General features: G+C 72.4%; 55 protein-coding genes and 4 tRNA genes (2 of these 59 cut by a window edge). 31 read left to right on the forward strand and 28 right to left on the reverse strand.

Translation table 11 applies throughout. From position 1 onward, the window contains the following. Positions 1-1,729, reverse strand: the beginning of a protein-coding gene (gene hrpA / locus ABT118_RS00940; protein ID WP_502884443.1) for an ATP-dependent RNA helicase HrpA. Its footprint begins 2,237 nt before the window's first position; only the first 1,729 of its 3,966 coding nucleotides appear in the window; it begins with the start codon at positions 1,727-1,729; its stop codon lies off the left edge, out of view. Between the two features lie 151 nt (positions 1,730-1,880). On the opposite strand from hrpA, the gene ABT118_RS00945 reads away from it, so the two are divergent. From ABT118_RS00945 to ABT118_RS00955, 3 genes are all read left to right on the forward strand, one after another. Beyond that, the gene (locus ABT118_RS00945; RefSeq protein WP_350644015.1) at positions 1,881-2,687 is read left to right on the forward strand and encodes a class I SAM-dependent methyltransferase; all 807 of its coding nucleotides are present in this window, start codon (positions 1,881-1,883) and stop codon (positions 2,685-2,687) included. Between the two features lie 103 nt (positions 2,688-2,790). Further along, entirely contained in the window at positions 2,791-3,144 is a 354-nt protein-coding gene (locus ABT118_RS00950) for a WXG100 family type VII secretion target (protein WP_350644016.1), read from the forward strand. A gap of 46 nt (positions 3,145-3,190) precedes the next feature. Continuing rightward, positions 3,191-4,213, forward strand: a complete 1,023-nt coding sequence (locus ABT118_RS00955) for an NlpC/P60 family protein (protein WP_350644017.1) — start codon at positions 3,191-3,193, stop codon at positions 4,211-4,213. Positions 4,214-4,256: 43 nt separating this feature from the next. On the opposite strand, the gene ABT118_RS00960 is transcribed toward ABT118_RS00955, so the two are convergent. Further along, complete coding sequence (locus ABT118_RS00960) at positions 4,257-4,475, reverse strand: hypothetical protein (RefSeq protein WP_350644018.1); 219 nt, start codon at positions 4,473-4,475, stop codon at positions 4,257-4,259. Between the two features lie 339 nt (positions 4,476-4,814). Between ABT118_RS00960 and ABT118_RS00965 the strand changes: the two genes are divergently transcribed. Continuing rightward, entirely contained in the window at positions 4,815-5,018 is a 204-nt protein-coding gene (locus tag ABT118_RS00965; RefSeq protein WP_045694210.1) for a cold-shock protein, read from the forward strand. 196 nt (positions 5,019-5,214) lie between these two features. Here the strand turns inward: ABT118_RS00965 and ABT118_RS00970 are convergent. The 4 genes from ABT118_RS00970 to ABT118_RS00985 all read right to left on the reverse strand — a co-directional run bounded on the left by ABT118_RS00970 (position 5,215) and on the right by ABT118_RS00985 (position 5,967). Next, positions 5,215-5,288, reverse strand: a tRNA-Phe gene (locus tag ABT118_RS00970). Positions 5,289-5,315: 27 nt separating this feature from the next. After that, positions 5,316-5,389: transfer RNA gene (locus ABT118_RS00975), tRNA-Asp, on the reverse strand. A 59-nt stretch (positions 5,390-5,448) separates the two neighbouring features. Then, positions 5,449-5,521, reverse strand: a tRNA-Glu gene (locus tag ABT118_RS00980). Between the two features lie 104 nt (positions 5,522-5,625). Next, the gene (locus ABT118_RS00985; RefSeq protein ID WP_350645074.1) at positions 5,626-5,967 is read right to left on the reverse strand and encodes a metallopeptidase family protein; all 342 of its coding nucleotides are present in this window, start codon (positions 5,965-5,967) and stop codon (positions 5,626-5,628) included. 91 nt (positions 5,968-6,058) lie between these two features. On the opposite strand from ABT118_RS00985, the gene ABT118_RS00990 reads away from it, so the two are divergent. The 4 genes from ABT118_RS00990 (at position 6,059) to ABT118_RS01005 (ending at position 10,988) form a co-directional block, all read left to right on the forward strand. Beyond that, a complete protein-coding gene (locus tag ABT118_RS00990; RefSeq protein WP_350644019.1) occupies positions 6,059-6,475 on the forward strand; it encodes a fluoride efflux transporter FluC in 417 nt (138 codons plus the stop codon). Then, positions 6,472-6,825, forward strand: coding sequence for a fluoride efflux transporter FluC (locus ABT118_RS00995; protein ID WP_350644020.1), 354 nt, complete (start codon positions 6,472-6,474; stop codon positions 6,823-6,825). Before ABT118_RS00990 ends, ABT118_RS00995 begins: the two co-directional genes overlap by 4 nt. 869 nt (positions 6,826-7,694) lie before the next feature. Then, on the forward strand, positions 7,695-10,073 hold the full coding sequence (locus ABT118_RS01000; RefSeq protein WP_350644021.1) for a DEAD/DEAH box helicase: 2,379 nt from the start codon (positions 7,695-7,697) through the stop codon (positions 10,071-10,073). Between the two features lie 108 nt (positions 10,074-10,181). Beyond that, the gene (locus ABT118_RS01005) at positions 10,182-10,988 is read left to right on the forward strand and encodes a TIGR02452 family protein (RefSeq protein WP_350644022.1); all 807 of its coding nucleotides are present in this window, start codon (positions 10,182-10,184) and stop codon (positions 10,986-10,988) included. 51 nt (positions 10,989-11,039) lie between these two features. Here the strand turns inward: ABT118_RS01005 and ABT118_RS01010 are convergent, their stop codons facing one another. Genes ABT118_RS01010 through ABT118_RS01025 form a run of 4 tightly spaced genes read right to left on the reverse strand, consistent with a single transcriptional unit; the run spans position 11,040 to position 14,689 of the window. After that, positions 11,040-11,948, reverse strand: coding sequence for a phosphorothioated DNA-binding restriction endonuclease (locus tag ABT118_RS01010; protein WP_350644023.1), 909 nt, complete (start codon positions 11,946-11,948; stop codon positions 11,040-11,042). Next, positions 11,945-12,652 carry a tyrosine-protein phosphatase gene (locus tag ABT118_RS01015; protein ID WP_350644024.1) on the reverse strand — a complete coding sequence of 236 codons (708 nt, stop codon included), beginning with the start codon at positions 12,650-12,652 and terminating at the stop codon, positions 11,945-11,947. Before ABT118_RS01015 ends, ABT118_RS01010 begins: the two co-directional genes overlap by 4 nt. A 46-nt stretch (positions 12,653-12,698) precedes the next feature. Further along, entirely contained in the window at positions 12,699-13,448 is a 750-nt protein-coding gene (locus ABT118_RS01020) for an SDR family oxidoreductase (protein ID WP_350644025.1), read from the reverse strand. A gap of 56 nt (positions 13,449-13,504) precedes the next feature. Continuing rightward, the gene (locus ABT118_RS01025; RefSeq protein WP_350644026.1) at positions 13,505-14,689 is read right to left on the reverse strand and encodes a DNA glycosylase AlkZ-like family protein; all 1,185 of its coding nucleotides are present in this window, start codon (positions 14,687-14,689) and stop codon (positions 13,505-13,507) included. A 101-nt stretch (positions 14,690-14,790) separates the two neighbouring features. Between ABT118_RS01025 and ABT118_RS01030 the strand changes: the two genes are divergently transcribed. Then, positions 14,791-15,519: a nucleotidyltransferase domain-containing protein gene (locus ABT118_RS01030; protein WP_350644027.1), complete on the forward strand. Its 729-nt coding sequence runs from the start codon at positions 14,791-14,793 to the stop codon at positions 15,517-15,519. 101 nt (positions 15,520-15,620) lie between these two features. Continuing rightward, positions 15,621-15,693 (forward strand) — tRNA-Lys (locus tag ABT118_RS01035). A gap of 84 nt (positions 15,694-15,777) precedes the next feature. On the opposite strand, the gene ABT118_RS01040 is transcribed toward ABT118_RS01035, so the two are convergent. Beyond that, positions 15,778-16,416: a ScbR family autoregulator-binding transcription factor gene (locus ABT118_RS01040; RefSeq protein WP_350644028.1), complete on the reverse strand. Its 639-nt coding sequence runs from the start codon at positions 16,414-16,416 to the stop codon at positions 15,778-15,780. A gap of 197 nt (positions 16,417-16,613) precedes the next feature. Between ABT118_RS01040 and ABT118_RS01045 the strand changes: the two genes are divergently transcribed. The 4 genes from ABT118_RS01045 (at position 16,614) to ABT118_RS01060 (ending at position 20,641) form a co-directional block, all read left to right on the forward strand. Next, positions 16,614-17,660, forward strand: coding sequence for a ScbA/BarX family gamma-butyrolactone biosynthesis protein (locus tag ABT118_RS01045; protein ID WP_502884444.1), 1,047 nt, complete (start codon positions 16,614-16,616; stop codon positions 17,658-17,660). Next, entirely contained in the window at positions 17,657-18,448 is a 792-nt protein-coding gene (locus ABT118_RS01050) for an HAD family hydrolase (protein WP_350644030.1), read from the forward strand. The genes ABT118_RS01045 and ABT118_RS01050 overlap by 4 nt, the downstream gene beginning before the upstream one ends. Before the next feature lie 163 nt (positions 18,449-18,611). After that, a complete protein-coding gene (locus tag ABT118_RS01055) occupies positions 18,612-19,268 on the forward strand; it encodes a TetR family transcriptional regulator (protein ID WP_350644031.1) in 657 nt (218 codons plus the stop codon). 215 nt (positions 19,269-19,483) lie between these two features. Beyond that, positions 19,484-20,641, forward strand: coding sequence for an acyl-CoA dehydrogenase family protein (locus ABT118_RS01060; RefSeq protein WP_350644032.1), 1,158 nt, complete (start codon positions 19,484-19,486; stop codon positions 20,639-20,641). A 73-nt stretch (positions 20,642-20,714) separates the two neighbouring features. Here ABT118_RS01060 and ABT118_RS01065 read toward each other — a convergent pair whose 3' ends face one another. Further along, a complete protein-coding gene (locus ABT118_RS01065) occupies positions 20,715-22,319 on the reverse strand; it encodes an FAD-dependent monooxygenase (RefSeq protein WP_350644033.1) in 1,605 nt (534 codons plus the stop codon). A 181-nt stretch (positions 22,320-22,500) separates the two neighbouring features. On the opposite strand from ABT118_RS01065, the gene ABT118_RS01070 reads away from it, so the two are divergent. The 6 genes from ABT118_RS01070 to ABT118_RS01095 all read left to right on the forward strand — a co-directional run bounded on the left by ABT118_RS01070 (position 22,501) and on the right by ABT118_RS01095 (position 28,922). Next, complete coding sequence (locus ABT118_RS01070) at positions 22,501-24,072, forward strand: MFS transporter (RefSeq protein ID WP_350644034.1); 1,572 nt, start codon at positions 22,501-22,503, stop codon at positions 24,070-24,072. 127 nt (positions 24,073-24,199) lie between these two features. Beyond that, positions 24,200-25,267, forward strand: a complete 1,068-nt coding sequence (locus ABT118_RS01075) for an aldo/keto reductase (protein ID WP_350644035.1) — start codon at positions 24,200-24,202, stop codon at positions 25,265-25,267. A 221-nt stretch (positions 25,268-25,488) separates the two neighbouring features. Next, positions 25,489-26,580 (forward strand): ScbA/BarX family gamma-butyrolactone biosynthesis protein, encoded by a 1,092-nt coding sequence (locus ABT118_RS01080; protein WP_350644036.1) that lies wholly within the window; start codon positions 25,489-25,491, stop codon positions 26,578-26,580. A 24-nt stretch (positions 26,581-26,604) separates the two neighbouring features. After that, complete coding sequence (locus tag ABT118_RS01085) at positions 26,605-27,300, forward strand: HAD family hydrolase (protein ID WP_350644037.1); 696 nt, start codon at positions 26,605-26,607, stop codon at positions 27,298-27,300. A 67-nt stretch (positions 27,301-27,367) separates the two neighbouring features. After that, positions 27,368-28,411: a 3-oxoacyl-ACP synthase III family protein gene (locus ABT118_RS01090; protein ID WP_350644038.1), complete on the forward strand. Its 1,044-nt coding sequence runs from the start codon at positions 27,368-27,370 to the stop codon at positions 28,409-28,411. Positions 28,412-28,520: 109 nt separating this feature from the next. Then, positions 28,521-28,922: an Atu4866 domain-containing protein gene (locus ABT118_RS01095; RefSeq protein WP_350644039.1), complete on the forward strand. Its 402-nt coding sequence runs from the start codon at positions 28,521-28,523 to the stop codon at positions 28,920-28,922. 265 nt (positions 28,923-29,187) lie between these two features. On the opposite strand, the gene ABT118_RS01100 is transcribed toward ABT118_RS01095, so the two are convergent. Beyond that, the gene (locus tag ABT118_RS01100) at positions 29,188-30,486 is read right to left on the reverse strand and encodes a CynX/NimT family MFS transporter (RefSeq protein WP_350644040.1); all 1,299 of its coding nucleotides are present in this window, start codon (positions 30,484-30,486) and stop codon (positions 29,188-29,190) included. Between the two features lie 180 nt (positions 30,487-30,666). On the opposite strand from ABT118_RS01100, the gene ABT118_RS01105 reads away from it, so the two are divergent. Beyond that, the gene (locus ABT118_RS01105) at positions 30,667-30,978 is read left to right on the forward strand and encodes a putative quinol monooxygenase (protein WP_350644041.1); all 312 of its coding nucleotides are present in this window, start codon (positions 30,667-30,669) and stop codon (positions 30,976-30,978) included. 115 nt (positions 30,979-31,093) lie between these two features. On the opposite strand, the gene ABT118_RS01110 is transcribed toward ABT118_RS01105, so the two are convergent. The 4 genes from ABT118_RS01110 to ABT118_RS01125 all read right to left on the reverse strand — a co-directional run bounded on the left by ABT118_RS01110 (position 31,094) and on the right by ABT118_RS01125 (position 35,575). Further along, positions 31,094-32,008 carry a ScbA/BarX family gamma-butyrolactone biosynthesis protein gene (locus ABT118_RS01110; RefSeq protein ID WP_350644042.1) on the reverse strand — a complete coding sequence of 305 codons (915 nt, stop codon included), beginning with the start codon at positions 32,006-32,008 and terminating at the stop codon, positions 31,094-31,096. A gap of 158 nt (positions 32,009-32,166) precedes the next feature. Beyond that, positions 32,167-33,171, reverse strand: coding sequence for a cyclase family protein (locus ABT118_RS01115; protein ID WP_350644043.1), 1,005 nt, complete (start codon positions 33,169-33,171; stop codon positions 32,167-32,169). Between the two features lie 115 nt (positions 33,172-33,286). Beyond that, entirely contained in the window at positions 33,287-34,330 is a 1,044-nt protein-coding gene (locus ABT118_RS01120; RefSeq protein ID WP_350644044.1) for an aldo/keto reductase, read from the reverse strand. A 63-nt stretch (positions 34,331-34,393) separates the two neighbouring features. Then, entirely contained in the window at positions 34,394-35,575 is a 1,182-nt protein-coding gene (locus tag ABT118_RS01125) for an NAD(P)-dependent malic enzyme (RefSeq protein ID WP_350644045.1), read from the reverse strand. Positions 35,576-35,752: 177 nt separating this feature from the next. On the opposite strand from ABT118_RS01125, the gene ABT118_RS01130 reads away from it, so the two are divergent. Continuing rightward, on the forward strand, positions 35,753-36,187 hold the full coding sequence (locus ABT118_RS01130; protein ID WP_350644046.1) for a MarR family winged helix-turn-helix transcriptional regulator: 435 nt from the start codon (positions 35,753-35,755) through the stop codon (positions 36,185-36,187). On the opposite strand, the gene ABT118_RS01135 is transcribed toward ABT118_RS01130, so the two are convergent. From ABT118_RS01135 to ABT118_RS01150, 4 genes are all read right to left on the reverse strand, one after another. Then, positions 36,145-37,218, reverse strand: a complete 1,074-nt coding sequence (locus ABT118_RS01135) for an aldo/keto reductase (RefSeq protein ID WP_350644047.1) — start codon at positions 37,216-37,218, stop codon at positions 36,145-36,147. The genes ABT118_RS01130 and ABT118_RS01135 overlap by 43 nt on opposite strands. Positions 37,219-37,309: 91 nt before the next feature. Next, positions 37,310-38,128: an MDR/zinc-dependent alcohol dehydrogenase-like family protein gene (locus ABT118_RS01140; RefSeq protein ID WP_350644048.1), complete on the reverse strand. Its 819-nt coding sequence runs from the start codon at positions 38,126-38,128 to the stop codon at positions 37,310-37,312. Between the two features lie 57 nt (positions 38,129-38,185). Beyond that, positions 38,186-39,382, reverse strand: coding sequence for an acyl-CoA synthetase family protein (locus tag ABT118_RS01145; RefSeq protein ID WP_350644049.1), 1,197 nt, complete (start codon positions 39,380-39,382; stop codon positions 38,186-38,188). A 427-nt stretch (positions 39,383-39,809) separates the two neighbouring features. Continuing rightward, entirely contained in the window at positions 39,810-40,058 is a 249-nt protein-coding gene (locus ABT118_RS01150) for an SCO4226 family nickel-binding protein (RefSeq protein ID WP_350644050.1), read from the reverse strand. Between the two features lie 195 nt (positions 40,059-40,253). Between ABT118_RS01150 and ABT118_RS01155 the strand changes: the two genes are divergently transcribed. After that, complete coding sequence (locus tag ABT118_RS01155; RefSeq protein WP_350644051.1) at positions 40,254-40,679, forward strand: YciI family protein; 426 nt, start codon at positions 40,254-40,256, stop codon at positions 40,677-40,679. A gap of 23 nt (positions 40,680-40,702) precedes the next feature. Here the strand turns inward: ABT118_RS01155 and ABT118_RS01160 are convergent, their stop codons facing one another. Together ABT118_RS01160 and ABT118_RS01165 are read right to left on the reverse strand one after the other, a co-directional pair. After that, a complete protein-coding gene (locus ABT118_RS01160; RefSeq protein WP_350644052.1) occupies positions 40,703-41,338 on the reverse strand; it encodes a response regulator in 636 nt (211 codons plus the stop codon). Next, positions 41,335-42,456, reverse strand: coding sequence for a sensor histidine kinase (locus ABT118_RS01165; RefSeq protein WP_350645075.1), 1,122 nt, complete (start codon positions 42,454-42,456; stop codon positions 41,335-41,337). Before ABT118_RS01165 ends, ABT118_RS01160 begins: the two co-directional genes overlap by 4 nt. Positions 42,457-42,635: 179 nt before the next feature. On the opposite strand from ABT118_RS01165, the gene ABT118_RS01170 reads away from it, so the two are divergent. Together ABT118_RS01170 and ABT118_RS01175 are read left to right on the forward strand one after the other, a co-directional pair. Beyond that, positions 42,636-43,061, forward strand: coding sequence for a PPOX class F420-dependent oxidoreductase (locus ABT118_RS01170; protein WP_350644053.1), 426 nt, complete (start codon positions 42,636-42,638; stop codon positions 43,059-43,061). Between the two features lie 33 nt (positions 43,062-43,094). Continuing rightward, the gene (locus ABT118_RS01175) at positions 43,095-43,670 is read left to right on the forward strand and encodes a flavodoxin family protein (protein ID WP_350644054.1); all 576 of its coding nucleotides are present in this window, start codon (positions 43,095-43,097) and stop codon (positions 43,668-43,670) included. Between the two features lie 9 nt (positions 43,671-43,679). Here ABT118_RS01175 and ABT118_RS01180 read toward each other — a convergent pair whose 3' ends face one another. Next, positions 43,680-44,402 carry an aquaporin gene (locus ABT118_RS01180; RefSeq protein WP_350644055.1) on the reverse strand — a complete coding sequence of 241 codons (723 nt, stop codon included), beginning with the start codon at positions 44,400-44,402 and terminating at the stop codon, positions 43,680-43,682. Positions 44,403-44,573: 171 nt separating this feature from the next. Between ABT118_RS01180 and ABT118_RS01185 the strand changes: the two genes are divergently transcribed. Continuing rightward, complete coding sequence (locus tag ABT118_RS01185) at positions 44,574-45,344, forward strand: MerR family transcriptional regulator (RefSeq protein WP_350644056.1); 771 nt, start codon at positions 44,574-44,576, stop codon at positions 45,342-45,344. Here ABT118_RS01185 and ABT118_RS01190 read toward each other — a convergent pair whose 3' ends face one another. Further along, positions 45,345-46,322 (reverse strand): helix-turn-helix domain-containing protein, encoded by a 978-nt coding sequence (locus ABT118_RS01190; RefSeq protein WP_502884474.1) that lies wholly within the window; start codon positions 46,320-46,322, stop codon positions 45,345-45,347. Between the two features lie 205 nt (positions 46,323-46,527). Here ABT118_RS01190 and ABT118_RS01195 point away from each other — a divergent pair, with 205 nt between their 5' ends. The 4 genes from ABT118_RS01195 (at position 46,528) to ABT118_RS01210 (ending at position 49,613) form a co-directional block, all read left to right on the forward strand. After that, positions 46,528-46,986 (forward strand): rhodanese-like domain-containing protein, encoded by a 459-nt coding sequence (locus ABT118_RS01195; RefSeq protein WP_350644058.1) that lies wholly within the window; start codon positions 46,528-46,530, stop codon positions 46,984-46,986. Between the two features lie 175 nt (positions 46,987-47,161). Further along, on the forward strand, positions 47,162-47,413 hold the full coding sequence (locus ABT118_RS01200; RefSeq protein ID WP_350644059.1) for a hypothetical protein: 252 nt from the start codon (positions 47,162-47,164) through the stop codon (positions 47,411-47,413). A gap of 152 nt (positions 47,414-47,565) precedes the next feature. Then, positions 47,566-48,231 (forward strand): SigE family RNA polymerase sigma factor, encoded by a 666-nt coding sequence (locus tag ABT118_RS01205; RefSeq protein WP_350644060.1) that lies wholly within the window; start codon positions 47,566-47,568, stop codon positions 48,229-48,231. Further along, positions 48,228-49,613 (forward strand): hypothetical protein, encoded by a 1,386-nt coding sequence (locus ABT118_RS01210; RefSeq protein ID WP_350644061.1) that lies wholly within the window; start codon positions 48,228-48,230, stop codon positions 49,611-49,613. The genes ABT118_RS01205 and ABT118_RS01210 overlap by 4 nt, the downstream gene beginning before the upstream one ends. 54 nt (positions 49,614-49,667) lie before the next feature. Here ABT118_RS01210 and ABT118_RS01215 read toward each other — a convergent pair whose 3' ends face one another. After that, positions 49,668-51,167: an aminopeptidase P family protein gene (locus tag ABT118_RS01215; RefSeq protein WP_350644062.1), complete on the reverse strand. Its 1,500-nt coding sequence runs from the start codon at positions 51,165-51,167 to the stop codon at positions 49,668-49,670. A 128-nt stretch (positions 51,168-51,295) separates the two neighbouring features. Then, entirely contained in the window at positions 51,296-52,645 is a 1,350-nt protein-coding gene (locus tag ABT118_RS01220; RefSeq protein WP_350644063.1) for a PP2C family protein-serine/threonine phosphatase, read from the reverse strand. A gap of 495 nt (positions 52,646-53,140) precedes the next feature. On the opposite strand from ABT118_RS01220, the gene ABT118_RS01225 reads away from it, so the two are divergent. Further along, positions 53,141-53,866, forward strand: coding sequence for a bifunctional DNA primase/polymerase (locus ABT118_RS01225; protein ID WP_502884445.1), 726 nt, complete (start codon positions 53,141-53,143; stop codon positions 53,864-53,866). 205 nt (positions 53,867-54,071) lie between these two features. Here ABT118_RS01225 and ABT118_RS01230 read toward each other — a convergent pair whose 3' ends face one another. After that, on the reverse strand, positions 54,072-54,696 hold the 3' portion of the coding sequence (locus ABT118_RS01230; protein WP_350644065.1) for a DUF5926 family protein. It continues 362 nt past the right edge of the window; the window shows 625 of its 987 coding nt (coding positions 363-987); its start codon lies off the right edge, out of view — the gene reads right to left on this strand; it ends in the stop codon at positions 54,072-54,074.

Raw genomic sequence — 54,696 nt, forward strand, 5'->3', positions numbered from 1 at the left:
ACCGCCACATCGACAGGAAGGCCAGGAAGTCCGAGGTCTCCGAGTTGAAGCGGCGGTGCCGCTCGTCGGCCGCCTGGCGCTTCTCGGCCGGGCGCTCGCGCGGGTCCTGGATGGAGAGCGCGGCGGCGATCACCATCACGTCCCGGACGCAGCCGAGGCGGTCGGCCTCGATCACCATCCGGGCCATCCGCGGGTCGAGCGGCAGCTGGGCCAGCTTGCGGCCGAGCGGGGTGAGCCGCTTGCGGTGGTCCTTCTCGGCCGGGTCGAGCGCGCCCAGCTCGTGCAGCAGGTTGACGCCGTCCTTGATGTTGCGGGAGTCCGGCGGGTCGAGGAACGGGAAGGCGGCGATGTCGCCGAGGCCGGCGGCGGTCATCTGCAGGATGACCGAGGCCAGGTTGGTGCGCAGGATCTCCGCGTCGGTGAACTCGGGGCGGGCGAGGAAGTCCTCCTCCGAGTACAGCCGGACGCAGATGCCGTCCGAGGTGCGGCCGCAGCGGCCCTTGCGCTGGTTGGCGCTGGCCTGGCTGACCGCCTCGATCGGCAGCCGCTGCACCTTGGTGCGGTGGCTGTAGCGGGAGATCCTGGCCGTGCCCGGGTCGATCACGTACTTGATGCCGGGGACGGTGAGGCTGGTCTCGGCCACGTTGGTGGCCAGCACGATCCGGCGGGAGTTGGAGCGCTGGAACACCCGGTGCTGCTCGGCCGAGCTGAGCCGGGCGTAGAGCGGCAGCACCTCGGTGAACTTGAGGTTGAGCTTGTTGAGCGCGTCGGCGGTGTCGCGGATCTCCCGCTCGCCGGAGAGGAAGACCAGGATGTCGCCGGGGCCCTCGGCCTGCAGCTCCTGGGCGGCCTCGCAGATGGCCTGCACCTGGTCGCGGTCGCGGTCGACGTCGGTGTCCTCCTCGCCCTCCTCCAGGATCGGGCGGTAGCGGACCTCGACGGGATAGGTGCGGCCGGAGACCTCGATGATCGGGGCGTCGCCGAAGTGGTTGGCGAACCGCTCCGGGTCGATGGTCGCCGAGGTGATGATCACCTTGAGGTCGGGACGGCGCGGCAGCAGCTGTTTGACGTACCCGAGGATGAAGTCGATGTTGAGGCTGCGCTCGTGCGCCTCGTCGATGATCAGGGTGTCGTACTGGCGGAGCTCCCGGTCGGTCTGGATCTCGGCCAGCAGGATGCCGTCCGTCATCAGCTTCACCAGGGTGTCCGGGCCGACCTGGTCGGTGAAGCGGACCTTCCAGCCGACCGCCTCGCCGAGCGGCGTGTGCAGCTCCTCGGCCACCCGCTCGGCCACCGTGCGGGCGGCGATCCGGCGGGGCTGGGTGTGGGCGATCAGGCCCTTCACCCCGCGGCCCAGCTCCAGACAGATCTTCGGGATCTGGGTGGTCTTGCCGGAGCCGGTCTCACCCGCGACGATCACCACCTGGTGGTCCCGGATCGCCGCCAGGATGTCGTCCTTCTTCTGGCTGACCGGCAGCTCGGCCGGGTACGTGATCTCCGGCACCGCGTTCCGGCGCTGTTCGACCCGGAGTTCGGCCCGGTCGATCTCCTTCACCAGTTCGGCCGCGATCTTGTCGCGGGCCTCCGGCTTCCGGACCCGGCGCGCGCCGTCCAGCCGGCGGCCGATCCGCTGCTGGTCACGCAGTGTCAGCTCGGGCAGCCGAGCGGCCAGCTCCCCGACGGTGGGTACCTCGGTGGGCTGGGCTTGGGGAGAACTCACTGCGGACATCCCTCTAGGTTCGCAAGGAGGAGCATGCGGGCGCACCTCGGTTTTTCAGGCCCTGCACCCCCGGACGACGGGGGGCTTGAGCACCTCCAGTGTCACAGACCGTCGGACGGGGCCCGTCGTAGGCTGCGGCAGGACTAGGTGAGGGGTGGGCATGCAGGACTTCGACGTGCACGAGCGGCGGATGTGGGGCGCCGCCGGGGTGGCGACGGCCTATCTGCGCGGGTTCGGCGGGCTGTGCGCGGGTGCGGTGCCCGCGCTGCTGGACCAGGCGGGTGCCGCCCCCGGCGTACGGCTGCTGGACGTCGGGACCGGCCCCGGGACGGTGGCAGCCGCCGCACTGGGCCGGGGCGCCGTGGTGACCGCGGTGGACGCCGAGCCGCAGATGGTGAAGGCGGCCGCCGAACGGCTGCCCGAGGTCCCGGTCTCGCTCGCACTGCTGCCGGAACTCCCCTTCACCGAGGGTGAGTTCGATGCGGTGACGGCCAACTTCGTGGTCAACCACGTGGCCGACCCGGTGGCCGCGCTGACCGAGCTGCGCCGGGTGGTCGGGCCGGGCGGCCTGGGCGCCGTCACGCTCTGGCCCGTGGTCGGCAACCAGGCGATGGACCTGTTCGGCGAGGTGCTGGAGCAGGTCGGGGTGGAGCGGCCGGTCTTCCCGGCCGTCCCGGTCGCGTTCGAGCGGACCACCGACGGCCTGGCCGGGTTGCTGGAGCAGGCGGGCTGGCAGCAGGTGGCGGCCCGCCTGGTGAGCTGGACCTACCGGGTCGACCCGGAGGACTGGTGGGCCGGACCGGCCGCCGGCGTGGCCAACATCGGCCTGGTCGTCACCACCCAGCCGCCCGAGGTGCTGGCCGAGCTCAAGCACGTGTACGACCGGCTGGCGGCGGCCCGGCTGGACGCGGACGGACTGCTGGCGCTGGAGGCGGTGGCCGTGCTGGCCGGCGGTGTCCGCAGCTGACGCCCGCAGTCCAGGGGGCGGGCGGGCTCCCCGGGACTGCGGTGTTCGGCTAGCCTTTTGACGGATTGTCATCCTGCAGGTACGAGGTTCCGGGGGAGCCGCTTTGAACTTCATCAGCGAAGCATGGGACGACGCCAAGGACCTGGTCGGCGCGGGCGCCAGGGTGGTCAAGGACATCGTCATGGCGCCCGCCGAGATCGCCCGCTGGGCCCTGGGCGAGATGTTCGGCGGCGGCGAGGACGAGCTGCGCCAGATCGCCAAGGAGCTTGCCGAGCTCGGCAAGGAGTTCGACAAGCTGAGCACCGACGTCAACTCCGCGCTGACCAAGCTGACCTGGCACGGGCCGGCCGCCGACGCGTTCACCAACCACGCCCAGGGCCGGGTCCGCGAGATGGCCGGCGTCGCGGACGAACTGGAGGGGCTGAGCCAGGCGGTCAACCGCCTGGCCAGCTTCTGAGTCTTCCCACGGAAGATCATCACGAGGACAAGGGATACGGGGAACCATGGCCGGTGAACAGTTCGGTGTGCAGCTGCAGGAACTCGGCAGGATCCAGCAGGACTGGCAGCAGGTCGCGCAGCGAATGGCCGAGATGCAGAAGAAGCTCGGCCAGATCCAGAACACCCTGGCCAAGGCGGTGGCGGTCGACCTGGCCGCCAGCCCGCTGGCCGGCATCGTCGGCTTCGGGGTCGCCTACGACGTGCTCAGGGACGCCAAGGACGTGGAGTCACGCGCCCGGCACCTGATGGAGACCAAGGCGAAGCTGACCCAGGCGATCTCCGAGGACACCGAGAAGATCAAAGCGGTGATCAAGGAGTACACCGAGGCGGACCGCAAGGCCCACGACGACATGAAGAAGCAGGACCAGAACCGCCCGAAGGACGACGGCTCGACCCGGATCAACGGGAAGGGCAACGGCGGCGGCGGTTCCGGCAACGGCGGCGGTGGCGGCTCGAACAACGGCGGCGGCGGGAACAACGGCGGTGGTGGCGACCACAGCAAGTACGGCGACCACAGCACCGGCGACAAGGGCGTCAAGTACATCAACGGGGACAGCTGGGAGGACTGGAACGGCAACAGCAAGACCCACCCGCACAACGGGCAGGGCAAGGGCGCGCTGGTCCGGCCCAAGCTGGACGGGCTCGACGAGCAGCGCAAGGAGATCCTGGAGCGCGCGATGAAGCGCGTCGACATGAAGCTCGGCTACAGCCAGGGCGCGATCACGGCCGGCTACCGGGTGGACTGCTCGGGCTTCGTCACGGCAGCCTGGGGCATCCCGCCGAACTCGAGCGGGGGCCTGAACACCACGGGCCTGATGAGCCCGAGCGTCTCGGAGAAGATCAGCAAGGGCGACCTCCAACCGGGTGACGCGCTGATCAACAGCGGCCACACCATCCTCTTCGGAGGCTGGGCCAACGCGGAGCACACCAAGTACATCGCCATCGAGAACGCCGGCCAGTCGGGCACGGTGTCCCGGGTGGCGACGATGGGCAACGAGTACGGCTTCTACCGCCGCAAGGACCTCTGAGCCGTCGGTCGGTCACCGCCGGACGGGCGGTGACCGACCGAGGTCAGAGCAGAAAGAGCTTGGCGAAGGGCGCTGTGATCCGCTCCTGTCGTGAGCCGAAGTCGACGAGCACCGCGAGCTCGCCCTCGACGGCGATGGCCCGGCCCAGGCCGTACTCGTCGTGGGAGACCCGATCGCCGACGGCGAACCGCTTGAGCTGCGGCGTGGGCGCGGGGCGGAAGGGGCTGGTGGGGAGATGGCGCCGTGGCGCTGAATTCGTCATCCGTGTCAGTATGCGCCCAAATCGTGGCGGCGGGACCCGCCGCCAGGTAACGGATTTTCGGATTTTCTGGATCATGGACTTTTCGTTGCCGCAGCAGGCCGACGCCGGGTCGGGGCGGTGGCGCCGACACAACTCGGCGGGTCGGAACCCCCCGCAGTGGCTCGGACCCTGCTACAGTCGTGGTAGTTGCAGTTGTGGTTCCCATGAACTTGTGTGCGCCTGCTGGTTGTGACCGCAGGCGCGTTTTTTGTTTCCCGGCTCTTTCCCCGGGCGGGCCCATCACGGCGACGCGGGGCTTGCGAAATGTGAGCTCTGGACAGTCCCCTGAAGGAGTTTTAAATGGCTAATGGCACCGTGAAGTGGTTCAACTCGGAAAAGGGCTTCGGCTTCATCGAGCAGGAGGGTGGCGGTCCTGACGTGTTCGCCCACTACTCGAACATCAACGCCAACGGCTTCCGTGAGCTGCTCGAGGGCCAGAAGGTCGAGTTCGACGTCACCCAGGGCCAGAAGGGCCCGCAGGCGGAGAACATTCGCCCGCTCTAAGTAGTACCTATGCCCACCCGGCCGCCTGGCGGACGAGGGCAGCATGTCGCAGCCCCCGAGTGCTTCAGTCACTCGGGGGCTGCGCTGTTTTCCGTCCTGGGCCGGCCGCTGCCGGGATTCGCATGAGGTGCAGTACGTGTCCGGATACGACAGAACCCCCGGTGAGCGGACTCACCGGGGGTTCTGTCAGCAGTTGTGGCCAGGGCCGGGGTCGAACCGGCGACCTCCCGCTTTTCAGGCGGGCGCTCGTACCAACTGAGCTACCTGGCCGTACTGCACCGTCTCTTGCGAGACGAGCGATCCTGACGGGACTTGAACCCGCGACCTCCACCTTGACAGGGTGGCGAGCTAACCAACTGCTCCACAGGACCTCGTGCGGAGCGCATCCGCCTCGGTGTCTTTCGACGCCGACTTTACTACGGTACTGCCGTGCCCCCAACGGGATTCGAACCCGTGCTACCGCCTTGAAAGGGCGACGTCCTGGGCCACTAGACGATGAGGGCTTGCGGCCCGCCCGGCTGACTAGCAGCGGTCGGGGACGTGAGAAGCATATGGGATCCGGGCGGGAACGCCAAAACGGTTTCGGCGGCCCGGACGGCGGGCGGGGTCAGGACCAGCCGAGTTCGTGCAACTCGTGGTCGTCGAAGCCGAAGTGATGGGCCACCTCGTGGATGACCGTGGTGCGGACCTCCTGCACCATCTCGTCGTAGGTCTCGCAGAACCGGGTGGTCGGACCCATGTAGACGATGATCCGGTCGGGCAGGACCCCGGCGTACCACTCGCCGCGCTCGGTGAGCGGGGTGCCCTCGTACAGGCCGAGCAGCTCGGGGTCGGCCGGGTCGGGTTCGTCCTCCACGAAGATGGCGACGTTGTCCATCATGGCCGCGAGCTGCGGCGGGATCTGGTCCAGCGCATCGGCGACCAGCGCCTCGAACTCGTCCCGCGTCATGTCCACCGACTCATTGTCGGGTGTGGGGTGACGCTGTGCCAGATCACCGGGGCCGGTGATTCCCGGTGTTCCCCAGTGCTTCACTGGTCGGATGCTGATCGATCGGGTGGGCCTGCGGGGTGAGGGGCCGGTGCTGGCCGTGGTCGCGGCGGGCGGGGTGCTCGGCGCGTCGGCCCGATACGGGGCCGCCCTGCTCTGGCCGGTCGGGGCGGACGCCGTCCCGTGGACCACGCTGGTGGTGAACGTGGCCGGCTGTGCCGCGATGGGGGTGCTGATGGTCCTGGTCACCGAGGTGCTGACGCCGCATCGGCTGGTCCGGCCGTTCCTCGGCACCGGGGTGCTGGGCGGTTTCACCACGTTCTCGACCTACGCCGTCGACGTGCAGCGGCTGCTGACGGGTGGTGAGGCCGTCCGGGGGATGGTCTACCTGGTCGGGACGCCGGTGACGGCGCTGGGAGCGGCCTGGGCCGGGGGCGCGGTCACCCGCCGACTGGCGGTGCGGCGGTGAACTGGCTGCTGGTGGCGGGGGGCGCGGCGGTCGGGGCGCCGCTCCGGTACCTGACTGATCTGGTGCTGCGGGCCCGGTTCGGTCCGGGATTCCCCTGGGGCACGCTGGCGGTCAACCTGCTGGGGTCACTGGTGCTCGGCCTGGTGCTCGGGGTCTGCTCGGTGCGCGGGCAGTTGCTGCTGGGCGCCGGGTTCTGCGGGGCGCTGACCACGTACTCGACCTTCTCGTACGAGGTGCTGCGGCTGGCGGAGGGCGGGGCGCGCGGCCGGGCGGCGGGCTACCTGCTGGCCACCCTGGTGGCCGGGATCGCCGCGGCCTGGGCCGGGGTCGGGCTGGGGCGGGTGTTCTGACCGCGCGGTGCTGACCGCACGTCAGGGCGCTCCGGCCGGGGCTTGCGGTGATCGGGGGACCGGCCGTGTCCTGCCGGGCCGGCGGGCGTTGGTCACCACAGGCGGCCGGGCGCGGCTGGTCGAGCAGGGGAGGGCCCAGGTGACGGTGGTGCGGGTGCGGACGGGGCGGTTGGTGGCCGGAGGACTGGTGCTGGCCCTGGCGGGCGCGGGGATGACGGGCTGCATGTCCGTCGGCGGTGCGTCCTCGGACACCCTGCCGAGCAACCTCCCGGCCGGGCAGACCGGGTCGCCCGGCAAGGGCGCGGGCGGCGCACACGCGCCGGGGCGAGGCAGCAACGGGCAGCGGGTCGAGCACGTGGGGGGCGTGAACTCGTCGGCTCCCGCTGGGGCGCCGGAAGCAGCCCCCGGCGGATCGGTACCGGGTGCGACCCCGCCGGCCGGCATGCCGCTCCCGCCGGGCCAGAGCGGCACTCCGGTCGGCGGCCCCAGCGGGACGCCGTCGGGCTCCCGGGCGGGCACGGGCGCCCCGGAGGCCTCGTCGAGCAGCCACCCGCAGCCCTCGCCCAGTGCTGAGACGAGCGCCTCATCGGCCCCGTCCGCCCCGAGCTCTCCGGTACCCTCGGTAAGTGACCCCGGTTCTGCGGCCCCGAGCCCCAGTTCCGCCGGGCAATAGCGGTCTGGCCAGCGGGTTTGCCTTAGATCCAGAGGCTGCCGTATGGTGGTAGATCGTTACTTTGATTCATTTGATTGGCGCCCTGAAATACCCTGGCGCCCTTGGCGCGTTCCGGCGATTCGGTGGCTGACCGCATAGAGGCGGTTTGTAAACAGAACCCCGGACTTAGGCGCGTGCCACTTCCGGAAGGTTTTGCATGTCCCTCGTTGACAACGACCGCTTCGCCATGCCCGCGAACGGTTCCGACGCTCTTGACACCCTGGTCGAGACCGTTGACGCCCCTGACGTCGAGACCCTGGTCCTCGACGACGACTCCGCCGAGCTGGTCGAGGAGACCGCCGCGGAGGACACCGAGCCCACCATCACCTTCGGTGACCTCGGTCTGCACGACGACGTGGTGCGCGCCCTGAACAAGCGCGGCGTCACCACCCCGTTCCCGATCCAGGCCGCGACCATCCCGGACGCGCTGGCCGGCAAGGACGTCCTCGGCCGTGGCCGCACCGGCTCCGGCAAGACCCTGAGCTTCGGCCTCCCGATGCTCACCCGCATCGCCGCCGCCGAGGGCCGCACCAAGCCCAAGCACCCGCGCGGCCTGATCCTGGTCCCGACCCGCGAGCTGGCGATGCAGGTCGCCGACGCGCTGGAGCCGTTCGGCTCGGTGCTCGGCCTCAAGCTCAAGGTCGTCTGCGGCGGCACTTCGATGTCCAACCAGATCTACGCGCTGGAGCGCGGTGTCGACGTCCTGGTCGCCACCCCCGGCCGCCTGCGCGACCTGATCAACCGCAACACCGCGAAGCTCGACGAGGTCATGGTCACCGTCCTCGACGAGGCCGACCAGATGGCCGACATGGGCTTCCTGCCCGAGGTCACCGAGATCCTCGACAAGGTCCCGAGCGGCGGCCAGAGCCTGCTGTTCTCGGCCACCCTCGAGAACGAGATCGACAGCCTGGTCAAGCGCTACCTGAAGAACCCGGTCACCCACGAGGTCGACGCGGCCCAGGGCGCCGTCACCACCATGAGCCACCACATCCTCGTGGTGAAGCCCAAGGACAAGGCCCCGATCACCAACGCGATCGCCGCCCGCAAGGGCCGCACGATCATCTTCGTCCGGACCCAGATGGGTGCCGACCGGGTGGCCGAGCAGCTGATCGAGGCCGGTGTGAAGGCCGACGCGCTGCACGGCGGGATGACCCAGGGCGCCCGTACCCGGGTGCTCGGCGACTTCAAGGACGGCTACCTCAACGTGGTCGTCGCCACCGACGTCGCCGCCCGTGGCATCCACGTGGACGACATCGACCTGGTGCTCAACGTCGACCCGGCCGGTGACCACAAGGACTACCTGCACCGCTCCGGCCGGACCGCTCGCGCGGGCCGCTCCGGTGCCGTCGTCACCCTGGTGCTGCCGCACCAGCGCCGCGGCGTCTTCCGTCTGATGGAGGACGCGGGCGTGGACGCCTCGCGTCACATCCTCGACCACGCCTTCGACCCCGAGGTGGCCCGGATCACCGGCGCCCGCTCGCTGGTCGAGGTGCAGGCCGAGTCGGCCGCCGGGATCGCCGGTGCCGCCGAGCGCGAGGTCGCCGACATGGCGCGCCAGCTGGAGCGGGCGCAGCGCCGCGCCAACGAGCTGCGCGAGGAGGCCGACCGCCTGGCCGCCCGGGCCGCTCGTGAGCGGGCCGAGCTGGGCATCGAGGACGAGCCGGTGGCCGAGACCGCCGCCGCTCCGACCGACGAGGCTGCGGAGGCCGGCGAGTCCGCCGAGACCGTCGCCGCGCCGGCCGCCGAGGCCGACCGCACCCCCGCTTACCGCGAGGCGCGCAACGAGCGCCCCGCGTACGGCGACCGGGACAACCGTTCGGGTGGCTTCAACCGTGACCGTGACGACCGCGGTGGTCGTTCGGGTGGCTTCAACCGCGATGACCGTGCCCCGCGTTCGGGCGGCTTCAACCGTGACGACCGCTCCGGTGGCCGCTCCTTCGGTGGCGACCGGGACAACCGTTCGGGTGGCTTCAACCGTGACCGTGACGACCGCGGTGGTCGTTCGGGTGGTTTCAACCGCGATGACCGTGCCCCGCGTTCGGGCGGCTTCAACCGTGACGACCGCGCGCCGCGCACCGGTGGTTTCAACCGTGACGACCGGGCCCCGCGTACCGGTGGTTTCAACCGTGACGACCGTCCGTCGGGTGGCTTCAACCGCGATGACCGTGCCCCGCGTTCGGGCGGCTTCAACCGTGACGACCGCGCGCCGCGTACCGGTGGTTTCAACCGTGACGACCGTCCGTCGGGTGGCTTCAACCGCGACGACCGCTCCGGTGGCCGTTCCTTCGGTGGCGACCGTCCGTCCTTCGGTGACCGGGACAACCGTGGCGGCGGCAGCCGTCCGTTCGCCCGCCGCGACGACCACCGCTCCGGTGGCCGCCCGCAGCAGGGTGGCGGCTTCAACCGTGACGACCGCTCCGGTGGCCGTTCCTTCGGTGGCGACCGTGACCGTGCCCCGCGCACCGGTGGTTTCAACCGCGACGACCGCGGCGGCAGCTTCAACGGCGGCGACCGCAAGCCGCGTTGGAAGAGCTGACGCTCGGTAGCTCGTAGCTCCTGACCGGGCCCGCTCCACTTCGGTGGGGCGGGCCCGGTCGTTTTTATTGGCATGCCGGCGCGGGCGGGGGTCGCTAACGTCGGCGGGATGAGCAGCAGACTGCACCAAGTGGCCGTGGTGAACGAGGAGATCGCCGAGCGGGGGAGCTACCCCGTGGGTGGTGGTGAGGTCGGGATCGGGGCGATGCTGGCCGCGGCCAGGACCGGGACGGTGTCGTACGGGCCGTCCCACCGGCCGGCGGCCACGGGGGCGTTCGGCGGTGTGCCGGAGGTGACGGCGGAGGGCAGCGTCGAGGCGGCCCGGCGGCTGACAGAGGAGGGCGCGGAGCACGTCGCGGTGCTCAACTTCGCCTCCGCCCGCAACCCCGGGGGCGGGTACCTGCGCGGGGCGAAGGCGCAGGAGGAGGACCTCTGTCGCAGTGCCCTGCTGTACCACTGCCTGCTGGCCGCGCCCGACTACTACGAGGCGCACCGGGCCTCGGCCGATCTGAACTACAGCCACCGGGTGATCTGGTCCCCGGGCGTGCCGGTGATCCGGGACCGGCAGGGCGCGCTGCTCCGGCAGCCGTACCCCGTCTCGTTCCTCACCTCGCCCGCGCCCAACGCGGGCCAGCTGGCGCTCCGTTCGGAGGGCCGGCCGGTGGACGTCCGCGAGGTGCTGGCCGAGCGGGCCGGGCGGGTGCTCGGGGTGGCGGCGGCGCACGGGGTGCGGGAGCTGGTGCTCGGTGCCTGGGGCTGCGGGGTCTTCCGCAACGACCCCGCCGAGGTGGCCGACGCCTTCGCCCAGGCCCTGGACGCCTACGGCGCGACCTTCACCCGGGTGGTCTTCGCGGTCTGGGACCGTACCCCGGTCTCGGCCAACCGGGCCGCCTTCGAGGCCCGCTTCGGCTCCTGACCCGGCGGCGGGCCGCCACCTGCGGCCCGGTCGGGCCGACTGCTCAGGTGCTCAGGGGCGGAACACCCCGTCGGTGTGCCAGCGGATGAAGTCCGCCGAGACCGGCGGGTGGGGTGCGACCGGGTCCGCCAGCCGGGTACCTGCCAGGGCCAGGACCGCCTGGCCGGCAGCGGAGGTGGCCCGGTAGGTGCTGGAGACCACGACGGTGCGGTCCGGGGTGAGGCCGATGGCACCGCTGTCCAGCAGCCGGTGGTGCAGGACGCAGAGGGCCAGGCCGTTCTCGATCCGGTCCGGACCACCGGCGGCGTGGCCGTGCAGGTGAGCGGCTTCGAGCCCGACGGACTGACCGCCCATCAGACCGTCGTAGCCGCAGATCGCGCACGTGTTGCGGTAGGCGGTCAGGACCAGGACGCGGAATCCGGTGTCCCGGACCAGTCGGCTGTAGGCCCGATGGCGCGGCGCGGTGGTTCGGACGGCCTGTTCGAACGGCGAGAGCGGGTCGACCGGTGCGGAGTCGACCACGCTGTGCCGCTGTTCCGGGGTGAGGCTCATCCAGGTCCGGCGGGTGGCCTCGTCGAGGCTGTCGGGATCCGTGCGCAGCAGGTGCTCCACCTCGGGGCGCAGCCGACCGACCGCTCCTCGCTCCAGCAACTGCGGTCCGCCGACTCCCCGCGCGACCGGGATCGGGGCACCGGCGCGGTCCGAGAGCTGCCAGAGCGTCCGTTCCAGTCGGAGGAACGGGTCGGCGGCGCGGTGCAGCGTCCTCGGGCCGCCGAGCTTGTTGATCAGTGCTCCGACGGGCCCGTGGGCGTCCGCGTAGCCGACCTCGCTGCTGCCCCGTTCGGCCAGCCGGTCGAACAGCCAGAGCAGCAGCACCGGCTTGTGCTGCGCCGGGACGCCGAGGTCGTTCGAGTACCGGCGGAGGCCGTCGAGGGCGGCGAACAGGGTGTCGGGCTTCACGGACGGAGGTTTTCCCTGAGGGTGGTGAGTTCGGTCGGGGTGACGCCGTGGGTGGTGAGGAAGGTGTCGAGGGAGCCGTGGGCGGTGTGCAGGTGGGTGAGGGCGAGGTCGAGGTAGGTGGCCTCGACGGGGTGGGAGCGGCGGCGTTCGCCCTGTTCGTCGATGTAGTAGACCGGGCCGGCGTCGAGGCCGAGGTGGCGGTTGGAGCTGAGGAAGTCGGCGACCACCTCGGCCTGGCCCAGGCCGGCCAGGGACTGCAGCACGGCGATGGTGAGTCCGGTCCGGTCCTTGCCGACGGCGCAGTGGATCAGGGTGGGCAGGCCGTCGGGGGCGGCCAGCCGGCGGACGGTGGCGGCGATCGAGGGGCCGCCGGTCTCGGCCATGACGCGGTAGGTGTCGGCCATGGTCTTCGGCCAGCTGAAGTCGTCCCCGTGGTCGGGGAGCAGGGGGTGGTGCAGGGCCTCCAGCTCCAGGCCGTGGTGCAGGTCCGGCCAGACGGTGCGTTCGGCGGTGGTGCGCAGGTCGATGACGGTACGGATGCCGAGCCGGGCCAGGTGCCGGGCGCCTTCCGGGGTCAGGGAGTTGAGCGCCCCGGAGCGGTAGATCAGGCCGGGGCGGAGGCCCGCGACGCCCGCGTCGCGGAAGTTCGCCACGTCGGGCACGGCGAGACGGGGGGACACGGCGTCGAACTCACGGTCGGTCATGTCCGTCACGGTAGTACCGGCGGGCCTCCGGGTGGTGCGGTTTGGTTCAGCGGCCGCCGGCCAGGTCGAGGAAGGAGCCGGTGACGTACGAGGCGCCCGGGGAGAGCAGGTAGAGGATGCCTTCGGCGACCTCCTCCGGCCGGCCGCCCCGGCCCATCGGGAGCAGCGGGCCGACCCGGTCGACCCGGGCGGGTTCGCCGCCGAGGGCGTGGATGTCGGTGTGGATCAGCCCGGGGCGGACGGCGTTGACCCGGATGCCCTCGGCGGCGACCTCCAGGGCCAGGCCGGTGGTCATGCTGTCCAGGGCACCCTTGGATGCGGCGTAGTCGACGTACTCGTTGGGCGAGCCCAGGCGGGACGCGGCGGAGGAGACGTTGACGATCGCGCCGCCCCGGCCGCCGTAGCGGGTGGACATCCGGCGGACGGCGGCGCCCGCGCAGAGGAAGGGGCCGGTGATGTTGGCGGCCCAGATCCGGGCCAGCCGGTCCTCGTCCAGCCCGTCCAGGCGGCCCTGCCGCTCCAGCGTCCCGGCGTTGTTCACCAGGGCGGTGAGCGGGCCGAGCTCCGCGTCCACGGTGCGGAACAGCCGCTCGACCTCGGAGCTCCGGCTGACGTCTGCCCGGACGGCCAAGGCGGTGCCGCCGGCCGCTTCGATCCGGGCCACCACTCCGGCCGCCGAGGCCGCGTCGGCGCGGTAGTTGACGCACACCCGGTAGCCGCGTTCGGCGGCCAGTACGGCGGTGGCGGCGCCGATGCCCCGGCCCCCGCCGGTGATCACCATCACTTCGTCGTTCATGCCCCGACCGTAACGGACCGGCCGGACCGGGTGGTCAGCGGGTGATCAGTGGACGGTCAGCCGGAGGCGGCGCGGAGGGCGGCGATCCTCGGGGCGCGGCTCTTCGGCGAGTCGAGGCTGAAGCCGCGCGCGTCACCGAGCTGCTCCCGGACGAAGGCTTCGGTCCGCGCGACCGCCTCGCGCAGCGGCTCGTCGGCCGGGACGAAGAGCTGGTGGACGATCTCGCCCGGCTCGGGGTCGTACTCCCAGATCCCGACGATCCGCCCCCGGTCCAGCATTAGGTGGCTCCCCGGGTCGGCCTCGCTGCCGAAGCTGCGGCCGCCCCGGGCGGTGGGTGCGGAGCGGGCGGCATCGGCCGGGTCGAGCAGGCGGGGCAGGTCGCGGTGCAGCAGGTGCAGGCCGTCGATGCCGGCCACCAGTGCGTAGGAGGGCGTGCCGGGCGGGCTGAACTCCTGGAACTCGGGCAGGAGTTCGGCCGGGAGCAGCAGGTCGGTGCCGGGCAGCCCGACCAGGTCGAGCGGTGCGGTGGCGGCCTTCGCGGTGGCGGCGGTGAAGCCGGTGAACCAGCGGAAGTGCCTGATCGAGGCGGGTGCGGCCCAGGCGAAGTACCGCTCGGCCAGCTCGGTGGCCGAGCCCCGGACCGGCTGGTCCCAGCGGACGTAGCCGTAACGCTGTTGGTCCAGGCGCCCGTTGGCGGGCACCCGGCGGATCAGGCCGCGGGCCTGGAGCAGGCCGAGGGCGATCGGCAGGGTGGTGGTGCGTCCGCGCTTCCGGCCCGCCTCGCCGAGCCCGCGGACCGCGTCGCCGACCGCCGCACGGATCGCGGCCGGCTCCAACGGGTCGGTCTCGGACAGGACTTGGGAGATGGTGAGGCAGAGCTTCTCGATCTCGTCCCGGGTCACACCGAGGTGCTTCTCGGCCATCGCCAGATCGCCCTCGGGGGTGGCGGCCCCGGCGGCCAGGCCGAGGCCGAAGTCGGCCGCCGGGAGCACGTAGGTGCAGCCCCGGGCGGACGGCAGCTCGTGCACCTCCAGTGCGGCCACCGCCGCGTCCACGGCGGCCCGGCCCAGTCCGGCCCGGGCGAACAGGCCCAGGTACGGGGCGGCGCCGTCGACCGAGCGGGCCCAGCCGGTGGCGGCCAGCACCTCGGCGGCCGTGGCGCCGCGGTGGCCGCCGTCCAGCCACTGCCGGTGCGCCCACCAGGCGCGGAGCTTCGCCGTCGGGATGCCGCTGTTCGCCATGGGGCCAGTATCGGCGGGGCGCGTCCCGGCGGGGCGCAGTTCCGTCCCGGCGGGTCGGGCGCCGTCCGCGCCGGGGAGCCCGATATCTGTTCGACAGCGCGGTGTCCGGTCCGGAGACTGGAGCGACCTGCCAGTCGGCCGCCGAGGAGGCGACACCCGTGCACGTCCTGCTCTCCGGCATCGTCGGTTCCACCGCGTACGGTCTCGCCCATGCGGGCTCGGACATCGACCGGCTCGGCCTGTTCGCGGCGCCGACCGAGGAGTTCCACGGCCTGCACCGCCCGGCCGAGTCGCACGTCACCACCGCGCCCGACCGCACCCTGCACGAGGCGGCCAAGTGGTGCCGGCTGGCCCTGGGCGGCAATCCGACCGCCTCGGAGCTGGTCTGGCTGCCGGAGGAGCTGTACGAGGTGCGCAGCCCGCTCGGCGAGGAGCTGATCGCGATCCGGCGCTCCTTCCTCAGCGAGCGGGCGGTGAAGAACTCCTACCTGGGCTACGCCACCCAGCAGTTCAGGAAGCTGACCACCCGTGACACCGCTGACCCGGTCACCCGGGCCCGGGCGGCCAAACACGCCCGCCACCTGGTCCGTCTGGTCCGGCAGGGTGTGGCGCTGCACGAGACCGGCCGGCTGACGATCCGCCTCACCGACCCGGCCGAGGTCCGGGCCTTCGGCGAGCGGATCGCGGACCGGCCCGAGCTGGCGGCGGAGCTGCTCGCCGACGCCGAGGACCGCTTCACCCGTCCCGGCGTCCTGCCGGCCGTTCCGGACGAGGCGCCGGCCGAGTCCTGGCTCCGCCGGGTGCGGGCCGCCAACCTCGCCACCGCCTGACCGGCGGCGCGGCGCGCGCGGCAATCGGGTGGCCAGACGGCAGGGGGCACCGGGTAGGATCTCGGTGGCAGCGCCCAGGCATGACAACGGCGCAGGCTGACGGGCCGCTAGCTCAATTGGCAGAGCTGCGGACTTTTAATCCGTAGGTTCAGGGTTCGAACCCCTGGCGGCCCACACGATCAGAGCATGCCTGAACCGGGCGTTCTCCCTCCGGGGAGGACGCCCTTCGTCGTGTCCGGGGCGGTACCGGAGCGGCCGTCAGTGCGGGTCGCCGGCGATCGCGTACCAGAGCAGGGACCGCTGCTCCTGCCAGCGCTGGGCCAGGTCCGCCCGGTCGTGCAGCAGGTCGGAGATGTGCTGGGTGCCGTAGAAGGAGGCCACCATGGCGTGCGCGACCGGCTCGGGCTCGATGCCCGGTCGCAGCTCCCCGGCCTGCTCGGCCTCGGTCAGCAGCTCGGTCAGCAGCCGGATCCAGCCGACGTACGGCGCGGGCAGCTCGAACGGGATGGACGAGCGCTCGGCCTGCAGTCGGGTGACCGCGCGGGTCACCGGGTCGGTGATGAAGGCCTCGGCCACCCGGTCGGTGACCCGGAAGGCGGCCAGGAGCGGGCTCGGGCTCTCGGCCCGCGCCTGCTTGAGCATCTCCGGCCAGCGGTCGTACAGCGCCTCGACCAGGGCGATGACCAGGGAGTCCTTGCTCGGGAAGTGGTGGTAGACCGCCCCCTTGGTCATGCCGGTGCGCTCGGCGACCTCCTTGACGGAGGCGGTGCGGTACCCCTTCTCGGCGAAGAGCTCGGCCGCCTTCAGCAGGACGATGTCACGTGTGCGGGCAGACCGGTCCTGCCGCGGTTCGGGACCGCGGGCCAGGTCGGGCCACTTGAAAGCCGGAGTCGACACAACTGCCTCTCGATCGGGCGGCCGCCCCAGTCGCCCCTAGGGAAAACTGGGGGTGCTGCCGCTGCCGGAACTGCCTGCGAAGTCTGATTTGACGCGGTTTTGACTCATTGCAATATACCTTCTCAACGGTATATTTTCGAGTGGTCGGACGGCCTGTGGAACTGCGGGCCACCACACGTACACCGGGGGAAGTATTCATGTACGCAACGCGATTCGACGGTACCGCCCAGGCCCACTCCGGCCCCAGCCATGATGCACCACAGTTATCGGCTCTGTCCTACGACCGGGGGGTCCCCCGGGGCATGGTCCACAAGACGGCCATGGCCGAGGTCTTCCTGACGGACGCCCACCGGCGGGGCGAGCACCGCTTCACGGTAGCGGCCCAGTGGCCGCGCGCCCACGTGTTCTACCGCCCTGGTGCGGACGGCAAGTGCGACCCGGTGCTCTGGCTGGAGACGGTGCGACAGGCCGGCGTCTACGTCGCGCACCGCTTCTACGGGGTGCCGATCAGCCATCAGTTCGTGCTGGCCGGGGCCGAGTTCACCATCGAGGACCCGCAGGCGCCGCAGTACGGCGCGACGCCGCACACGGTGAGCCTCGACGTCACGCTCCAGCCGCCCGCGCAGGACCGGCGGCACTTCGTGGTCGAGTTGGAGGCGGTGGTGCGGATCGACGGCCGCCGCTGCGGCCGGGTCGCGATGCGGGGCCAGGCCGTCGACACCCGGCGCTACTCGGTCCTGCGGCGCCGCAACGCACCGTCCTCGGACAGCCTCACCCCGTTCGACCGGCCGGCGCAGGTGCCGCTGCCGCCCGCGGCGGTCGGCCGGCAGCACGAGTGGGACGTCGTGCTGGCCGCCTGGCCCGACCGGGCCGATTCCTGGCAGCTGTCCCTCGACCCGCAGCACTCGGTGTTCTTCGACCACGCCACCGACCACCTGCCCGGCATGGCCCTGGTCGAGGCCTTCCGGCAGGCCGTGTCGCTGACCGGCGGTCAGCGGTCGGCACCCGACCACGCTCCCCGGGTCTGGGCCCTGACCTCGGGCGAGGTCAGCTTCGAGGCGTTCGGCGAGCTGGACGCCCCGGTCACGGTCGAGAGCCGTCCGGCGGCCGAACACGCCGTGGGGGGCGACCACTTCTCGGTCCGGGCCGATGCCGTGCAGGGCGACCGCCGGCTGGCCTCGGCCACGCTGACGGGCCGGCCGCTGCTGGTGGCCGGCAGCCGGCTCCACGGCCGCGCCGCATGACGGCGACCGCCACCGCCCCGGCGCCGTCCGTACCCCGGCCCCGATCGGCGTCCGGGGCAGGTGTCGGCGGCGGCGGCGGCGCGCGGGGTGAACGGCCGCGATCCGGCCGGCGTACCGGCTGCGCCGCGTTCTTCGACGTGGACGGGACTCTGCTGAGCCGCTCCTCCCCGGTGACGTTCTGGGAGTTGTGGGTGCGGCTGGCCCAGGGGCTGGGCCGGGAAGGCGAGTTCGCCGCGCTGATGGAGCAGGCGCGGGAGGGGCGGGAGCGCGCCGAGCTCAACCGGGCCTACTTCCGGCTGTTCCGGGGCGTCCCCCGGTGGCATCTGGAGGCGGTGGGACGGATCTGGTTCGAGCAGGTGCGCGCCGCGCCCGACGCGCTGCTGGCGGCGCCGGCCGCCGCGCTGGCCGGGCACCGCAGACGTGGCGACGCGGTGGTGCTGGTCTCGGGCAGCGGTCTGCCCTGGCTGGCTCCGCTGGCACGGTCGCTGGGCGCCGACCTGGTGCTGGCGCCGCGTCAACTGACGGACGGCAGCGGGATCCTGACCGGTGGGATCGACGCGCCGATGATCGGCGCAGGCAAGGCCCTGGCGGTGCGGACCACGCTGTCCGCGCTGCGGCTGGACCCCGATCGCTGCTACGCCTACGGCGACCACATCAGTGATCTGCCCATGCTGGCCGAGGTGGGGCGCCCGGTCGCGGTCGGCGGCCTGGCGAGTGCCCCGGGCGCCGCCGGGTGGCCCGCGCTGGCCGCCGCCCCGGGGCCGTTCCGGCCCGTCGCCGGCTCCTGAACCAACCGCTGCGGTACGGCCCTTGGCCGTACCGCAGCGGCATGTCCGGGCCCGTCCGGGTCAGTGGCGGATCCATCCCCTGATAACATTCCTTCCCACAGGAATCTTTTACTGTTAGAGTGAGGCCCGGTTCCGGGAGAGCTGCGGGGCGAGGAGGCGGCAGGTGAAGCAGGAACGGTCGAAGCGCACGTTTGAGCGCGTCCTGGACGCCGCAGCCGAGCTATTCGCCACCCACGGGTACGCACACACGACGATCGCCGACGTCGCGGCCCGGATCGGGATGACGAAGGGCGCCCTGTACGGGCACTTCGCCTCCAAGGACGACCTCGGCGAGGCGATGAACCGGCACGGCGCCCAGGCCTGGGAGGCGATCCGGGACGACTCCGGCGCCGAGTCGGGCGGCGTGGTGCTCGACCCGCTCGGTGCGGTCACGCTGAGGCTGGGGCGCGAGCTCGCCGCCGACATCCGGCTGCGCGCCGCGTACCGCCTCGCCGCGGACGCCCTGCTCTCCGGCGAGCCGGCCGCCGCGGCGGCCGGCAAGTGGCTGCCGCCGGACGCCAACCTGCTGCTGGAGATCCAGGGGCACCTGAACGAGCTGGTGCGGCTGGCCCAGCGGTCGGGTGACATCACCCGGTCGTACTCGGCGGCCGACATCACCGAGATGCTGCTCGCCTTCGTGGCCGCCGTGCGGTCGGCGACCCTCAAGTCCTCCGGCATCGACCCGGTCGCCTGGATGGAGACGGTCTGGCGGATGACCTGGGGCGCGCTCGCCGAGGGCGAGGGACGGTCCGCCGAGGCGTCCGGGGACGTGGTGCGCTGACCCGGCCCCCCGCCACCGGTGGGGAGCCGCCCGCATTGCGCCGTTCCTTCCGATCGGTCCTCCCACGGGTGTGAATTCCGCGAGTCGGACGGTGCCCGGATTCCCCGAGGAGGACACCGGGGAGCGGAACTGATGGAACGGTGAGGGGTGCGGGCCCGGCGTGAAGCGGCCTGCCCGCAGCTGTCCGGACACACGGTACGACCAACGGGAGAAGCATGACCACCGTCACGTACGACACCAACGGCACCGAGGCCGGAACCGGGGCGTTACCCGGGTCCTCGGTACGCGCGGCGGCCCAGTGCGCGGGCCGGTACGCGCAGTTCGCACAGCAGGAGCGCACCCTGCACCCCGAGGTGCACGCCGCTCTGGTCCACGCCGGGTTCGCCCGGCACTTCGCGCCGCAGCGGCTGGGCGGTGCGGGCGGCGGCTTCGCCGAACTGCTCGCCGCGGTCGCCCTGGTGGGGGAGGAGTGCGCCTCGGCGGCCTGGTGGGCGAGCCTGCAGGCCGCGCACGCGCGGCTGGCGGGCCAGCTGCCCGAGGCCGCGCGGAACGACATCTGGGGGGACGGGCCCGACCCGGCCCTCGCGGCGGCCGTGGTGCCGCCCGCGGGTGAACTCACCCCGGTCCCGGGCGGTGCGCTGCTGTCCGGCCGGTGGTCGGCCGCGAGCGGGGTCGACCACGCCCAGTGGGTGCTGCTGGCCGTGCCGGGCCGGGAGCCGGGCATCGAGCACCACCGCGTGCTGGTCGTACCGCGCGCCGACATCCGGGTGCACGACTCCTGGTACACCAGCGGGATGCGCGGCACCGGCAGCCGCACGCTGTCGGTGGACGGTGTGTTCGTGCCGGAGCACCGCATCATGGCGCGCACCTCGATGGCGCGCGGCAGCACCGAGCCGGGCGCCGACCACTGCCACCGACTGCCCTACCAGCTGGTCGCCGCACTGCTGTTCGCCGCTCCGGCGCTCGGTGCGGCCCGGGGCGCGCTGCGGGCCTGGACGGACCTGACCCGGCAGCGCCTCACCCCGCAGGGCGCCAGTGCGCTCGCCGGGGCGGACGCCCAGGACCTGCTGGCCCGTTCCTCGGGCCGGATCGACGCGGCCGGACTGCTGCTGGAGCGGGCCGCGCGCCGCGCCGACAGCGCGACGCCGGACCCGGCGGCCGTGGCCCTGAACCTGCGGGACGTGGCGGCCGCCGTCGACCTCCTGGTGGAGGCGGTCGAGCAACTGCTGCGCCGGGGCGGCCTGCGGGCGCAGACCGAGGACTGCCCGCTGCAGCGGCACTGGCGCGACATCCACGCCATCGCCGCCCATGCGGCGCTGCAGCCCGCGACGGCGGCGGAGGCGTACGGGGCGCTGGTGCTGGCCGAGGGCTAGCCGCCCGGCCCCACACCTGGTCCGAAAGGAGCGAACGCCCGGCCGACAGCCGGGCGTTCGCTCCTTTCGCCGGTCAGACGGACTGCTGCGGGGCCCCCAGCCAGGTGGTCAGTTCGGCCCGGAGCGCGGACAGGTCCTGGGTGTGGCCGTGTGCCGCGACATGGCCGTCCGGGCGGACCAGGTAGTAGCCCTGCCGGCGGCAGCCGGTGTGCCGGGCGGCGTCCAGGGTCAGTTCTATCGTGCGCAACTGCGGCCGTTCGGCGGCCAGTTCGCGGATCGCGGTCCGCCAGCCCGGGGTGTCGCCCTCGCACACCGCCACCAGGGACCAGTACGACGGTTCGGCGGCCGGCCCGGCGATGCCGTGCGGGACGGCGAGCGCGCGGGGGAAGACCGCGCCGGTCTTCAGCGTGTTGCGCACGTCGCCCAGGACCCGGCAGCGGGAGCGCCCGCCCGGCTCCTGGGTGGGGCGCACCGCCGGGTAGGCCAGCTTCCGCCCCGCCATCACCGGTGCGTAGAACCGGGTGAACAGGCCGGTGCGGTCCGCCACCTTGAACGCGGCGTCGCGCAGCCGGACCTTGGCCGGGGTCCGCACCAGCCAGGCCCGGGTCTGGATGTCGGTGTCCCGCACCACCCGCTCGGCGACCGCCGAGCGCTCGGCGCCGTAGTCGCGCAGCAGCTCGGACGGCGCCTGGCCGTGCACCACCGCGGCGATCTTCCAGGCGAGGTTGTGGGCGTCCTGCAGGCCGGTGTTGAGGCCTTGGCCGCCGGCCGGGCTGTGCACGTGGGCGGCGTCCCCGGCGATGAACACCCGGCCGAGCTGGAAGTCGTTGGCGTGCCGGGCGTGCACCCGGAAGACGCTCTCCCAGATCGGCTTGGTGATCCGCACCCCCGCCGGGCCGCGCTCGTCCACGATCTCCTGCATCCGGGCGACGCTGACCTCCTCGCCGGGGGCCAGGCTGGAGAAGAACCGGAAGATGCCGTTCGGCAGCGCGACGATGACCAGGGCCCCGGCGGGCGACTGGTAGTACAGCGCCCGGTCCGGCGGCAGGAATCCCTCGATCTCCGCGTCCACCAGGGCGAACGCGGTCTCGTAGGTGGAGCCGGCGAAGCCCGTGCCCAACTGGGCCCGGACCGCGCTGCCCGCGCCGTCGGCGCCGATCACGAACGGGGCCCGGGTGCGTTCGACCGTGCCGTCCGAGTGCTCCAGCACCGCCGTCACGCCGTCGGTGGCGTCGATCCGGCCGGAGTAGTCCAGGGCGTCGAAGGTCAGCAGCCGGACCTCGCGCTCGATCTTGCCGCCGAGCTCGTGCAGCCGCTCGCGCAGGATCCGCTCGGTCTCGTTCTGCGGCAGGCAGATCGGGGCGAGCGGCTGCGGGAAGCCGAACGTCGACAGGTGCCGGCGGTCGGAGTAGTAGCTGAAGGCGTTGATCTGCAGCCCGGCCTCGCGCAGCTGCGGCAGTACCCCGAGGTCCTCGAACAGGTCGAGGCTGCGCGGCCAGACCAGCAGGGCCTTGGGGAACGGCGAGGGTTCGGACGCGCGGTCCACGATCCGTACCCGCACCCCCCTCCTGAGCAGTTCGCAGGCGGCGAGCATGCCGGTCGGGCCTGCACCCACGATCAGTACGTCATACGCCTCCGAGGCGCGTCCGGCGCCCAGCTGGTGCTCTGCCCTCGTCATATCTCTTCCTCTTCCTCGCGGCCGCTCCGGCCTGATGGCCCATGTGGCGAACCCGGGTGACGGGTCCGCGACTTGGGGCTACGGCGTCTTGCTAATCTCTCATTGACGATACCCATAAGATGTCTTAGGGTCCATCGGTAGGTGAAGGAATTGGCGCGAGCAGAGGGTGAAGAGGATGACCATGGAGACCAGGCCCCGCCCAGAGGCGGCCGGGCGCACGTCGGTGAAGCGGAAGGAGTCGAGCGGCGCACCGGTCCTGATCGCGGTCGCACTGGCCAGCGTCCTGCTGCCACTCGCGGTCACCGCCCCGGCGGTCGCGCTGCCCGACCTCGTGGTCGACCTCGGCGCGAGCGTCTCCGCCGGACAGTGGGTGCAGAACGCGTACGGCGTCACGTTCGCCGCCTGCATGCTCGCGGCCGGCGCGCTGGCCGACCAGTTCGGCCGCCGCCGCATCCTGGCCGTCGGCGCCGTCGTCTTCATGGCGATGTCCGCGGTGTCGGCCCTCTCCACCAGCATCCTGGTGCTCGACATCGCCCGGGCCCTGCAGGGCATCGGCGCGGCCGGCGTCCTGACCAGCGGCGCGGCGATCCTGGCCGCCTCCTTCGAGGGCCGCAAGCGCACCCAGGCGTTCGGGGTGCTCGGCGCCTCCTTCGGCGCCGGCCTGGCCCTCGGCCCGATCCTCGGCGGCGCCCTGGTCAGCATGGCCGGTTGGCGCGCGGTGTTCTGGCTGAACGTGGTGGTCGGCGTCATCGCGCTGTGCCTGATGTCGAAGATCAGGGAATCCCGCGACCCCAACGCCACCACGGTCGACTGGGGCGGTCTGATCACCTTCAGCGGCGGGCTGTTCCTGCTCGCCCTCGCCTTCGTCAAGGGCGGCGAGACCGGCTGGCTGAGCGGGCAGACGCTGGCCGCGCTCGGCGGGTTCGTGCTCTTCATGGCGGCGTTCGTGGCCGTCGAACTACGGGCCGCCCGACCGATGTTCGACCTCTCACTGTTCCGCAATCCCACCTTCGTCGTGGTGGTCTGCCAGCCGTTCACCATCACCTTCGGCTTCGTGGTGCTGCTCAACTTCCTGCCGCCGTACTTCAACGGCGTCGGCGGCGAGAGCAACACGGCCTCCGGCACGCTGCTGCTGCCGCTGACGCTGCCCGTCTTCGTCCTGCCGCTGCTGGTGGGCCGCCTGGTGGCGGGCCGGGTCTCGTCCCGGCTGCTGCTGACGGTGAGCTCGCTGCTCATCGCCGTCGGCTCGCTCTGGCTGGTCGTGCTGCAGGGCGGTCAGCCCTGGTACGTGGTGGCGGGACCGCTGCTGGTGTTCGGCCTCGGCGTGGGCTCCGCCTTCGGCGCGATGGACAACGCGGCGGTCGGCGTGGTGCCGGTGGAGCGGGCCGGCATGGCCTCCGGCATCTTCAACACCATGCGGATCGCCGGAGAGTCCGTGGCGATCGCCTCGGCGGGCGGTTTCCTGGCCTCGTTCACCCGCAGCGACCTGGCCGAGCGGGCCCCCCAACTCGGCGACCGGGTCGGCGAGTTGGCCGGAGCCGCGACCCAGGGCAGCCTCGACACCGCACTGGCGAACGTCTCGCCCGCCGAGCGGGCCGACGTGTTCGACGCGGTGGCGGCCAGCCTCACCTCCAGCATGCACGTCGCCTTCCTCGGGCTGACCGTGCTCGCCCTGGTCGGTGCCGTGGTCACCTTCCTGGTCGTCAAGGACCGGGAGTTGGACACCGCCGACGGCTCGTCGTCCGACGACTGAGCCCCCCAGACCGGAGGGCCCGCGGTATCCCCCGTCCCGCGGGTCCTCCCTCCCAGCCCCAGGGGTGCCATCCCCTGTGTACCGCGATCGACACCTTCCATCAGAAACCGTCAGAGAGCAGGAGAACATGCGTTACCGCTACCTGGGCGACACCGGCCTGTCCGTCTCCGAACTGTGCTTCGGCGCCATGACCTTCGGCGGCGGCGCCTCCTTCCTGGGGGCCGAGGACCGCAACTGGTCGGAGTTCGGCACGGTCGAGGACACCAACGTGCTGAGGATGATGGAGCAGGCGCTCGACGCCGGCATCAACTTCTTCGACACCGCCGACGTCTACAAGAACGGCATGGGCGAGGAGTTCTTCGGCCGGACCCTGAAGAAGGTCCGCGACCGGGTCATCATCGGCACCAAGGGCCGCTGGCGGATCACCGACGACCCGAACGACATCGGTGCCACCCGCCACCACCTCTACGAGGCGGTCGAGAACAGCCTGCGCCGCCTCGACACCGACTACATCGACGTCTACCACCTGCACGGCTGGGACCCCCGGACGTCCATCGACGAGACGCTGCGCGTCCTCGACGACCTGATCCGGTCCGGCAAGATCCGCTACATCGGCGTCTCCAACTACGCGGGCTGGCAGCTGATGAAGGCGCTGTCGGTCTCCGAGCGGCGCAACCTGGCCAAGTTCTGCGTCTACCAGGGCTACTACAACATCGCCGCCCGCGACCTGGAGCGCGAGATCATCCCGCTCGCGGTGGACCAGAACGTCGGCATCACCGCCTGGTCGCCGCTGGCCGGCGGCTTCCTCACCGGCAAGTACCGCCGCGGCGAGGGCCGTCCCGAGGGCAGCCGGCTGGCCGAGCGGACCCCCGCCGAGTCGGCTCCGCTGACCGACGAGAACCAGGCCTACGACATCGTCGACGAGATGTCGGCGATCGCGGAGGCGCACGGCGCCACCGTCGCCCAGGTCGCCCTCAACTGGGTGCTCGCCAAGCCGGGGATCACCTCCGCGGTGGTCGGCGCGACCAAGCCGCACCAGCTGGCCGACAACCTGGCCGCGATGGACTGGGAGCTCAGCGCCGGCGAGCTGGAGCGCCTCGACAAGGTCAGCGAGACCACCGCCCCGTACCCGTACTGGCACATCGGCACCGTCGGTGCCGACCGCAAGCTGCCGGGGGACGTCTACCCCGCGTGACCTGCCACCGGGCGCGCGGGACCTGAAGTCGGAGGGCCGCCACCCCACAGGTGGCACTCCGCACCCGCCGCCGGGCGCGCGGGACCTGCAGTCGGAGGGCCGTCACCCCACGGACGGCCCTCCGTGCGTTCCCGCCCGCCCGCCCGGTCGCACCGGTCGCGCCGGTCCGCCGGCACCACTGGAACACACCGGAATCACCGAAGAGAAGGTGAATGTCACCCATGACCACCGCAACAGCCGAACCGGAGCTGCACACCGACATACCCCCGGCCCCGGCCCCGATCCACGCCCTCGACTACACCCGCACCATCGACCGGCTCCTGGTGCACCGGGACGCCCTGGGCGAGGTCTTCCTGACCGACCTGGTGGAGATCGACCAGGGGCACTACCTGGCCGGGGCCCAACTGCCGCGCTCGCACGCCTACTACGGCGACCACCTGCTGCGGCCGGAGTCGTACGACCCGCTGCTGATCCTGGAGGCCTGCCGCCAGGCCGGCCTGGCCGGCGCGCACCGCATCTACGGCGTCTCGGCGGACAACAAGTTCATCCTCACCCACCTGAGCCTGGACATCCCGCGCCCGGAGCGGCTGGCCATCGGGTCGGGTCCGGCCCAGCTGGCCATGGACGTGGCCATCGCCTCCCGCAAGGAGCGCGAGGGCCGGGTCACCGGGCTCGACTACGTGTTCACGCTCTCGCTGGACGGCACCGCCGTCGGCACCGCCACGCTCGGCCTGCGGTTCAAGACGCCCAACGGCTACCTGACGCTGCGTCTGAACAACCGCAACGGCATGGCGCTGCCCAGCTCGGCGGCGTACCCGCAGTCCACGCCCGGTACGCCCGTCCCGCCGCACCTGGTGGGCCGCGCCAGCACGGACAACGTGCTGCTGGTGGAGCCCGCGGTCACCCGCGACGGCTCCTCCGCGCTGCTGCGGGTGCCCGCCCGGCACGCCAGCCTGTTCGACCACCCGCAGGACCACCTGCCGGGCATGGTGATCGCCGAAGGGGCCCGCCAGCTGGCGCTGTTCGCCGCGCTGGAGCTGCACGGGATGTCCACCGCGAAGACGGCCGTCACCGGTGTCGACGTCCGCTTCACCCGCTTCGGCGAGCTGGAGGACGAGACCGTCCTCACCGCCGAGGCGGGAGCGCGGACGCCGCTCGGCGGGAGCCCCACCGAGCACTACACCCAGGGCGGTGTGCTCGAACTCCCCGACGACGAAGGCCTGGAGCGGGTTCCGGTCCGGGTCGAGGCCAGGCAGAAGGGCGAGAGCCTCTGCGTCCTCACCTTCCAGCTCACCCGTGTCTCGGCCCGCTGACGACCAGGGAAGACGGAGACAGGCATGACTATCGAGGCCGTCGCGTTCTCCGACGTCGACGAGACGCTGATCAACGCCAAGAGCATGTTCCGGTTCCTGGAGTTCCGGCTGCGCGAGCGGGGTGAACCGGAGGGCACGTACGAGCGGCTGGCCGGCGAGCTGCGCGAGGCGGCCCGCACCGGCGTCCCGAGGGCGGACATCAACCGCCGCTACTACCGGCTGTTCAAGGGTGAGGAGGCTGCCGCCCTGGCGGCCTCCGGCCGGCGCTGGCTGATCCACGAGCAGGAGCAGCACGAGCTGCGCGGCAGCTCGCTGTTCCTCCCCCAGGTCGAGCAGGCGCTGGCCGGGCACCGTGCGGCGGGCGAACCCGTCGTCCTGGTCTCCGGCTCCTTCTTCGCCTGCCTCGACCCGGTGGCGGAGCGGGTCGGCGCCCAACGAGCCATCGGCACCCGTCCGTTGATCCGCCAGGGGCGGCTCACCGGCGAGGTGCTGTTCCCGCTGATCGGCCCGGCCAAGGGCCGGATCGCCCACGTCACCGCAGCGCTGCTCGGCGTCGATCTCGCCGACTGCACGGCGTACGGCGACCACATCAGCGATCTCGACCTGCTGGAGGCGGTGGGCCGCCCGGTGGCCGTCGGCGAGGACGCCGAACTGGGCGCCCACGCCGAGGCCGCCCACTGGACCCGACTGCGCACGGGACTCGTCGCGGCCGGGATCTAGGGCCGGGCGCCGCGGCAGGCAACCGGCGGGGGCCGCAGCAGGCAGCCCCCGCAGAACTGGAGGCACTATGAATCCCATTGGAATCCTGGGTACCGGATCCTTCCTGCCGGAGCAGGTGGTCACCAACGAGGAGATCGCCAGGAGCACCGGGGTCACCAGCGAATGGATCGTGCGCAAGACCGGCATCCGGGAACGACGCAGAGCAGATGACCGGCACGCCACCTCGGACCTGGCGGCCCGCGCGGCCACCCGGGCCCTGGAGCAGGCCGACATCCGCCCCGAGGACGTGGCGTACATCGTCGTCGCCACCTCGACCCCGGACCACCCGCAGCCGGCCACGGCCAGCATCGTGCAGCACCTCATCGGGGCGGTGAACGCCGCGGCGTTCGACGTCAACGCGGTCTGCAGCGGCTTCGTGTACGCCATGACCGTCGCGGAGCGGATGCTCAAGGGCTCCACCGACGGCAAGTACGCCGTGGTGGTCGGCGCCGACATCTACTCCCGCATCCTGGACTACTCGGACCGCAAGACCGCGATCCTGTTCGGCGACGGCGCCGGCGCCGTGGTGCTCGGCCGGGTCCCGGACCACCGGGGCGTCCTGGAGACGTCGCTGCTCACCCGGGGCGACCAGTACCGGCTGATCAGCGTGCCTGCGGGGGGCAGCCGGATGCCGGCCACCGCACGCACGGTGGACGAGGGCAAGCACTTCTTCACCATGGACGGCCGGGGTGTGCGCGGCTTCGTCCAGGAACACCTGCCCGGTGCACTGGCCGGGCTGCTCGCCAAGGCCAACGTGCACCCGGACGAGGTCACGCACTTCGTCCCGCACCAGGCCAACGGCGTGATGCTGGCCGATGTCTGGCCGGAGCTCGGGCTGCGCCGGGCGCAGCTGCACCTGGCGCTCGACCGGTACGCCAACACCGGCTCGGCCTCGGTGCCGATCACGCTCGACGTGGTCCACCGGAGCGGTGAGCTGGCCGACGGCGACATGGTGCTGCTGGCCGGCTTCGGCGGCGGCATGACGGTGGGGGCCACCCTGCTGCGCTGGGCGCCCACGCGTTACGCCCAACCCGACCGGCTGGAGCAGAAGTTGTCGATCGGGCTGAGCTGATCCCGTCCCACGTCACCACAGCGGCCCCGGGAGACCGGGGCCGTTGTGGCTGTCCCGTCCAGTCCGTACCTGTCAGAGACCGCAGAGACATCCAAGGAGTACGTACGCCATGAAGACGAAGACCCTCCACATGCCGGCCGTGACCGTCATGACCGCCGCTCCGCTGTTCGCCGTCCTCGCCGCCTGCGGTTGGGGGAGCCCGGGGGCCACCGGGGCCGAAGCCGCGGCCACCGTGTCGTCCCAGGGGCCCGCGCCCGCTCCGACGATATCCGCGTCGGGCGTGAGCGCCGTCGGTGTGTGGGCCAGCGACGACGGCAGCCTGCGGCTCGAACTGCGTCCCGACGGTACCTTCACCGAGGACTACAACGGCAAGAAGGCCGCCTACGAGGGCCGTTACACCGTCGAGGCCGGTGCCCTCGCCCTGCGTGCCGCGTCCGGGGCGAGTGCCGACGGCACGGTGTCGGCGGACACGGTCCGGATCAGCGGCAAGAGCCTGAAGCGCCAGGAGTGAGCCGCTGTCGTGCGGGCAACGCAGGTGGGCCTGGACCGGAAACTCCGGTCCAGGCCCACCTGCGTTGCCGTGCGGGGGGTCAGCAGTACGGATCCGCTCGGACGTCGTGGTCCTCGGTGAACGGGTCCGGGTCCTCGGCGGGTTCCTCCGCCGGGAACGGGACTTCGTCCACACAGGCGTGACGCCCGGCGGCCCTGGAGCCGTCGAGCGTCACGTCAGCCGTCCGGGGTGATGCGCCGTCAACTCGGCGGTGGCTGTTGTTGGTTCAGTCGGCGACGCGGACCTCCTCGCGGGCCTGGGTCTGCTCCGGGCCGGCCGGGGCGCCGGCCGGAGCGACCGTCGGGGCCGGGCCGGCGACAGTGCGCGGGCGCACGAAGCGGTCGCGGCTGGAGAGCAGGCCCAGGATCAGCTCGGGCAGGGTGAAGGCGGCGAGCAGGATCAGCGGGACGGTCCAACTCCCGGTCGCGCCACTGATGATGCCGAGCGCGAACGGACCGGCCAGGGCGCCGACCAGGTAGCCGACGGTCTGGACCATGCCGGACAGCTGGGCCGCCACCTGCGGGTCGGGCGAACGCAGACCGATGAAGGTCAGCGCGAGCGCGTGGCCGGCGCCGAGCGAGAGCCCGAGCAGGACCACCCACAGCGCCGCGATGCCGGGGGCGACGAGCAGCCCGATCAGGCTGACCGCGCTGGCCACGGCGACCATGGTCACCACGGCCCGCATCCCGAGGAACCGGCCGGCCAGCACCGGCGCGAACAGCGCGCCGGGGACGCTGACCGCCATGGCCAGCGACAGCAGGCCGCCCGAACCGGCGTCGCTGTATCCGAAGTCCGACAGCACCATCGGCAGCCAGCCCAGCGCGGTGAAGAACACCAGGGCCCGGAGCGCGAGGTAGCCGGTCACCTGCCAGGACAGTGCGTCCCCGCGCAGCGAGCCGCGCGCGGTCGCGGCGCCGGCCGCCGGGGTGGTCGGCTTGACCGCCCGGCGGGCGAGCACGAGCCACGGCACCAGCGCGACCACCGCGGGCACCGCCCAGATGCCGAGCGCGTCGTTCCAGTCGCCGCCGACGGCGTTCCGCAGCGGGACGGCGACACCGGCCGAGAGGGCGGCGCCGCCGCTCAGGATGGCCGTGCCGATGCCGGTGTAGAGCCGGATCTTGGTCGGGAAAGCGGTCTTGATGACGGCCGGCATCAGCACGTTGCCGATGGCCAGACCCGCCCCGGCCAGGGTGGTTCCGATGAACAGCGCTGCCGTTGAGGGGACCAGTCGGACCAGCACCCCGGCCACCAGCGCCACCAGGCCGAGCACCAGTGCGGATGCCAGGCCGAGCCGCCGTGCGAGACCGGGCGCGGCCGCGGCGAACACGCCGAGGCAGAGCACCGGAAGGGTGGTGAGCACACTGACCGCCGCGTCCGACAGGCCCAGCGCGTCCTGGATGTCGCCGAGCAGCGGGGAGACGCTGCCGAGCGCGGGACGCAGATTGATGGCGAGCAGGCAGAGCCCGACCACCGTCCAAACGACGCTGGAGCTCGCCGGGCGGACTTCCGCCCGTTGGTTGGACATCGTTCCTCCGTTTCATGACAGGACACAGGTGGCGTACTGTCAGTAGTTATGTGACGACCATAAGGTCTCTTCTGGTTTGGGGTCAATCGAACGATGGTTCATCGTGGTCTTGCATATGTAAGATCTCGTATGCCACTCTGGTGGGGCAAGTCACCGCAGAGATCCCAGCCGAGGAGCCCCGTGTACCACATCGCTGTTTCCTTCGACATCCCGGCCGACAAGCGTCAGGCGTTCATCGACGCAGCACTTGAGGACGGCCGCCTCTCCGATCGCGACGAGCCGGGCACGCTGCGCTTCGAGCTCATCACCGACGCGGACAACCCCAACCGCTTCTACCTGAACGAGGCCTACGAGGACGAGGCCGCGTTCGACGCGCACTGCAAGGGCGAGCACTTCGCGAAGTTCTTCTCCATCATCGAGGCCTTCGCCGAGGGCCCGGCCTGGCTGATCAAGGGCACCCGGGTCGAGGACCCGGCGCTCGTCGCCAAGTAACACCCCCGGGACGCAGGGCCCCGGTCGCACCCAGCGGCCGGGGTCCGTTCGGCATGCCGAACCGGCCACAGTGCCCTGGGAGTTCAGTGTCCTGAGACGTCAGCGCCCTCGGGCTTCAGCCCCGGCGCACCCGCACGGTCGCGTCGGCCACGGTCCGGCCGTGCTGCTCGGCCCGCACCTCCAGCACCCGGTCGCCACCCGGGAGGCCGTGCGGCGGCGTCACCGACAGGCGTACCGGGGCGTCGAGTTCGGCGTGGTGCAGGAAGCGCGCGCTCAGCGACAGCGGGAGCAGCGCCGCCCCGTCGCCCTCGGCGCAGTGGCAGGCCTGGCGCACGGCTTCGAGCAGCAGTTGGCCCGGCACGCAGCCGTCGGCGCCGTCGGCGTCGTGCTCGTCGAACAGCACCGGGTGGGCCGGGTCGGCCCGCAGCTCCCACTGCCGCGGCTGCTCCGTCGCCGCCAGCACCACGTCGCAGCCGCGGCTGCGCCCGGCGAGCGAGGCCGCCACCGGGGCCGGCAGGGCGGTCCGGGCGGGGGCGGGGCGGTGGGCGCGCAGCCGCTCGTGCAGGCCGGGCGCCAGCCAGTCGAACCTGGCCGCGCCGCCGCCGATCCTGACATCGTCGAGGTAGACCTCGACCTGGAGGCGGAGTCCGAACGCGTCCGGCCCCCTGCGGTGGACCTCGCTCGCGACCACGTGCAGCAGCAGCTCGGCAGGGGCCGGTCCGAACGGCAGTGCGGCCGCGTCGATGTCGTACGAGAGCTCGCGCAGGCAGGGCACGTGGTCCAGCGGCACCTGGTACTCGGTGTGCGCCAGCAGCAGCCCGGCCTGACGGATCGTCTCCGGCGTGAGCAGCGGGTCGTGCGCGCCGGCCACCGGCTCGTAGAAGGCGTGCGCCCGCGGCCACTGGGCGCCGACCAGGAAGGAGTCGGTGCCGACCGCCCGCCAGCCGGTGAGCAGCACCTCCCCGAGGCCCGAGCGGTGCACCAACTGCCTTGACACGGTGCACTGGTGAGCGAGCAGAGCCTGTCCCATGAGTCCCCCTCGAGTACGGATCGCCGAGCGATCCTCGGTGTCGTGCCGGTGTGGTGCCGGTGTGGTGCGGAGCCGCCCGGTGCGGCTCGGGGAGATCGCCAAGGGGCGGGCCCGCCACGCGGAGGCGTGGCGGGCCCGCCCGGTGCTGCGGGGGTCGGTCAGTAGACCGCGATCAGGCGGGTCGGGCCGCCGAAGCCGCCCTTGTGCCTGGTGGTGCCGACGATCGCGACGGCGCCGCGGTCCGGCACGGTGTGCAGGTTGTTCGCACCCTCGATGCCGTACTTGTTGGCGGGCAGGAGCTGCTTGTGCGCGCCCGGGTTGTGGCTGTTGGCGCCGGAGTCGAGCGACGGGGTGTCGCTGACGGCACCGGCGACCTGGCGCTCCAGCATGTACTCGGCCGCGTCGAAGCCGAAGCCGGGGAAGTGCGGGTTGCCCTCGGAGTCACGGATGATGAAGGCCCCGGGACGGGTCACCCGGCCGCACCAGCCGGAGTCCATCGCGACCAGCGAACCCTTGGGGATCCGGCCGTGACGGCTCTCGTGCCGACGGATGTCATCGGCGGTGACGAGCGCCTCGGGGTTGTTGAACGCCCGGTCCGCGATCCGGATCACGCAGAGCTCGGCGACCAGGTTGTTGACCGGGATCTCGTCGGAGTGCCAGGCGGCCGGGTCGGTCGAGAAGTGCGCCGGCGCGTCCATGTGGGTGCCGGTGTGCTCGTCCATCTCCAGCTTCATCGCGTTGAAGCCGTCGATGTCGAAGTGGGCCGACTGCTGGTTGTTCGGGATCAGCACGTACGGCGTGTAGACCGGGAAGTTGTTGTCGAAGACGTGGCTGAGGTCGCGGATGGTGCGCGAGCCGTTCAGCGCGGAGGCGGCGAAGTTGGAGACCCGGCTGCCCTCCTCCGCCCGCACCTCGGCCGCCACGGCGGTGGCCGGTCTCGGGCCGAGGAAGCCCAGGCCCGCCATGGTTCCGCCCAGGGCGGCGGCGATGCCGGTCAGGGTCCGCCGACGGGTGGGGCCGGTGGCGCCGCTGGCCTTGGCGGCCTTGTCGATCTGCTCCTGGACCTCCTCGGAGGGCGTGTAGGTGGTTTCGTGGTCGTGGTGGTGGTGGTCGTGGCCTTCCGCGTGGGCGCGGTCGTGGTCCTCATCGTGGATGAGCTGCATCAGCCCGGATCCGCACATGGTGGTCCCCTTCTGGCGAGTTTTCGTCGACTACTGAAGACTGTAAGAGATCTTACGATTAACCAGAGTCTGATGGCTAGAGAAAAACCGACACAGCTCAGGCGCGGGTGGGCCCGGCTCCCGCGCCCGTCGCCTCGATCGCCGCGGCGATCTCGGTGAGGTCCTGCTCCGTCAGTTCCAGGCCGGCGGCCGGCAGCCAGCCGGCCACCTGCTTCGGGGTGCGGGCCCCGACGATCGCCCCGGTGACGCCGGGCCAGGCGAGCACCCAGGCGACGGCGACCGCGCCGATGCCCACGCCGTACCGCTCGGCCACCGGCCGCAGGGCGTCCGCCAGGCGGAGGTTGGCGGTGAGGCCACTGGTGAAGTCCGGGTGCCCGGAGCGCCAGTCGTCGGCCGGCAGGGCGGCGACGCGCTCGGCCGAGAAGGCGCCGGTGAGCAGGCCCGACTGCATCGGCGAGTACGCGATGACGCCGGTCCCGTGGGCCTTCGCCCAGGCGATCTCGGCGGCGGCGGTGCGGTTGATCGCCGAGAACGGCGGCTGGATCGCGTCGACGTGGGCGATCCGCTCGGCCCGCTCCAGCTCTGCCACCGAGTGGTTGGACAGGCCGATCGCGCGGACCTTGCCCTCGGTCTTGAGGTCCGCCAGGACCTGCCAGTACTCCTCGATCGGGGTGGCGTTCGGGGAGACCTCGCCCGCGGAGCCGCCCCAGTCGAGGGACTCGCCGGTGTCCGGGTAGTGCACCTGGTAGAGGTCGATCTGCTCGGTGTTCAGCCGGCGCAGCGACGCCTCCACCTCGCGGCGGACGCTCGCCGGCTTCATGATCCGGTGCGGCGCCGCGGACCGGTCGGACTCGTCCCAGACCAGGCCGCACTTGGTGAAGACGTGCGGGCGCGCGTGCGGCGGCAGTGCGGCGAGCGCTTTGCCGATGACCTCCTCGGAGTGGCCGAGGCCGTAGACCGCGGCCGTGTCGATCCAGTTGATGCCCGCGTCCACGGCGTGGTGGATCGCGGCGATGGACGCCGCGTCGTCCTGTGCGCCCCAGCCGTAGCGCCAGCCGTCACCACCGATCGCCCAGGCGCCGAAGCCGGTGCGGGTGAGGTTGATGCCGGTGGAGCCCAGCGGCTGTTCTGACAGCGTCATGGCTATGAATTCCTTTACGTCACAGGTTGGTTGACAGGCCGTCGGGGATCAGTGCGGTCGTGCTCAGGGCCGGGTCACCCGGTCGCGGCGCGCCTGCTCGGCCACGGCCGCGGTGACGGCGGGGGCGACCCGGGGGTCGAAGGGGCTCGGCACGATGTAGTCGGCGCGCAGCTCGTCCGGCGCGATCGTGTCGGCGATGGCCGCGGCCGCGGCGAGCTTCATGCCCTCGGTCACGGTGGTCGCGCGGGCGTCGAAGGCGCCGCGGAAGACCCCGGGGAAGGCCAGCACGTTGTTGATCTGGTTCGGGAAGTCGCTGCGTCCGGTGGCGACCACGCGGGCGTACCTGGCCGCCGCCTCGGGCGCGATCTCGGGGGTGGGGTTGGAGAGGGCGAAGACGATGGCGTCCGCCGCCATGCCGGCGATCGCCTGCTCGCTCACGGTGGCCCCGGACAGGCCGATGAACACGTCCGCGCCGCGCAGGGCCTGCTCCACCGAGCCGGTGTGCCCGGCCTTGTTGCTGTCCCTGGCCAGTGCGGCCTTGACCGGGTTGAGGTCCTCGCGGCCCGCGTGCAGCATGCCCTTGCTGTCGGCCACGGCGAGGTCGCCGATGCCGGCGTCGAGCAGGATCCGGCTGACGGCGACACCGGAGGCGCCCGCACCGGCCACCACCGCACGGAGCTCGGACAGCTTGCGGCCGGTGAACCGGGCGGCGTTCTGCAGCGCGGCCAGCGTCACGATGGCGGTGCCGTGCTGGTCGTCGTGGAAGACCGGGATGTCCAGGGCCGCCCGCAGCCGGTCCTCGACCTCGAAGCAGCGGGGTGCGGAGATGTCCTCCAGGTTGATGCCGCCGAAGGAGGGCGCGAGCCGGACCACGGTCTCGACCAGGGCGTCGACGTCGGTGGTGTCGAGGCAGATCGGTACGGCGTCGAGGTCGGCGAACTTCTTGAACAGGATCGCCTTGCCCTCCATCACCGGCATGGCCGCGGCCGGGCCGATGTCGCCGAGGCCGAGCACGGCGGTGCCGTCGGAGACCACGGCGACGGTGCGCGCGGCCCAGGTGTAGCGCTCGGCGAGCGAGGGGTCGTCGGCTATCGCGGTGCAGACCCGGGCGACGCCCGGCGTGTACACGAGCGAGAGCTGTTCGGCGTCGTCGACGGTGACGGTGGAGTGCACCGCCAGCTTGCCGCCGAGGTGCAGGGCGAACGCGGGGTCCTGGTCGAGAGGGTGGAAGGTCGGCGCGGGCATGAGGGCTCCCAGGTCGGGTTGAGGGGTTCCGGAGCAGGCCAGTCGCCCTCAGTATGGGATAAGAGATCTGATATATACAAGCCATCGTATAGATGACTCCAGGACGCACTGACCGCCCGCCCGGTCAGGCCGTGCGGGCCCCTGTATCCATAAGAGGTATGCGGGTAGTCTGTCTTCATGTACCCCTCCACTCATGAACGCCTGGGGCAGCACATCAAGCGGGTCGAACAGGAGTTCACAGCCGCGAAACACGCCGCACTGCGCCCCTTCAAGATCAACGTCCCGCAGTACAGCGTTCTCTACGCGCTGTACCAGGAGCCGGGCCTGTCCGGCGCGGTCCTGGCCCGGCGCTGCATGGTCACCCCCCAGACCATGTCGTCCGTCCTGTCCACGCTGGAGGGCCGCGGGCTGGTGGAGCGCAAGCCCCACCCGGTGCACGGCCACATCCTGGAGGCCCGGCTCACCCGGACCGGCCGCTCCCTGCTCAACCGCGCGAACGTCGCGGTCCAGGAGGTGGAGCAGCTGCTGACGGACCGGTTCGAGCCGGACGAGGCCGAGCTGTTCCTGGCTCAGCTGGAGCGCTGCTCCGAGGCGCTGGGCTCGCGGAAGTAGTAGTCGCGCCGACGGCGCAGCCCGGCATCCGCCAGGTGGGCCGGGGTGTGGTCGGCGTCGGCCGGGTTGAGGTCGGTGCCGGGCGGCACCAGCGCGTCGATCCGGTCGAGCACGGCGTCGTCCAGGACCAGGTCGGCGGCGGCCAGCAGGTCGGTGAGCTGCTCGACCGTGCGCGGTCCGATGATGGCGCTGGTCACCGCCGGGTGGCTGAGCACGAACGCCAGCGCCAGGTGGGTCAGCGTGAGGCCCGCCTCCTCGGCGAGCACCGCGAGCTCCTCGACCACCTCGTGCTTGCGGACGTTGCCCGGCAGGCTCTGGTCGAACTTGTGCGGGATGAGGTTCTTCCGGAAGTCGTTGAGCCGGAGCCCGGCCTGCCCGCGGTAGCGCCCGGTCAGCCAGCCGCTGGCCAGCGGTGACCAGGTCAGCACGCCCATGCCGTGGCGCTGCGCGGTGGGCAGCACCCCGCGCTCGATGCCGCGCATCAGGACCGAGTACGGCGGCTGTTCGGTGTGGAAGCCGACGTGCCCGCGCTTCTCGGCCGTCCACTGCGCCGCGACGATCTCCTCGGCCGGGAAGTCCGAGCACCCGATGGCCAGCACCTTGCCTTCGCGGACCAGGTCGCTGAGCACCGACAGGGTCTCGTCGATGTCCGTCGCGGGGTCGGGGCGGTGGATCTGGTAGAGGTCGATCCGGTCGGTGTCCAGCCGGCGCAGGCTGTCCTCCACCGCCTGCCGGATCCAGCGCCGGGAGTTGCCCCGCCGGTTCGGGTCGGCTCCCATCGGGAAGTGCACCTTGGTCGCCAGCACGACCTCGTCCCGGCGGCCCTTCAGCGCCCGCCCGACGATCTCCTCCGACTCGCCGGCCGAGTACATGTCCGCGGTGTCGACGAGGTTCACGCCCGCGTCGAGCGCCGCGTGCACCAGGCGCTCGCACTCGTCGTGGTCCTTGTTGCCCCACGCACCGAGCATCATCGTGCCCAAGGCGATACGGCTGACCGTGACACCGGTCCGTCCCAGGATCTCGGTACGCATGCAGACTCCCTTGCAGAGGGGGAAGGAAAGAGGGGAGGGGGACCCCCGGCACGCCGGTCACGCCGTCGGCCGGGGGCGCAGGCCAGGGTCGTCAGGCCATCCGGGCGGCGGTGTCGACGCTGCCGAAGGACAGCTCACCGACCGTCAGCAGGTCGAGCAGCTGCGCCAGTTCGCGGTCCTCGGGGGTGGCGGTGCGGAAGACGAAGTGCCGCAGGCCGGCCTGCTCGGGGCCGCCGAAGAAGCGGAAGAAGCTGGTGTCCGCGCCGTTCGCCGCGAAGCTCTCGTAGAGGAACACCACGCCGCCGTCCGCGACCAGGCCCGCACCCGCGGTGCTGCCGGTCACCGCGTCGTACACCACGTCGAACGTGCCCTCGGCGTCGGCGGCGTCGCTCACCACCCGGGCGGCACCGAGCTCCGCGACCGGTGCGATGTCGGAGGCCCGGCCGACCAGCCCGGTGACCTCGGCCCGCAGGGCGGACGCCAGCTCGACCAGCAGCCGGCCGATGCCCTGCTCGGCTCCGGTGACCAGGACCCGGCGCCCGGCCATCGTCCCGGCACCGCGGACCAGGCGCAGCGCGGTGAGCACCGCGACCCGCAGCGCCGCGGCCTGCTCGAAGCTGACGTGGTCGGGCAGCGTGACCGCGTACTCGGTGGGAAGCGCCATGCAGGCGGCCCACTTGCTGCCGGTGGCCACGCCCACCACCCGGTCGCCCGGCTTCGGGCCGAAGCCCTCGGGGGCGGCCCGCATGACCACCCCGGCGACGTCCCAGCCGGCCAGCCAGCCCTCGGGCAGCGGCTCCGCCTTGATCGTCTCGGCGTGCTCGGGGGCGATCGCCCGGACGGCGATGACGATCTCGTCCTCGGCCTGGGCGACGGACAGGTCCTGCGGGTGGATCTGGAGGTCGGTCATGGGTGTTCCTCTCAAGGAGTACGTGAAATGGCCGCCCTGGCGGTTCGGCCGGATCGGTTAGAACGCGTCCCGCACCAGCACGGAGCCTGCGCTGAACGTGCTGCCGTTCATGGCAGGTGATTCGGTGCCGGCGAGCTCGTCGGCCGTGACGACCTCGAACGCGTCCGACTGTTCGAGCACACACGAGGTGAGCACGAGGTGCTTGCTCAGGACCTGGTAGCGGATCCACTGGAGCGTGTACTCGTCGTTGGGGACGCCCGGTGCGAGCCGCACCCGCAGTTGGACCCGCTCGTCCCGGGTCGAGTCGTCCAGTGCGACCTGGGCCGCGAGCACATCGCCGGTGCCCACGGCGAGGTCGACCAGCTCCTGGGCGCTCATGGTGCGTCCGTGCAGCCGGAAGTAGGGCGACATGGCGCCGAACAGCCGTACCGCAGGCCCTGGTTGGCCGCAGACGCAGTGGGTGTACTCCCCTCGTTCCTCGGTCTCGAACCGGATCAGCGGAGGGTTCCGCGCCGGGTCGAGCGTGGTGACGACCAGGAGTCCGCCGACGATCTCCACATGCTGGGTCGGCAGCGGATGGTAGACGTCGCCGAGGCAGTTCGGGCCGCGGTGCGCGACCGTCCCGGTGGCGGGGCAGCCGTACAGGCGCCACACCTCGGTGTGCGGGAAGGAGTCGGCGAGCGTGCGGTCGGGGGTGGGGTCCAGGTCCATGCCGCCGAGGAGCAGGGTGCGCAGCCACGGCAGCGGCCTGCTGGCGGCGACCCCGAGCAGCTGGGTCACCGTCTCGGGCGGTGCGGCCAGGGCGGTCACGCCCACCTTGGTGAACAGCTCCGCCCACTCCCGGTGGTCGCCCTCGGGCAGTCGGCCGAAGGCCAGGCTGAGGGCGCCGGACTCGGCGGCGAACCGGTTGAAGAAGTGGTGGTTCGGTCGCAGCCGCTCCAGCGGATGCAGGTTGGCCAGTACGTCGGTGGGACCCAACGGCTGCCAGCTGTCCCGCAGTTGACCGACGCCGAGATCCTGGGGCAGCAGACTCAGCTCGGGAGCGGCGATCGACCCTCCGACCGCCCAGAGCGAGGAGGCGCCGCCCCCAGCGCGCAGCGCGAGCACCTCCTCGGTGACGTGGGCGAGCTCGCTGTGCCGCAGTACGGGGATCCGGTGCAGAGCGGGCGTGTTGCCGTCCAGCCACGGCCGGTACTTGGCTGCGAGCAGCGGCAGCCGGCCGGCCCGGCGTAACAGGCCGGTCAGAAGCTCCACCGGAATCCCGGGCGCGTGAGCAGCTGGCTCCGTGCCAGGTCGATCAGTTCGGATGTTCATCGACTTCGCCCCCTGTCTCAGTCGCCAGCCACACACTGGGCACAGCACCGGCCGGCCAGCCCAGCTAATCATTCCTCCGCGAAGGTATCAAGTGTTATCGGGGATCCGTTGCGGCCGTCGTGGCGGCACTCACCCGCCAGTGGGAGGCGCGGGGGCCTGCGGATGCGGGGCGGGCGGGAGCGTCCTGGCTGCTCAGGGGCCTGCCGACCGGTCCGGGGGGAGTCACCGGCGGTCGATCGGTGTGACGATACGTCAGATGAGCTGCAAATGAACTGTGTTGGCCCAGTGCCCGATCGGAGCCCGGTTCGAGTGCCGGGCACAAGGCATCCCCGGCGGGCGGGCCTCGGGCGCACCTGCCGGGGAGCGGTCAGACGCTGATCGGCACCGGGTGGATCTCGGCGGCCGGGTGACCGGTGCGCTCGTGGATCCGCTGGACGGCCTCGGCGCTGGGCGCCTCGGACAGGCAGTAGACCGTGCCCGCCTCGGGATCGGCCCAGGCCTGCTTGAACTGGACCCCTTCCTCCGCCTCGATCGCCAGGTCGGCCCGGTGGGCCTCCATCAGCTGATCGGCGGTGATGCCCTCCATATCGGTGTGTACATCCATGAAGACGGCCATCGCCGTGCACCTCCTCGGCCCCACTGGACAGTCCGTTCCTCCATCGTCCCCCTCCTGGACGGGGCGAGCGCGTCAGCCGGTGGCCGCGGCCGCAGGCGGGCGCCGAGGACTTCCCCGCTCGCCCGGTCGGGAACACCCGGCCACGATCGAAGTGGGGGCAGGAACACCGATCGATCGTGAGAGGGAGTGGCGACCATGCGGTTCATGGTGCTGGTGAAGGCCAACAGGGACACCGAGGCGGGCGTGCTGCCCACCGCGCAGGAGCTCGCGGACATGGGCCGGTACAACGAGGAGCTGGCCGAGGCGGGCATGCTGCTCGCGGCGGAGGGGCTCCAGCCGACCGCCAAGGGCGCGCGGATCCGGTTCGACGGCGACCGCAGGACGGTCACCGACGGGCCGTTCGCCGAGACCGGGGAGCTGCTGGCCGGCTTCTGGATCCTCCGGGCGGAGTCGAAGGAGGAGGTCGTCGCCTGGGTCTCCCGGGCCCCGTTCAAGGAGGGCGAGGTGGAGATCCGGCAGGTCTTCGAGCTGGAGGACTTCCCGGCGGACGTGCTGCCGCCCGAGGAGGCCGAGCGGGAGCGGGCCCTGCGGCACGACCTGGCGGCCGGCACCGAAGGCTGACCGGAAGCGTGGGGCAGCGCGGGTCAGCGCAGCAGGCGGCGTTCCTTGGCGGCCGCGACCGCGCCGGAGCGGGTGTCCACGCCGAGCTTGTCGTAGATCCGGCCGAGGTGGGTCTTCACGGTGGCCTCGCTGATGAACAGCGCCCGGGCGATCTCCCGGTTGCCCAGGCCCTGGGCCAGCTGGGCCAGGATCTCCTGTTCCCGGTCGGTCAGTTGGGGCGTGGGGGTGCGCAGCTGCGCCATCACCCGGGAGGCCACCGGCGGGGACAGCGTGGTGCGCCCCTCGGCCGCCGCGTGGATCGCCGCGAACAGCTCCTCGGGGCGCTCGGCCTTCAGCAGGTACCCGGTGGCCCCGGCGGCGATCGCCCGGTTGATGTCGGCGTCGGTGTCGTAGGTGGTCAGCACCAGCACGTACGGCGCGCCGGGCCGCCCGGCGATCCGGCTGGTGGCCTCCACCCCGTCGATGCCGTCGCCGAGTTGGAGGTCCATCAGCACCACCTGCGGGTGCAGTTTGGCCGCCAGCGCGACCGCCTCCTCGCCGCTGCCGGCCGCGCCGACCACCTCGATGTCGCCAGCGCTGCCGAGCAGGGCCAGCAGTCCGGCCCGGACCACCGCGTGGTCGTCGCAGACCAGCAGTCGGACGGGAGTTGAGCCGCTCACGGTGTCTCCAGGGGGATCGCTGCGGTGACCACGGTGCCTTCGCCGGGGGTGCTCTCGACGCTCAGGGTGCCGCCCAGCTGCCGGACCCGGGCCCGCATCGCGGGCAGTCCGTGGCCCCGACCCTCGGCCTCGGCCGGGCCGGCCAGGCCCCGGCCGTCGTCGCCGATGTCCAGCACCACCTGGTCGCCGAGGTAGGACAGGGTGAGCGCGGCGGTCCGCGCGCCCGCGTGCTCGCGGACGTTGGCCAGCGCGCCCTGGGCGATCCGCAGCAGCGCGCTCTGCACCGCGTCCGGCAGCGGGACCGGGGTGCCGTCCAGATGGCAGCGGACGCTCAGCCCGCTCTCGGCGGTCTCCCGCTCGGCCAGGGTGCGCAGGGCCTGGTCGAGACCGGCCCCGTCGGCCAGGTCGGCCGGGGCCAGGTCACGGACGAAGCGCCGGGCCTCGGCCAGGTTGCGGGCCGCGATCGCGGCGGCGGTGTGCACATGGGTACGGGCGGTGGCCGGGTCGCCGTCCCAGGTGCGGTCGGCGGCCTGGAGCAGCATCTGCTGGCTGGACAGGCCCTGGGCCAGCGTGTCGTGGATCTCGATGGCCAGCCGCTGACGCTCCGCCAGGGTGCCCTCGCGCCGCTCGGTGGCGGCCAGTTCGCTCCGGGTGGAGACCAGGTCCTCGATCAGGGCCCGCTGCCGTTCGGCCTGCCGCTCCATCTGCAGGAAGACCACGGTGGCCAGCCCGGCCACGGCGGGGGGCGCGATCAGGCCGACCGGGTCGAGGCCGGTGAGCTTCTCCTCGGAGTACACCACCAGCGCGGTCAGCCCGGCCACCAGCGGGATCGCGGCCCGGGCCGGCAGGGTCCGCAGCGCGGTGTAGATCAGCGGCACCGCGCACCAGGCGAAGCTCGGCGCCAGCAGCACCAGGACGGCCCAGAGCCCGGCCACCACGGCCAGCCGGACCACCCGGACCGGGCGCGAGCCGGTCCGCAGCCAGGGCAGTTCGGGCAGCTGGGCCAGCGCGAGCGCCAGGCTCAGCCCGATCACCCAGCCGGCCCGGTCGCTCTCGCCGTGCCGGAGCAGGTAGCGGGTCAGCGAGGCACCGAGCAGCAGCAGGAACGCGGCGTACATCACCACGGTGAGCCGGTCGGTGCCCGGGTCTCGCGTGCTGCTGCCGGACACGTCGGCTCCTCGGTTCGGGTGCGCTCCGTACCCATCCTCACCCGGGCGACCGCACGCTGCATCAACCGATCGGCTGACCCGGCGCGCCGCGCCCCGGCGGCCCGGCCCGGCTCGGCCACGATGGGGGCATGCCTCAGATGACCGAGCCCCAGTGGCGCGCGTTCCTGTCCGCCGGGACGCGTACCGGCAAGCTGGCCACCACCCGCGCCGACGGGAGCCCGCACGTCGCCCCGGTCTGGTTCCTGCTGGACGGGGACGAGCTGGTGCTGAACACCGGCGCCGACACGGTGAAGGGGCGCAACCTGGCCAGGGACGGCCGGGTGATGCTCTGTGTCGACGACGACCGGCCGCCGTTCGACTTCGTGCTGGTCCGGGGCAAGGCCTCGCTCAGCGACGACCTGGCCGAGGTCCGGCACTGGGCCGGCCGGATCGCGGCCCGCTACATGGGCGAGGACCGGGCCGAGGAGTACGGCGCGCGGAACGGGGTGCCGGGCGAACTGCTGGTCCGGATCCGGATCCAGAAGGTCACCGCGGTCGGTGCGGTGGCCGACTGATCCACCCGGTGCGGGCCGTCGTACGATCACCGGATGATCTCCCAAGACCCGGCAGCGACGGACCGTCAGTTCCTCTTCGTGCTCGGCTCCGCCCGCTCCGACGGCAACACCGAGCAGCTCGCCCGGCTGGCGGCCGAGCGCCTTCCGGCCTCGGTCGGACAGCGCTGGCTGCGCCTCACCGACCTCCCGCTGGACCCGTTCGACGACATCAGGCACACCGGTGACGGGACCTACCCCGAGCTCACCGGCAACGCCCGGACGCTGTTCGAGGCCACCGTCGGCGCCACCGACCTGGTGATCGTGTCGCCGCTCTACTGGTACAGCCTCTCCACCAGCGTCAAGCTCTACCTCGACCACTGGTCCGGCTGGCTCCGCGCCCCGGGGACCGACTTCCGGGCCCGGATGAAGGACCGCACCCTCTGGGGCGTCACCTCGCACTCCGGCAACGGCGCCGACGCCGACCCGCTGATCGGCACGCTTCGGCTCACCGGCGACTACATGGGCATGCGCTGGGGCGGCGTGCTGCTCGGCACCGGCGGCCGGCCCGGTGACGTGCAGCGGGACGCGACCGCGCTGGCCGAGGCGGAGAGCTTCTTCGGCGTGGTCTGACCGGGCCCGTCAGCGGACCAGCAGCTCGCGGACGTCGTCCGGCACCCGGTCGGGGCTGCGGCCGAACAGCACGGCCACCAGCCCCAGACCGACGGCCGCGCCCGCGCACTGGGCCAGCACGAAGGCCGGGACGGAGCCCGGGGCGATGCCGGTGTAGCTGTCGCTCAGGGCGCGGCCGACGGTCAGCGCGGGGTTGGCGAAGCTGCCGGAGGAGGTGCCCCAGCAGGCGGCGGCGATCCAGCCCGCCACGGCGAGCGGCGCGTAGCCGCCCCGGCCCGCCCTGAGCAGGCCGAACACCAGCAGGATCAGCACCCCGGTGGCCACCGCCTCGGCCAGCCAGAGGTGGCCGGCCGAGCGCTGCTGCCCGGAGAACTCGAGGAACGGCCGCTCGAACATCGTGTTGGCCAGCCCGGCCCCGGCCGCCGCGCCGAACAGCTGGGCGCCGACGTATGCCCCCAGCTCACGCAGCGTCAGGCCGGTGCCGCCGCGCCGTTCGCTCCACCAGGCGGCAGCCGAGACCAGCGGGTTGAAGTGCGCACCGGAGACCGGCGCCAGCAGCGCGATCAGCACCGCCAGGGCCAGCACCGAGGCGAGCACGTTGGCCAGGAACCGCACCCCGCCGTCCGCGCTCAGCGCAGCCGACTGGATGCCGGAGCCGATCAGCACGGCGGCCAGCACGGCGGTGCCGAGGGCTTCGGCGGCCAGCCGCCGGGGCAGGGAGGGGGTCGTCATGCCGCCCATCGTCGCCAGCAGCCCCGGCGCCGGACAATTGGCCGGTACACCCAAGGTCGGGCCGTCGACGGGGCACCCGCTCGGAGACTCGTACGGCGTACGCCTGGCGCGGCTTGACCCTCACGCGACGTGAGGCGGCAGAGTCGGGGTCAGCAAGGAGGGAGCGACCCGATGGGCAAGGACTACTCGGTGGGGCAGGTCGCCGCCATCGCCAAGGTGACGGTACGGACCCTGCACCACTACGACGGGATCGGACTGCTGTCACCGGGCGGCCGGAGCCCGGCGGGCTACCGCCGGTACCGGGACACCGACCTGGACCGGCTGCAGCAGATCCTGTTCTACCGCGAACTCGGCTTCTCCCTCGAAGAGATCGCGGCCATCCTGGACGACCGCACGGTCAGCCCGACCGAGCACCTGCGCCGGCAGCACGGGCTGCTGCAGGCGCGGATCGACCGTCTGCAGGAACTGGCCGCGGCAGTCGAACACGCCATGGAGGCGCACACGATGGGCATGCAGCTGACCCCGGAGGAGAAGTTCGAGGTGTTCGGCCCGGACTACCAGGAGAGCTGGGAGGCCGAGGCCGAGCAGCGGTACGGCGGGTCCGACGCCTGGCAGGAGTCCAGGCGCCGCACCGGCCGCTACCGCAAGGCCGACTGGGAGCGGATCAAGGCCGAGGGGGCTGCCCTCGACGCCCGCTACGCGGCCGCGCTCGCGGCCGGGGTCGCCCCGGGCAGTGCCGAGGGCATGGCGCTGGCCGAGGCGCACCGGCAGCAGATCACCGGCAACTACTACGACTGCGGGTACGCGATGCACCGCGGCCTGGCCGCGATGTACCTGGCCGACGAGCGTTTCACCGCCGGCTACGAGCGGATCGCCCCCGGGCTGGCGCAGTGGCTGCACGACGCGATCATCGCCAACGCGGATGCCCGCGACGGGAGTTGATCAGGCCACACCCCGGCCGAAGGCCCGCCGGTAGGCGGTCGGTGAGGTCCGCATGGTGCGGCCGAAGTGGTGCCGGAAGGTGGCGGCCGACTCGAAGCCGACCGCTGCCGCGACCTCCTCCACCGTGCCCTCGGGCGACTCCAGCAGCGGGAGGCTGGCGGCGATCCGCTGGACGATCACCCAGCGCATCGGGCTGGTGCCGTTGCGGGCGGTGAAGTGCCGCAGGTACGAGCGGTCGGACATCCGGGCGGCCCGGGCGAGCTGGGTGATGGTCAGCGGGGTGGCGAGGTGGTCCAGGGCCCACTGCATCGAGCGGCCGATGCCGTCGTCCTCCTCCTCGACCGGGCGGACCGCGGCCTCGATGAACTGGGCCTGGCCGCCGTCCCGGTGCGGCGGGACGACGAAGCGGCGGGCCACCGTGTTGGCGACCTTGGCGCCGTGGTCGGTGCGGACCAGGTGCAGGCAGAGGTCGATTCCGGCCGCGCTGCCCGCGCTGGTCAGCACCGAGCCGTGGTCGACGTACAGCACGTCCGGGTTGACCTTCACCAACGGGTAGCGCTGCTGCAGGAGTTCGGCGTAGCGCCAGTGGGTGGTGGCCTCCCGGCCGTCCAGCAGGCCGGCCGCGGCCAGGGCGAAGGCACCGGAGCAGATCGAGACGATCCGGGCGCCGCGCTCGTGCGCGGTGCGCAGCGCGGCGACCAGACCGGGGGAGACCTCGCCGCTGAAGGCGTTCGGTACGGCGACCACGATCACGGTGTCGGCGGCGGCCAGCTCGTCCAGGCCGTGGTGGGCGACGACGGAGAAGCCGCCGACCGCGTTCAGCGGGGTGCCGGGGCGGTCGGCGCAGACCTTCAGTCCGTACCAGGGGGCGGCCAGCAGCCCGGTCAGCTCCGGCCGGGCCAGCGCGAACACCTCGACCACCACGCCGAGTTCGAACGGCGTCATGCCGTCGAAGGCGTACACCGCGATGGTGTGCACCGGCTCGGGGCGGCGGCCGATGCTGACGGCGACGGGATGGGCGGCGACGGGGTGGGCGGGCGGCTGCGCGGCCATCGGGCACTCCTGGTCGGGCTGGCGGGATCTTGGCGAGTGTAGTCGTGGACGCCACTGTCCGGGCCCGGTGCCCGGATCGCAGGATGGAGTCGTCAGCCAGCGAGCACAACCGACCGACCGGAGCCCGGACATGACCACTCTCGCCGCCACCTCGCCCGTCACCGCCATCCCGGCCGTGTCCCCGGAGCGGGCCTTCGCCTTCTTCGCCGAGCGGCTCGGCTGCCAGGCCGACCCGGCGGACGTCTGGTACGCGATGCGCGACGGGCAGCAGGACTTCACCGTCATCGACGTCCGGGCCGAGGGCGCCCACCGCAAGACCCACCTCCCCGGCGCGATCAGCCTGCCGATCGCCGGGATCACCGCCGAGCGGGTGGCCGAACTCCCGGCCGGGCTGCTGGTGGTGTACTGCTGGGGCCCCGCCTGCAACGGCTCCACCAAGGGCGCGATGAAGCTCGCCGCACTCGGCCGGGAGGTCAAGGAGATGATCGGCGGCCTGGAGTACTGGATCCGCGAGGGCTGGCCGACCGAGGGCCGTCGCCCGGTCGACCCGAAGACCGCCACCTCGGCCGACCTCGGTCTGGTCTGCTGACCGGGAGGCCGATCGGGAGGTCCGATCGGGGTGTCGAAAAAAGTTTTGGACCGACCTGCAACCTCCCCGGGGGATGCACGTCTATCAGGTTGAGAGCCAGGGGAGCCGGGATTCACCGAGCCCGGAGGGTTCTCACCAACACACCAGACTTTTCGGCTCCTGGGGGATCTGCATCATGAACGCGACCGCTTTGCACCGTATTGTCACCATCCCGTCCGGCCGGACCCGTCGTGGTCGACGCCTCGCGGTCGCGGTCCCGCCGGCAGCCGTGCTGTCCGTGGGAGTGGTCGGCTGCGGCGCCGGGGCGGCCGCGCCGAAGAAGCGCTTCACCTTCCGGGTCACCACGGTCGGCGTCGGCAACGCCGGCCTGGAGTACACCGTCGGTGCCGTCGGCGACGTGCACCGCAGCGTCGCCACGAAGTTCTGAACCCGAACGCCGGGGGTGCTTCGAGCCGCAGCAGTTGGCATGGCGTCAGCACCCCGAATGGCACAATCGCGCTGGTCACAGACCATGACAGTTGATCTGAACGGAACTCGGCCCCCTCATCGGGTGCCGTCCTGGGGGAGAGTGGAACCCGTATGTCCATAGCGATTGCCCTGCAGCCCGGACCGTCCGGGCGCGGCCTGCTCCACGGCGCCTGGCGGCTGCTGTTCGGGGCCGAGGCCGCCGCCGGGCCCATCGACACCGACCAGTCGCGCGGGGAGGCGAAGCCGGCGGGTTTCCGGCTGCTGCGCGGTGGCCGGCCGGCCGACGAGCAGCAGCCGACGGTGACGGAGCTTTACCACGCACAGCGGTTGAGCCTGGTGCGGATGGCGGTCCTGCTGGTCGACCGCCAGGACGTGGCCGAGGACGTGGTGCAGGAGGCGTTCACCGCGCTGTACCAGCGGTACGGGGAGGACCTCGGCGATCTGGACAACGCACTGGGCTACCTGCGCACTTCGGTGGTGAACGGCGCCCGCTCGGTGCTGCGGCGGCGGAAGACCGCACGGGAGTACGTCCCTCCGCACGAGGCTGACGCGGCGTCGGCGGAGGAGCACGCGGTGCTCAACGACGAGCACCGCCGGGTGCTCGTCGCCCTGCAGCAACTGACCTCGCGTCAGCGCGAGGTGCTGGTGCTGCGGTACTGGTCCGACTTCTCCGAGGCGCAGATAGCCGAGACCCTGGGGCTCTCCCGGGGAGCCGTGAAGTCGACCGCAAGTCGGGCCCTCGATGCCCTGGAGAAGCAACTGGAGAAGACCCGATGAGCGAGAAGAACGGCACCGAGACGCCGACCGAACGGCTGCTCCGCGAGGCCCTCTCGGCCCGCGCGGCCGCGATCACCCCGCACGACCTCCGCCCGGCCCAGCCGCCGTCCCGGCGCCTGCGCAGGCTGCGGCCGGTGCACCTGGTCACCACCGTGGTGATGTTCGGCCTGGCCGCTTCCATCGCGGGGTACTTCACTCTCAGCGGCACCCCGACCGCGATGCACCAGGACCCGGCCCCGGCCGCCAGCCTGAGCTCCACCCCGACGGCCGCCGAGACGCCGACCCCGACCTCCTCGCCCTCGCCCTCGCCGAGCGGCGACGTCCCGGCCGCACCGGGGGCCGGGGAGAGCAGCCGCGGCACCCGGGGGCCTGCCGCGACCCCGCACACCTTCCGCAACGTCACGTACCAGCTGCCCGCCGGCTGGCGTACCTCGCCGGAGAACGACGGCTCCGTCCGGCTCTGCCTGGTGCCCCCGAACGCCCCGGGGGACTTTGGCACCTCGGCCACGGGCTGCCTGCCCCAGGGCGTGCAGATCGCGGTCTGGAACAGTGCCGAGGAACTGGGGGGCTCCAACTGGCCGTCCGACTCCTTCCTCGACGCGAGGGCGGGCTGGAGCAACCAGCCGTTCTGCTTCGCGGGGAGCTCCCAGCGAAGCATCAGCGAGAGCGAGAGTGCCACTTACGGACTCGTGGGCGAGCCCAAGCGGACGGTGGTCGAGGTCGACGGCCGGTACGCGAACAAGACCCAGTGGCAGGTGGCTTGCAACGCCAAGGAGCAGTTCACCGCGCAGATGTGGGGCTTCCACAAGGAGCAGGTCTTCGTGGCCGCCAACGGTCTGAGCAGTGACTACCAGGACGACCTGGAGGCCATCGTCAACAGCCTGGACCTGAGCAAGCACGCCGACCCGCTGAAGCTGGGGCACGGCAACGACATCAAGGTGACCTTCGGCCAGGAGGAGGCGATCCGCGTCGGTGACCAGGGGCAGAACGAGATCGTGACCGTCCCGGTCACCTGGACCAACGTCAGCAGCACCTCCTACAGCGCGGTCGAGCCGGTGGTGGCGGCCGACTACGTGGAGAACCAGGCGATGCTGGCCGAGAACCCGACCGGCCCGCTGGATCGCCTGGACGGAGCCGGGTCGGCCAGGGTACCGCTCCGGCAGAGTGCGGACACGAGCTGGCAGTTGACCGGTCAGGCCGCCGCGTTCGCCTTGGCGCCGGGCCAGAGCCGCACCATCATCTACCAGATGAAGCTCACCGTGCTGGACAACAAGCAGTCCCTCGGGATGACCGGTGCCGCGTTCCTCAGCAAGGGCCGGGAGACGCCCACCTCGGTCGGCACCGTGCACAGCCAGGTGCCGATCCACCGGGTCAAGCCCTGACGCCGGAAGGCCGGGCCCCCTCGCGGGGGCCCGGCCTTCCGACGTGTCGGAGCGTCAGCCGCTCAGGCCGGCCATCCAGGCCTCGACCTCGTCGGCCTGCCGGGGCAGGCCGGCCGAGAGGTTCTCGTTGCCGTCGGCGGTGACCAGGATGTCGTCCTCGATCCGGATGCCGATGCCGCGGTACTCCTCGGGGACGGTGAGGTCGTCCAGCTGGAAGTACAGGCCGGGCTCGACGGTGAGGCACATGCCGGGCTCCAGCAGCGCGTCGACGTACTGCTCGCGGCGGGCCTGCGCGCAGTCGTGGACGTCCAGGCCGAGCATGTGGCCGGTGCCGTGCAGGGTCCAGCGGCGCTGCAGGCCGAGCTCCAGCACCTTCTCGACGTCGTAGACCGAGGCGTCCAACAGGCCCCAGGCGAGCAGGCGTTCGGCCAGCACGCGCTGCGAGGCGTCGTGGAAGTCGCGGAACCGGCCGCCCGGCACGACGGCGGCGATGCCCGCCTCCTGGGCGTCGTAGACGGCTTCGTAGATCTTGCGCTGGAGCGCGTTGAAGCGGCCGTTGATCGGCAGGGTGCGGGTGACGTCGGCGGTGTAGAGGGTGTGCGTCTCCACGCCCGCGTCCAGCAGCAGCAGCTCGCCCGGGCGGACGTCGCCGTCGTTGCGGACCCAGTGCAGGGTGGTGGCGTGCGGGCCGGCGGCGCAGATCGAGCCGTAGCCGATGTCGTTGCCCTCGACCCGGGCGCGGCGCCAGAAGGTGCCCTCGATCCAGCGCTCGGAGGTGGCCACGGCCTGGCCCAACTCCCGCACCACGTCGGTGAATCCGTTGACGGTGGCGTCGCAGGCGGCGCGCAGCTGGGTGATCTCCCAGTCGTCCTTGACCAGCCGCAGGCCGCTCAGGAAGGTCTTGAGCTCGCCGTCCCGGTCCTCGTCCAGCACCTCGGCCAGCGCGGCCTCCAGACCGGCGTCGTACCCGCGCACGATCCGGGTCGGCGCGGCGGGCGCGGCCTTGAGCTCCTCGGCGGCCTTGCGGACGTCGCGGCAGGGCAGGCCGAGCAGCTGCTCGGCCTCGGTCAGGCTGTTGCGGCGGCCGACCCAGAGCTCGCCGTTGCCGTCCAGCCAGAACTCGCCGTTCTCGCGGTCGGAGCGCGGCAGCAGGTAGAGGCTGAACTCGTGGCCGCCGTCGACCGGTTCGCCCACCAGCAGGGCGTCCTCGGTCTGGTCACCGGTCAGGTGGACGTACTCGCTGGCGGCGCGGAACGAGTACTCGGTGTCGTTGGCGCGGGTGCGCAGGTTGCCGGCCGGGACCACCAGGCGCTCGCCGGGGTACTCGGCGGAGAGCCGGGCCCGCCGCTCGGCCGCGTACGGGGCCTGGGCGATCGGGGCCAGCCCGCGCAGCTCGGTGTCGGCCCAGCCGGACTTCATCGAGTCCGCCAGCTCGTCGGAGACCTCTCCGTACAGCCCGTTCTTGCGGCCCTTGACGGGCTGCTCCTCGGCCTGGTCACCGCCTGCGGCACCCTCGGGGTTCTCGGCTGCAGCCGGGCTACGGTCCTCGGTCACGTACGTCGCCTCCTTGCGAGTGGTTCCGCCTCGGGCGCGTCGGATCGCGACGCTCGCGGGCGGCCGTAGGCCCCATGGTACGTACCCCCGGCCGAACGGTTGATCGGGTGGTGCGGCCCCCGGGAGGGTCAGTCGAACCGGGCCGCCAGCAGCACCAGGTCGTCGGTGCCGTCGAGGACCGGGGCGGCCGCCAGCAGGTGGCCGAGCAGCCGGTCCGGCTCCTGCCGGAGCTCGCGCGGGGCGTCGGCGGCGGCCCGGCGCAGCGCGTTCTGGCCGGCGTGCAGGGTGGGGCCGCAGCGGCGGGCCAGGCCCTCGGTGTAGAGCACCAGCAGGTCGCCGGGCTCGGCGTCGAGCTCCACGCCCGGGGCCTCCCAGCAGCTGAGCATGCCGAGCGGGGCGGAGAGCGAGGTCTCGACGAAGTTGGCGCCGTACCGGGTGACCAGGATCGGCGGGCAGTGCCCGGCCCCGGCCAGGGTGATCCGGCGCTCCTCGGGCTGCACCCAGGCGTAGAGCGCGGTGGCGGTGCGGGTCGGCTCGGTGGTCTTGAGCAGCAGCTCCAGGTCGCCGAGCACCGAGACCGGGTCCTCGCCCTCCAGCACCGCGTACGCCCGCAGCGCGGCCCGTACCCGGCCCATCGCGGCGGCCGCGCCGGGGGCGGAGCCGGGGCCGGCCCCGGGCCCGTCGCCGGAGACGCTGCCGACGGTCAGGCCGAAGGTGCCGTCGGGCAGTGCGATGGCGTCGTACCAGTCGCTGCCGGCCGAGCGCTCCAGCGCGGCGGGTACGCAGCGGGCGGCCAGCCGGAGGCCGGGGGAGACCGGCAGCCGGTCCGGCAGCAGGCCCCGGCGCAGCGCCTCGGCCTGCTGCTCGGCCCGGTCCGAGATCAGCTGCTTGGCCAGCAGCGGGGCGGCGAACTCGCAGTACCGCTGGACCAGCACCCGGCGGGCCGGGTCGGGTTCGGCGGGCTCGTCGTAGAACCAGACGGCGGCGCCGAGCGGGCCGTCCCGGTCGGTGCCGAGCGGCACGGCGTAACAGGCGCCCAGGCCGAGCTGCGCGGCCACCTGACGGAACCGCGGCCCGGCGGCGGGGTCGGTGGCCAGGTCGCCGATCAGCAGCCGGCCCGGCTCGGCCGGGTGGCTGAGCAGCCCGGAGAACGGGCCGTGCTCGGCCGGGACGGTCTCCAGCGCACCCAGCTCGGACCGGTCCAGGTTGAGGCCGACCGGCCGCCCGGTGCCCCGGGCGGTGGTGGTGATCAGACCCCGGCGGGCGCCGAGCAGCGCGGCACCGGAGGCCAGTACGGCCGCCAGCAGGTCGCCCAGGCTGCGGGCCCGGGCGAGCAGCTCGGTGTGCTCCTGCAGCACGGTGAGATCGGACAGCTGTCCGGCCAAACGGTCCTGCAGGCCGGCCGTCTCGCTGGAGGCCAGGAAACCGAGGTCAGGCAGCACGGTGGCGGTCGCCGCCAGAGGCTTGGCGTCGGTCATGTCCCAACTCCCCACACATTGGTACGTGTCACGCAGGACCACCGGGACCGCCCAAAACGATTCCTAATGTCACTACTCGGCATTAATCCACCACTTGTACACAGGCCGATCGGGGCATGTCCAGAATCGGGACGAGGCCGGATGGCTGGTTCTCCGGAGCCCGGAAGGGCGGATCCGCCGGTCCTGCAGGCCGGCCGTCGTCCGACGCTCCGTCAGCCGACCGTCCGGATCGTATGGTTCGGGCGCCGGTTGTCCCGTCAGGCCGGAACTCACTCACCCGTACGGTGGAACCAGCCGTCTCCGACAGGCGTCCATCTGGTCGCATGCGGGATTCTCGTTCCGGGGGCCGTCCGCTCCAGGCCTCCGCCCCTCCTGTCGTTCCGGTCACTCCCGCCGAACCGTCCGCACACCGGTGCCGCCCACGCACCCCGGGCGCCGCCGCGGTCCACGGTCCGACTGCCCGAGCCCCACGGTCGCGGAAAGGAACGAGCGCAGATGCCATGGACGCGTCCCCGTCGGAACCGGAGCAAGGCCCCGGCCCCGGTGAGCAGCAGCACCCGCACCTCGCCCCGGCCGCCCTGGCTGCGCTGGCCGGGCAGCCGCCGCCGGGTCAGGGCCGGGCTGCTGGCGGCCGCCAGGACCGCCGCCGGCTACGGCTGGCCGGTGCTGCCGGGCGCGTACGCGGTGCCCGGCCTGCTCGGCCCCTGCTCCTGCGAGGACCCGGGCTGCCCGACCCCCGGCGCCCATCCGCACGAGCCGCCGCTGCTGGCGGCCACCACCGACGCCCGGATGGTGGGCTGGTGGTGGGAGGAGCGGCTGCCGGACGCACCGGTGCTGGTGGCCACCGGCCGGACGGTCTGCGCGGTGAGCCTGCCGGCCGACGCGGGGGCCAGGGCGCTGGAGTACTTCGAGGTGCTGGACCTGCGGGTCGGTCCGGTGCTGGCCGCCCAGGGCCGCTACGTGCTGCTGGTCGCGCCGTACACGCTGGCCGAGTTGGGGGAGCTGCTGGCCGAACAGCCGTGGGTGCCCGGGGTGATGCGCTATCACGGCCCGGACGGCTACCTGCTGCTGCCGCCGAGCCGGACCGACCGGGGCGGGGTGCGCTGGGTGCGGCCGCCCGCGCCGCAGGGGCGGCCTTGGCTGCCGGAGGTGAGCGATCTGCTGGGCGCGCTGATTGCGGCGAGCACGGCCGCGGCGGGCGGGAGCAGGCTGGCCGGCTGACGGCGCGGCGGCCTCAATTCCCTTGCGGAAAAAGAAGATCCGGCCGCTGGCGACGGGGGATGCACCAGCGACCGGACTGTTTAAATGGTAACAAAGATCCGCGTCCGCGCCAATTTGTCCGCACACTCTGTCACCTGGCAGTTTTCCTTCCGGTCCGAAAATGTGACGCGAGTCACTTTCCGGACGAAGGACCCCGGGAAGGGCCTCAGTTGAGGGTCACCTGACGGCTCACCAGGTGGGCCCGGGCCCGGCGCTCCTCGGCGGTGAGCGGGGCGTCGTCCTTCAGCGTGGCGGCCAGCCGCTCGGCGAATTCGGCGGCGGGCGCCTCGCAGTCGGCGGCCGTCATGCTCTGCGGCAGGTCCCAGACCGGCACGGTCAGTCCGTGCGCGCGGAACGAGCCGACCAGGCGGGTGTCCGGGCCGAGCGAGGACTGCTCGGCGGCGGTCAGCTTCGCCAGCGCGTCCAGCAGCTGCTCCTCCGGCACCGTCATGACCCAGCGCAGGTGGTTCTTGTCCGGCGCGGCGCACCAGTACGAGGACGGCACGCCGCTCAGCTTCTCGGTCGGGATGGCGGAGGCGTTGGCCCGCTCCAGCGAGGCGGCCACGTCGCCGGTGGCGGTCTCCGCGTCCTCCAGCCAGAACTCGAAACCGGTGTGCACGGCCGGGGCGAACTCGGCCTCCAGGTCCAGCAGTTCCTGCAGGCGGCGGCCGCCCGGGACGGCCCGGCGGGCCGGCACGGGGCTGCCCGGCTCGGTGGCCAGGGCCAGCTCCAGCGCGTCCGCCAGGTCGCGGCTCAGGTCGCCGGAGGCGGACTGGGTCTGCAGGCCGAGC

The organism is Kitasatospora sp. NPDC002040, from assembly GCF_040296785.1.
Taxonomy (GTDB): Bacteria; Actinomycetota; Actinomycetes; order Streptomycetales; family Streptomycetaceae; genus Kitasatospora.

Coding starts and splice junctions, on each gene's coding strand:
- ABT118_RS00945 (WP_350644015.1), top strand. CDS start 1,881: ATGCAGGACTTCGACGTGCACGAGCGGCGGATGTGGGGCGCCGCCGGG.
- ABT118_RS00955 (WP_350644017.1), top strand. CDS start 3,191: ATGGCCGGTGAACAGTTCGGTGTGCAGCTGCAGGAACTCGGCAGGATC.
- ABT118_RS00960 (WP_350644018.1), bottom strand. CDS start 4,475: ATGACGAATTCAGCGCCACGGCGCCATCTCCCCACCAGCCCCTTCCGC.
- ABT118_RS00965 (WP_045694210.1), top strand. CDS start 4,815: ATGGCTAATGGCACCGTGAAGTGGTTCAACTCGGAAAAGGGCTTCGGC.
- ABT118_RS00985 (WP_350645074.1), bottom strand. CDS start 5,967: ATGACGCGGGACGAGTTCGAGGCGCTGGTCGCCGATGCGCTGGACCAG.
- ABT118_RS00990 (WP_350644019.1), top strand. CDS start 6,059: ATGCTGATCGATCGGGTGGGCCTGCGGGGTGAGGGGCCGGTGCTGGCC.
- ABT118_RS01000 (WP_350644021.1), top strand. CDS start 7,695: ATGTCCCTCGTTGACAACGACCGCTTCGCCATGCCCGCGAACGGTTCC.
- ABT118_RS01005 (WP_350644022.1), top strand. CDS start 10,182: ATGAGCAGCAGACTGCACCAAGTGGCCGTGGTGAACGAGGAGATCGCC.
- ABT118_RS01015 (WP_350644024.1), bottom strand. CDS start 12,652: ATGACCGACCGTGAGTTCGACGCCGTGTCCCCCCGTCTCGCCGTGCCC.
- ABT118_RS01020 (WP_350644025.1), bottom strand. CDS start 13,448: ATGAACGACGAAGTGATGGTGATCACCGGCGGGGGCCGGGGCATCGGC.
- ABT118_RS01025 (WP_350644026.1), bottom strand. CDS start 14,689: ATGGCGAACAGCGGCATCCCGACGGCGAAGCTCCGCGCCTGGTGGGCG.
- ABT118_RS01045 (WP_502884444.1), top strand. CDS start 16,614: ATGTACGCAACGCGATTCGACGGTACCGCCCAGGCCCACTCCGGCCCC.
- ABT118_RS01050 (WP_350644030.1), top strand. CDS start 17,657: ATGACGGCGACCGCCACCGCCCCGGCGCCGTCCGTACCCCGGCCCCGA.
- ABT118_RS01060 (WP_350644032.1), top strand. CDS start 19,484: ATGACCACCGTCACGTACGACACCAACGGCACCGAGGCCGGAACCGGG.
- ABT118_RS01065 (WP_350644033.1), bottom strand. CDS start 22,319: ATGACGAGGGCAGAGCACCAGCTGGGCGCCGGACGCGCCTCGGAGGCG.
- ABT118_RS01070 (WP_350644034.1), top strand. CDS start 22,501: ATGGAGACCAGGCCCCGCCCAGAGGCGGCCGGGCGCACGTCGGTGAAG.
- ABT118_RS01075 (WP_350644035.1), top strand. CDS start 24,200: ATGCGTTACCGCTACCTGGGCGACACCGGCCTGTCCGTCTCCGAACTG.
- ABT118_RS01080 (WP_350644036.1), top strand. CDS start 25,489: ATGACCACCGCAACAGCCGAACCGGAGCTGCACACCGACATACCCCCG.
- ABT118_RS01085 (WP_350644037.1), top strand. CDS start 26,605: ATGACTATCGAGGCCGTCGCGTTCTCCGACGTCGACGAGACGCTGATC.
- ABT118_RS01090 (WP_350644038.1), top strand. CDS start 27,368: ATGAATCCCATTGGAATCCTGGGTACCGGATCCTTCCTGCCGGAGCAG.
- ABT118_RS01095 (WP_350644039.1), top strand. CDS start 28,521: ATGAAGACGAAGACCCTCCACATGCCGGCCGTGACCGTCATGACCGCC.
- ABT118_RS01100 (WP_350644040.1), bottom strand. CDS start 30,486: ATGTCCAACCAACGGGCGGAAGTCCGCCCGGCGAGCTCCAGCGTCGTT.
- ABT118_RS01110 (WP_350644042.1), bottom strand. CDS start 32,008: ATGGGACAGGCTCTGCTCGCTCACCAGTGCACCGTGTCAAGGCAGTTG.
- ABT118_RS01115 (WP_350644043.1), bottom strand. CDS start 33,171: ATGCAGCTCATCCACGATGAGGACCACGACCGCGCCCACGCGGAAGGC.
- ABT118_RS01120 (WP_350644044.1), bottom strand. CDS start 34,330: ATGACGCTGTCAGAACAGCCGCTGGGCTCCACCGGCATCAACCTCACC.
- ABT118_RS01125 (WP_350644045.1), bottom strand. CDS start 35,575: ATGCCCGCGCCGACCTTCCACCCTCTCGACCAGGACCCCGCGTTCGCC.
- ABT118_RS01130 (WP_350644046.1), top strand. CDS start 35,753: ATGTACCCCTCCACTCATGAACGCCTGGGGCAGCACATCAAGCGGGTC.
- ABT118_RS01135 (WP_350644047.1), bottom strand. CDS start 37,218: ATGCGTACCGAGATCCTGGGACGGACCGGTGTCACGGTCAGCCGTATC.
- ABT118_RS01140 (WP_350644048.1), bottom strand. CDS start 38,128: ATGACCGACCTCCAGATCCACCCGCAGGACCTGTCCGTCGCCCAGGCC.
- ABT118_RS01150 (WP_350644050.1), bottom strand. CDS start 40,058: ATGGCCGTCTTCATGGATGTACACACCGATATGGAGGGCATCACCGCC.
- ABT118_RS01155 (WP_350644051.1), top strand. CDS start 40,254: ATGCGGTTCATGGTGCTGGTGAAGGCCAACAGGGACACCGAGGCGGGC.
- ABT118_RS01165 (WP_350645075.1), bottom strand. CDS start 42,456: ATGTACGCCGCGTTCCTGCTGCTGCTCGGTGCCTCGCTGACCCGCTAC.
- ABT118_RS01170 (WP_350644053.1), top strand. CDS start 42,636: ATGCCTCAGATGACCGAGCCCCAGTGGCGCGCGTTCCTGTCCGCCGGG.
- ABT118_RS01175 (WP_350644054.1), top strand. CDS start 43,095: ATGATCTCCCAAGACCCGGCAGCGACGGACCGTCAGTTCCTCTTCGTG.
- ABT118_RS01180 (WP_350644055.1), bottom strand. CDS start 44,402: ATGACGACCCCCTCCCTGCCCCGGCGGCTGGCCGCCGAAGCCCTCGGC.
- ABT118_RS01185 (WP_350644056.1), top strand. CDS start 44,574: ATGGGCAAGGACTACTCGGTGGGGCAGGTCGCCGCCATCGCCAAGGTG.
- ABT118_RS01195 (WP_350644058.1), top strand. CDS start 46,528: ATGACCACTCTCGCCGCCACCTCGCCCGTCACCGCCATCCCGGCCGTG.
- ABT118_RS01200 (WP_350644059.1), top strand. CDS start 47,162: ATGAACGCGACCGCTTTGCACCGTATTGTCACCATCCCGTCCGGCCGG.
- ABT118_RS01205 (WP_350644060.1), top strand. CDS start 47,566: ATGTCCATAGCGATTGCCCTGCAGCCCGGACCGTCCGGGCGCGGCCTG.
- ABT118_RS01210 (WP_350644061.1), top strand. CDS start 48,228: ATGAGCGAGAAGAACGGCACCGAGACGCCGACCGAACGGCTGCTCCGC.
- ABT118_RS01220 (WP_350644063.1), bottom strand. CDS start 52,645: ATGACCGACGCCAAGCCTCTGGCGGCGACCGCCACCGTGCTGCCTGAC.
- ABT118_RS01225 (WP_502884445.1), top strand. CDS start 53,141: ATGCCATGGACGCGTCCCCGTCGGAACCGGAGCAAGGCCCCGGCCCCG.